Raw genomic sequence first — 51,934 nt, forward strand, 5'->3', positions numbered from 1 at the left:
AAGCTGTCGCTCATGGATACACATTTTGCACTGATTCTTCCGGGAGTCTTCTCCACCTTCCCTGTATTTATTATGGAAAAATTTTTCCGGGCAATTCCAGAAACAATGATTGAAGCGGCGAAAGTAGATGGAGCCGGATCCTTGTGCATATTTTTGAAGATTGGACTGCCTCTTGGTGCACCGGGAATCATGGCGGCATTGTTCCTGAATTTTTTGGAGTATTGGAATGCAATTGAAGCTCCTATGACTTTTTTGAAAACAAAATCGAAATTTCCATTGTCCTTATATCTGCCGGATATTACCACAGATCAGATCAGCATAGCATTCGCAGCGTCTGTAGTGATGATGATTCCGGCAGTGCTTGGATTTTTATGGGGAAAAGAATATCTCAGAATGGGAATCGCGGCATCCGGGTTAAAGGAATAAGAAAAGAGGAGGGAACAATTGGTGAAAGAAAAAATATTAAAAAGCATTCTCTCCTTCTTTGTAATCATGTTCTGTTGTACGTTGACCGCACGCGGGGCTGAATCTATGACGGTCGCGAAGGTCACGACAGAAGGGACAAAGAGAGGGAAGCTTACACAGAGCTTTTCGGGAAGTGGGGAAATCGTGGCGGGAGATAGGACTTTCCAGTCCCTGCCGGAGGGACAGAAGGTGGCACGTATCTTAGTGAGTGCAGGAACTAAAATAAAAAAAGGACAGCCGGTTGTCCAGCTTGACCTGACCTATCTTGAGCAGCAGATGACGAGGAAGAACCGGGAAATTGAGAAAATGAAGCTCACACTCTTGCAGCAGGAACTTGAGGGGAAAGGAAGTGCGAGAGTATCGGCAACAGAGCAGGCGGAGATGACACTTGCGGAAGCGGAAGGTAATCTGGAGACTGCCGAACAAAATTATGCACAGATGGAAGCCGATTATCAGGCGGCCCTGGAGCAGAATGAGAATCAGGTGCAGGAAGAAAGGGCAGAGGGGGACAACGCGGTAAAAGAAGATGCAGCAAAGCAGCCAGTGGCAGGGGGTGCCGCAGAGGCTTTGACAGATTTAGAAGGAAACGTAAGCGGGCAGACAGCAGGAGGAGACACAACAGAGTATCTTACGCAGTTAAAGGAGAACTTGGATGGAGCTGCCGCGGAGGTGGACGCGGCAAAAAAGGCATACGAACAGGCGCAGCAGGCGTATGGGCTGGCCCAGCAGGAGGAAGCAGCACAACAGGAAAATGAGGCAGCAAATCGAAAGCGGGCCGAGTTATCGGGGGCCGCTGTACAATTAGACATGGAAGCGCTGCAAGAAGAGTTTGCCAGACTGGAACAGATTCAAAAGGCAAAGGGAATTGTAACAGCACAGTCAGAGGGCGTCTTAGAAGCAGTCGGTGCGCAAGAAGGAGCACTTACGACGGGGAGCGAGCAGATCATACTGGAGACTGAATCGACCGAAGCCTGCGGCATTCTGCCCCAGGAGCAGACAGCGGTGGCAGAGGCGGGCGATGAGTTACAAATACGGCTTCTGGGAGAGACACACAGCCTTCCGGTAAACATTGAGCGGTTCGGGAAGGATCAGGACGGAAACAGCGTATGGTACGGGAAGGTAGAAGGCGGTTACCGGGCAGGTACAACATTTTCATACGAGTACAGTGAAAGTTCGAAACAGGACTACGACAATCTGATTCCGCTGAGTGCACTCCACGAAGAGCAAGGGATGACTTATGTGCTTACGGCGGAGGTGCGTGCAGGTATACTAGGAGAGAATTATGTGGCAGTAAAGGTTCCAGTCACTGTCCTGGAAAAGGACGATGAGAATGCTGCCATTCAGACCAGTCTTTCGAAGGAGGCACAGATTATCACACAGTCCGGCAAATATGTGAAAGAGGGTGACAGAGTACGATTGAACAATTAAAAAGGTATGCAGGAAAATTATCCGTCCTGATCTTTGCGGGTATCCTTTGCGGAATCGGAGTGCGTAGCTTAGGAATTCTGAAACAATTTGACGGACAGGCAGGCTTTTACTATCAAAAGGACGTTGTTACAGGGAAACAGCTCAAGGATTTCTGGGAAAATGCTTCAGAGGATGCCAAAAGAGAGATAAAAGGACTGGTGTTCTTTAGAACAGAGAAGGATGTTGAAATCAAAAATGAAAGCCTCGGCCGAAGTGAAATAGGAGATCTGATTGAAACGGCCGGTAATATGTATCTGGTTGTATCGGGAAGACTTGTAAAGGGAAGCTTTGTGACGGATAGTGACTTGAGGGGATGTGTGCTCAGTAAAAAGTCGGCAGAGCTTCTGTTCGGAGATGATGATATCATAGGCGAAGAAGTCAGAGTCGGAAAGAAAACCTACAGAGTCAGGGGGATTGTGGATCTGAGCCAGAGTCTATGTATGGTGCAGGGAGAGGCAGAGAATGGTTACCCCTGTATCAGGGCAGATGCCCCAAGGCTGCCCCTTTCTGTTATGCAGCAGATGTTAGCAGGGCTGCTTCTGCCAGAGTGTGAGTGGATTTCAGAAGGAAATTTGTACTATGGGGTGGGAAGGTTCTTTTTGTGGCTTCCGGCGTGGCTTATTTTATCCGTCGGAATCATGGAATGCCGAAAACGGATGCGGCTGATACAAAACAAGGTGTTGAGAGCCGGAATGGAAATGGGAATTCCTGTCGCAGCGTTTTTGGGAGTCTGCGTGATTCTGCTTGTAAGCCTTCGGTTTTCAGATGATTATATTCCGACCGCCTGGTCTGATTTTGCATTCTGGACGGAGCTTTTTCGGAAGAAGAGGGAGCTTTCTATTACACTCATTGGAAACCCATTTCAGATTGCGGATTCCATCATGTTGGGAAGCCTGGCGGCAGTTATGGCAGCAGGTGTACTTTTGTTTTTGTGTCTGCTGGGCAGATGTATCCGCAGAGGAGAGGTGCCTCCAAACAGGAGTGAACAATACTTCCACAGCAACGTTCAAGGCAACGTGCAATCAGATTGTTCTTGACATTTCCTATAAGTGAGGCTAAACTAAGAAAAGGAATTAAATAGTAGCAGGGGTGCTGGCGCAAGCCGGCTGAGAGTAAGGCTGTTAGGCCTTTAACCCGTATACCTGATCTGGATAATGCCAGCGTAGGAAAGCAGATAATAAAGACTTGCCGAATCGGATGTAAAGAAGTAACCTTTAAGAGGACCTTCGGTAAGAATATGAAGAATGCGGACCCCGCCAGACTTATCTGGCGGGGTTTTTATTTCGGCGCGGGATTTCGGCCCGCCGGAATCTTTGTTTAATGAAAAACTTCATGTTATCTTTCAGGAAAATCAGGGCGAATTAATTCTCCGGGCAGATGATACATCTCCCACGAAAGAAAAAAGTTGAAAATGAAAAAGTAAAAACAGGAGGAAGTAAGAATGAATGCAAGTGTAGCAATCCAGACACTGCCGGAGGCGGCAAATGATGAGGAACTGATCCGTATTGTAGATGAGGTGATCGCGTATATTAAGAGTACGGGGCGAAACTGCTATGTAGGACCATTTGAGACAGCAATTGAGGGAGATTATGATGAACTGATGGATATCGTAAAAGAGTGCCAGCATATTGCGATTCGTGCAGGTGCACCATCAGTAGCGGCTTATATTAAGGTATCATACAAGCCGGAAGGAGACGTGCTTACCATTGAAAAGAAAGTCACAAAACACCATCAATAAGAAGAAACAGGACCGGGCAGCATTTTTCTGGCCGATGTTCGCGATCCTTGTAATCCTTGGAGCCTGGCAGACAGCGAGTGGAACGGGACTGATTTCAAAATTTATGCTGCCGTCCCCCATCGATGTGGTAAAATCATTTATCGATGATTTTCCGCTTTTGATGAGCAATGCGAAGGTGACTCTTATCGAGGCGTTCGTAGGACTGGCTATGGGTGTTCTGATCGGATTTTTGATGGCGGTGGTCATGGATCGGTTCGAGAAGGTATATCAGGCATTTTATCCTCTGATCGTATTGACCCAAACGGTTCCTACCGTGGCAATCGCACCGCTTTTAGTGCTGTGGTTCGGGTATGAGATGACACCGAAGGTCATACTGATCGTGATCGTGACCTTTTTCCCAATTACGGTCAGCATGTTGGATGGCTTTCGCGCTGCAGACCGGGATATGATCAGTCTGATGCGTTCCATGGGGGCTTCCAAGATGCAGATTTTTTGGTTCGTGAAGTTTCCAGGCTCATTGAGCCAGTTCTTTGCAAGTCTTCGCATCTCTGCGTCCTATGCTGTAGTGGGCGCCGTGATTTCTGAATGGCTGGGAGGATTCAATGGACTGGGCGTTTATATGATCCGCGTGAAGAAGGCATTTTCTTTTGATAAGATGTTTGCAGTCATCTTTTTAATTTCTGCAATCAGCCTGCTTCTGATGAAAGCTGTGAATCTGCTTCAGAAGAAGTGCATGCCCTGGGAAGAACGGAAATAGGCGTGGTGAAAGTGAAGTCATTTTTGTAGGAAATGCGTCGAATGAGAGTGAAAATACAGAATGTACGTGATAGACAGAAGGAATAGCAGGAGGAGAAGCGGAATATGAAAAAGAGAATATTAGCGGTACTTTTAGCTGCTGCTACGGTTGTAAGCCTGGCAGGATGCGGCTCGGATACAGATAAAAAAGAAACGGACAAGAAGGATCTGACAAAGCTGACTTTCGTATTGGACTGGACGCCAAATACAAACCATACGGGGCTGTATGTTGCACAGGAGAAGGGATATTTTGAAGATGCAGGTCTGGAAGTGGAGATTGTACAGCCGCCGGAGGATGGTGCTGAGGTCCTGGTCGCTTCCGGGAAGGCACAGTTCGGAATTTCTTTCCAGGACAGCATGATGCCGGCCCTGATCGGAGACGATGCACTTCCGATTGAAGCAGTAGCCGCTGTACTACAGCATAATACATCAGGAATTATCTCCCGGAAGGGAGATGGCATGGACCGTCCAAAGGGAATGGAGGGCAAGAAATATGCCACATGGAATCTGGATTTAGAGAAGGCGACTTTGAAGAATGTAGTTGAGGCTGACGGCGGTGATTTCAGCAAAGTCGAGCTGATACCGAGTACGATTACAGACGAGGTCTCTGCATTAGAGAGCAAGTCAGTAGATGCGATATGGGTCTTCTACGGCTGGGGTGGAATCGCTACAGAGGTTGCAGGACTTGAGACAGATTATTTCGCATTCAAGGACATCAACAGTGATTTTGATTTCTATACTCCGGTCATCATTGGGAACAGTGAATGGATGAAGGAAAATGAAGATACAACAAAGGCCTTCCTTTCTGCGGTGAAAAAAGGGTACGAGTTCGCGATCGACGATCCAAAGGGGGCAGCAGATATTTTGTGCAAAGCAGCACCTGAACTGGATCAGAAGATGGTACAGGCAAGCCAGGAGTACATGAAAGACCAGTATAAGGCAGAGGTAGAACAATGGGGGTATATTGATCCGGCCAGATGGAATGCCTTCTATAATTGGATCAACGAAAATGGTCTGTCAGAGACAGAAATCCCTGAAAATACAGGCTTTAATAACGATTATTTGGAGTGATGAAATGGCAGAACTGATTGTAACAGACGTGACGATGTCCTATGAAGGGCAGCATGTCATAGAGGATATCTCCTTAGAACTGCATGAAAATGAGCTTGTCTGCCTGTTGGGAGCCAGCGGTGGAGGAAAGACGACCTTGTTCAATGTGATTTCCGGGTTGAACATACCGGATAAGGGCAATGTCGTACTCAATGGGGAAGAGATAACGGGACAGCCCGGGCATATCAGCTATATGCTCCAGAAGGATCTGCTTCTTCCTTATCGGACCATCGAGGATAATGTGGCACTCCCGCTTTTGATCAAGGGAGAGAAGAAAAAGGCTGCAAGGGAGAAGGTTCGCCCCTTCTTTGAAGAATTTGGATTGGAAGGGACACAGGAAAAATATCCCCATCAACTTTCCGGCGGTATGAGACAGCGTGCAGCTCTTCTGCGGACCTATATGTTCTCCAGGGACGTGGCTCTATTGGATGAACCGTTCAGTGCATTAGATACGCTGACTAAGAGTGATATGCATAGGTGGTATCTGGATGTCATGGACAAGATCAAGATGTCAACGTTATTCATCACACATGATATTGACGAGGCACTGCTTCTGTCTGATCGGATTTATCTGCTGACCGGAGTGCCGGGGCGGATCACGGAGGAGATTGTGATTCGGGAACCGAAACCAAGGCGGAAGGATTTCAATTTGTCAGAGGAGTTTTTAGAGTACAAGAGGATGATTATAGAAAAGCTATAGGACAACTATAGGGCAAAAAAGAAGAAGCAGCGGATGCAGTCCGTTGCTTCTTCTTTTTATGTGAGGAAATAAGATTATTCGATCCACCTGTGCCCTGCTTTTTCCAGAAATTCTTCCGATTCCTTCGGACCATGCATCCCCTGGGCATAGGGATATACGGGAAGATTTTTTTCTTTGAAAAGTTGCTTTAACTGTTCAATATAATTCCAACTAATTTCAATTTGATCCCATTGGGAGAACCAGGAACGTTCTCCAGCGATACAGGCGGTTAAAAGCCGTTCATATGCTTCCGGGGTATTCAACTGGTGGATGATATTACAGTTCTGACAGAAATCCATTTTTGTCGGGATAATCTCTTCAGTATCACCAGGGCGTTTGATGTTGAACTGTAGATAGACGCCCTCTGTGGGCTGTATTTTAATGGTCAGGATATCTGGTTCTACTTCTGGCATAGAGCGTCGAAATACAATGGATACCTCCATCTGTCTTGTTCCCGTCTTTTTTCCAGTCCGAATATAAAATGGTGTGCCGCTCCAACGCTCATTGTCGATGAAGAGGCGAAGCCCTGCAAAGGTCTCAGTCGAGGAATCAGGCGATACTAACGGCTCTTCACGATATCCTTCGTATTGTCCCAGTATCAGGGTATCCTCTATGGAGGCTTCTGATGCCGGACGAAGAGATCTTAATACGTTCAATTGTTCTTGGTGCATCTGCGTGCTGTTGAAGACTTCGGGCCGTTCCATGGCAACGATGGAAAGAATCTGGAACAGGTGATTCTGTACCATATCTTTTAAGGCACCGCTGGCATCGTAGTATCCGCCTCTTGTTTCTACGCCGACATCCTCCAGTGCGGAAATCTGAACGGATTCGATATACCGTGAATTCCAGACATCTGTAAAGATCGGGTTCGTAAAACGAATGGCCTGGATGTTGCGGACCATTTCTTTTCCAAGATAGTGGTCGATCCGGTAGATTTGTTCTGGCCCAAAATGACGTTCCAGCTGTTGGTTCAGCTTTTCTGCCGCCTCCAGATTTTCCCCGAAAGGTTTTTCTATGATTACCTTTCCGTGACAGGCGCCGCACACTGTTTCCAGACCATCTGCGATGACGGTGAAGAACCTTGGAGCTACAGCCAGATAAAAAATATGGGACGTGATGTCATCCTGCGAAAAATATTCGTTCAGTCTCTGATAATCCTGCTGGTTGGACAAATCCATGCGGAAATAGGCAAGGAGTTCAGAAAACTTGGAAAAGTCTTCCTTCGTGTACGGCAGGCGGGTGAATTTCTCGACCCATTCCTCGGCCAGCAGGCGATAGGAATCGCTGTCATAATCCCGGCGTCCGATAATGACGATCCGGCTGTCTTTCGGAAGTTTTTTCGTGAGGTACATAGTATAAAGGGCGGGCAGCAGCTTTCGGAAGGTCAGATCGCCTGTGCCGCCGAAAATGGTGATATTGGTATGGATTTTCATCATTATTTCCTCCATTCGTGGTGAAAGGTGCCCTCCCGATCGGTTCTTTCATAGGTATGGGCGCCAAAACAATCCCGTTGTGCCTGGATTAAATTTGCCCCGCTTGCAACAGAAGAAAATTCATCCAGGTAGGAGACCGCATTTGCAAAGGCAGGAACCGGCAGACCTCCCAAGACAGCAGTGGAAACGACTTCCCGCAGATTGCCCTGGTTCTCATTAATACGGTCAAGGAAGAATTCATCCAGAATCAGATTATCTAATTTTGGATTTCTTGTATATGCCTTTGTGATGTCATTTAAAAATATGGCCTGGATGATACATCCGGCACGGAAGATCGAAGCAATCTTTCCAAGGTCCAGATTCCAGTCAAACTGGTCAGAGGCATCCTTCATCAGGGAAAATCCCTGTGCGTAGGCGATGATCTTTCCAGCATAAAGGGCATTTTTGACCATGTCAGCAAATTCCTTTTTATCTGGAAAAGAATAGCTGTGTGATGGTTCATAAATCCTCGAAGCCGCAAGTTGGCGCTGTTTTAGGTGGTTCGACATGACACGGGCATTGCAGGCGGCAGTGATCATGGAGATATCGACGCCCTGATGCAGAGATTCGATGCTGGCCCAGCGGCCTGTACCTTTTTGTTTGGCACTGTCCAGGATATGATCAATGAGATCCCCGGGTGCAAGGTCGTCCTTTTCTCGGAAAATGTCCGCGGTGATTGCAATCAGATAGCTTTGAAGTTCACCCTCATTCCATTCATGGAAGGTATCGGCGAGCTCCTCATTGGTGAATCCTCCGGCATATTTCAGAAGAAGATAGGCCTCCGCAATAAGCTGCATGTCAGCATATTCGATTCCGTTGTGGACCATTTTTACATAATGTCCGGCGCCCATGGGGCCGATGTAGGTGCAGCAGGGCTCTTCCATCGCCTTGGCAGCAATCGCTTCCAGGATGGGGCTGACTTCGTCATAGGCATCCCGGCTGCCGCCCGGCATAATGGAAGGACCGCGGCGCGCGCCCTCTTCCCCGCCGGACACCCCCACGCCCAGATAGCGGATTCCCAGATCCTCCAGCTTAGTAAAGCGGCGGTTGGTGTCCTCAAAATAAGAGTTTCCCCCGTCCATGATGATGTCCCCCTCTTCCAGAAGCGGAAGAAGCTGGTCGATTACAGTATCCACTGGTTTACCTGCCTGAATCATCAGAAAAATCCTGCGCGGACGTTTCAAAGAGTAGACGAGTTCTGCCAGATTGTAGAACGCGGTGATATTCTTGTGTGGGTGTTCCTTCATCACCTGCTCTGTGACTTCGGGGCTGCGGTTATAAACGGCTGTCTGAAAACCGTGATCTGCCATATTTTGAGCAAGACTGCGGCCCATGACAGACAGACCGATCAGTCCAATATCTAATAAATTTTTCATATGCTAAATTCTCCTTTACTTTTTTGTTGGGCCGGTTATTGAAAGGCACAGTCTGTTTCATCCAGGACAATACTGACTGCCTCAAAGGCTGGGACTCTGGAACAGATGGGGCCAAGCATTCCATTTTTCGAATCGACAGGGAAGCATACCAGGCCTCCCTCTGTCCGGTTCACCGCTAAGAGGTATCGGCCGTCGGGGGTGAGAAGGATATCCCGCGGGTGGATGCCGCCGCTTCCTGTCTGTTGAATCATGACGGCGCCGTCCTGCTTCAATTCGAAGACAGAGATGACATCTGCAAACCGGGTAGAAATATACAGATACCGTTCATCCGGTGATAGACGGATGGCCGCCGATGTGGGGGCGGTGGTGAAATCTGCAGATTGTTCCAGCAGTGGATGAACACTCATCAGGCGGAAGTTCGGAGCAGGATTTCCAGGTGTTTTTTCAACCGCAAATAGATAAAGTTCATTGCTTAACTCGCTGACGACGAATAAGTGCCGATGATCCCGTGTAAAGATTCCGTGGCGCGGACCCGTTTTGGGAGGGAAGGGAATGACTCCTATCTGGTGAAAATCTTGTTCTGGATCAAAGATGCGGATTTCATCCAGTAAAAGGCACGGAACCAGCAGAAGGCCATCATGGAATATGATTTGATGGCATCCAGCCTTTGGAGCGATTTCGATTCGCTTGAAGGGGGTGATTCCCTGCCCTGTCTTCTGATAGATCAGGACAAGTCCCTCATGATAATTCGCTGTATAAATGAAATTCTCATCCTGCGTAATAAAGCAGGAGGTGGTCAGCTCCTTGAAAAGGTGATCTAACAGTACAGGTTCGGTACTGGTCACGTTCAAAAGGGAAATCCCTGCGTCATCCCCCTTTTGGACAGGAGCCGCTAAAAGTCCCTTATAAAGTGATAGATATTTACAGTCCAAGGCTTCATAATACAGCTCTGGCTTAGAAAGCTGTCCCGTACTGGTGTCAAGAGAGAACCGATAGATGCCCTTACTTTGCGGGGAGGCATAAGTCCCCAGGTAGCCAGTCAATATATGAGAAACAGATAAATTCATGTAGGTCTCCTTTCTTTTAGAAAAATAATGAAACAATTATGTAATGAAAATAATTACAGTTCTTAACTGTAATTATAGACGTTACAGAAAATAATGTCAAGTAATAACGACTCATTAAGGATAGTTTCCCAAGAAATTGATTTTTCAAACATGCCGCTGTATGAATTTAGGAAAACTCTGATAAAGGGGGAGCAAAAGGGCTTTCTCCTCCTTTGCAAATTTCTACAAAAAAGGATTGTATATTACGCGTTAATTCGCTAAAATGTATATAGTGTCGGCTATATACGAACTAAGATTGAAGAGAGAGAGGGTTACTTTATGGATGGTTCAATGTTTATCGGAACTTGGTGGTCACTCGTACCGCCGCTTTTAGCCATTATCCTGGCTTTTGTAACAAAAGAGGTGTACAGTTCCCTGTTTATCGGTGTTGCCGTGGGGGCGCTGCTTTACACAGGATTTCATCCGTGGGATTCGTTCGTTGCGTTTTTTGATATTATGAAAAGCAGCATGAATCTGAATATTTTGATTTTCGATGTCCTGCTGGGCATGATCATTGTACTCATGTCAAAGTCGGGCGGTTCTGCGGCCTACGGAAACTGGGCGGGAAGGAAGATCAAGACGAAGAAGAGTGCACTTCTAGCGACCACGGGGCTTGGAATACTGATCTTTGTGGATGACTATTTTAACTGTCTGACGGTCGGTTCCGTTATGAGACCAGTCACTGACAGATATAAGGTATCCAGAGCGAAGCTGGCATACATCATTGATGCCACAGCGGCCCCGGTCTGTATTATCGCTCCGATCTCAAGCTGGGCAGCAGCCGTGAACTCCTATGTACCGGAGGATGCAGGAATCACAGGTTTTCAACTGTTTTTAAGGACGATTCCTTATAATCTGTACGCACTGCTTACCATTGCGATGGTCCTGTATATTATTATTTCAGGCTTTGATTTCGGTCTGATGAAAAAACATGAAGCAAATGCGGCAAAAGGTGACCTTTTTACCACTGGTGCAGAAGAATTTGAACAGATCAAGGAGGAGACTACCTCTTCCAAGGGCAGAGTGATCGACCTTGTGCTTCCTGTTGCGGTCCTAATCGCATCTGCGATTTCAGCGATGATCTACACAGGCTTCCAGGGCGGGGCTTCTGATATTGTATCCGCTTTTGCCGGTTGTGATGCAGAGACAAGCCTGATTTTTGCAACGCTCATTACAGTACTGTTCATGCTGGTCTTATACCTTCCAAGGAAGGTCATCACATTCAAAGGATTCATGGAAAGCTTTGTGGATGGATTTAAACTGATGATTCCAGCCGTTGCGATCCTGATTTTTGCATGGTCCCTGAAAGGAATGGGAGATGCTCTTGGAATCTCTGAATTTGTCGGCGGTGTTGTCGGTGAGAATGCATCAGCAAGTATTGCAGTTCCGGCCATCATGTTCATGATTGCGATTTTCCTTGCATTTTCAACTGGAACAAGCTGGGGAACATTCGCAATTTTAGTACCTATCGTAGTGGGAATGTTCTCAAGCTCCAATAATCTGGAGATGATGATCATCGCTGTATCAGCAGTTCTGGCAGGAGCAGTATGCGGAGATCACGTATCCCCGATTTCAGATACGACCGTTATGTCCTCGGCCGGAGCACAGAGCAATCATATCAACCACGTATCCACGCAGATGCAGTATGCGGTGGTAGTTGCAGTCGTATGTATCATCGGCTATATCATTGCCGGATTTGTACAGGTATGGTGGATTACATTGGGCCTTAGCCTTGCGATTCTTTTGATTGTACTGACCTTTATGAAAAAATATACGGAAAGAAATGATACGGTGAAATTAGATGATTAAGATTGATGTACCTTACATAGACCAGAGCGTGAAATATCCGACGGGATGTGAGAGTGTATCCGCCGTCATGCTGCTTCAATTCCTGGGGTATGATATGACGGTGGATGAGTTCATAGAGAACTATCTGGAGCTTCAGGATTTTGAGGAAAAAGAGGGAGAGCTTCATGGACCGAACCCTTATGAGTGTTTCTGTGGAAGTCCCTATGATGAGGAATCTTTTGGCTGCTACGCTCCTGTGATCTGCAAAGCGTTAAGGAAGGCGGCAGGAGAGGAGTATGAAGTCATAGATGAGACAAATACGCCGATAGGGCAGCTCTTAGAGACATACATAGACCAGGGGATGCCGGTCATCTTCTGGGCCTGCATTAATATGCGGGAGCCGATTACCGGGCCATGCTGGAAACTGCACGGCTGTGGAGATACATTTACCTGGATTTCGAATGAACATTGCATGTTGTTAGTTGGATATGACGAGGAAGGCTACTATTTCAATGACCCTTACGAAAATAATGGTGTCATCCGTTATCCCAAAGCGGTCGTGGAGGACAGGCATGCTGCACAGCATTCACAGGCTGTGGGAGTAAAAAAAATCTATAAATAAAAGTAAGAAACGCTGCAGACGAATCAGAATCGATCGTCTGCAGCGTTTTTTCTTTCATTTTATAAAAGATGAATTCCGTTCTCCAGGGCACGGCTCTGGATTTCTTCCGGCCAGATAGAGGACTGTACCTCTCCGATATGTGCCTTTCTTAGATAATACATACAGATTCTGGACTGTCCGATACCTCCGCCTACTGTATAAGGAAGTTCTCCGTTCAAAAGAGCCTTCTGGAACATCAGTTCTGCCCGGTCTTCGCAGCCGGATAACTTTAATTGTCTCTTTAAAGATTCCTCATCCACGCGGATCCCCATGGAGGTCAGCTCCAATGCGATGTCCAGGACAGGATAGTATACAATGATATCCCCGTTCAATTCCCAGTCATCATAATCCGGTGCACGTCCGTCGTGTTTCTCCCCGGAGGCTAAGACCTTACCAATCTGGGAGATAAAGACTGCGCCTTTTGCTTTGGCGATGCGGTATTCCCTCTCCTTCGGAGTACGGTCAGGAAACATATCCTCCAGCTCCTGAGAGGTGATGAAGAAGATGTCGTCAGGAAGCAGAGGTTCAATATAGTTATAGCGGCGGGATATGTATTCTTCAGTCTCCTTTAAGGCGCTATAGACCTTGCGTACGGTATACTCAAGTGTCTCCATGTTGCGTTCCTCTTTGGAAATGATCTTTTCCCAGTCCCACTGATCCACGTAGAGAGAGTGGATATTATCGGTATCTTCATCCCGGCGGATGGCACTCATATCTGTGTAGAGGCCTTCACCTGAATGAAAGTCATAGTGCTTCAAAGCGTAACGCTTCCATTTGGCAAGGGAATGGACGATTTCTGCAGGTGCATCATCCTGTTCCCTGATTCCAAAAGTAACCGGGCGCTCTGTTCCGTTCAAATTATCATTCATTCCAGACTCCGGACGGACAAAAAATGGCGCTGATACACGGGTTAAATGCAGGGACTTAGCCAGTGAACGCTCAAAGTGGTCTTTGATTTCCTTAATTGCCACCTCAGTCTCACGAATCGTAAGAGGAGAGCGGTATCCCTGGGGGATTGTCAATTGTTCCATAATACATACTCCTTTGCCTTATTATTTATGCTGTAAACATAGTATCTATAAAAAATAGATATTCCTATTCTACCGTCTTAAGATAAAGAAGTCAATGCGAACTAAAAAAAGTTACGATCGCTCCTGTGTCTAATGCCGCTTGCAGGGCTGTCTATAGAACACCTGCCTGCATTTATTTCGGTCTTACAGAAAGCTTCTGAATCAATCCTTCCTCATTGGTATACCGGATCGTGGCAATCGCCATAACCATATACCCGGAATAATTGGCAACAAATTTTGCATGTCTTTCATCAATGATTTCGGGTTCAGATATACTGAATTTCCCAAATGTGAACTTATTTCGGAAGAACATATTGATTGCTTCCTTTCCATATACATGGTATTCCGGCTGCAGCGTCCCCTTCGGGCAGTGATCGACTAAAGTCCCATCACAGTCAAAAAGCTCAGCCAGCCCTTCATAGTCTCTGTTTTCCATTGTTTCGATATATTTTTGGATGATATTCATTTAAGGCCCCTCCTAGTATACTTTCTCAGAATTCAGCAGTGCATCGGTACCGCCGTCTACGAACAAGATATTTCCATTGATTCCAGCGGCGTATTTGGATGTCAAAAATACGATTGCCCCGGCAATCTCTTCCGGTACCATCAGTGCCTCCTGGCCGTAACGTGCAGGAATTGGAAGTGCGTTGAGCGCATCCCGGGCACTTCCCTGGAGAGCTGCAGTCATCGGCGTCTGTACGTTGCCCGGTGCTACCGCATTGACTCGGACCCCGCGTGCCGCCCAAGAAGAAGAAATCCTGCGGACCCAGCGTGCAAGAGCGTATTTGGTAGCTACATAAATACTATTGCCGACAGAAAGATTCGTGGAATCCCATTTACTGATCAAGTTCAGAATCATCTGTTCATTTCCTGAATTATTCAAAAGATCTACCAGGTCCATTCTCCCGGCACCCTGGGAAATCGTATTTGAGGAGGTGACGACACAGCACCCTTTTTTCTTGCGCAGCAGCTCAAATGATCCCTTAGCGAGCTCAATCGTTCCAAAATAATTCAGGGAAACGATCAACTGCAGATTTGATACAGCCCCGGATACTCCGGCGTTACAGATCAGGCCGTCCAGGCCGTCCGGGCATCTCTGGTGCAGCTCTTCGATTGCCTCACGTCTTCCTTCGCAGGAGGCAAGGTTTGCAGAAATATCCCCGCCCTTTAAATCAATATTGATTACCTCGTGTCCAGCCTCTTTTAAAAGTTTGACTGTCTGGCCTCCGATTCCTCCAGAGCCTCCGGTAATAGCATATGTCCCCATAATAGTTTCCTCCTTTACAGTTCTGATAGTTCTCATTATAATAGAAATTGACATGATGAAAATGCTCAATTTGATTATAAAAAATAAGGTCAGTTTAAAAATACAGTATCCTTGGCAGGAAAGGGGCAGAGTAGAAGATGATGTTAACGTATGAGATTACCAGGAGAGGGAAGACTCCGATCTATGAATATTTGTATCAATGTATCCGCAGGGATATCTTAAGTGGAGAAATCAAGGCAGGGGAAAAACTGCCCTCCAAGCGTTCCCTTGCCGCTCATCTGGATATCAGTGTGGTGACTGTGGAGAACGCATATTCCCAGCTTTTGCTGGAAGGATATATTTATTCTGTGGAATGCAGCGGCTACTATGTGAGCAGGTTGAGAGTGCAGAATACCTTCCGTGAGGATGAGGCTGCCCCGAAGCTGTATCAGGAAGAGGAGGCAAGTCCCTATTATGCGGATCTTCGGTGCAACCGGATCGGGATGCAGCATTTCCCTTTCTCAATTTGGTCAAAATTAATTCGCGAGGTCATAACAGCCCGGGATGAACGGCTGTTGAAGGCCGTTCCCTGCCGGGGCGTATTCGAGCTTCGGAAAGCTATCGCAGAGAATCTGCACCGCTTTAGAGGCATGAATGTATCCCCCTCTCAGATTGTCATCGGGGCGGGGACAGAGTTCCTCTACCAGGGACTGTTTCAGATTCTGGGCGAGGATGCCTTGTATGGGCTGGAGGAAATCGGATATTCGTATACATATGAATTGCTGGAACGTAATGGGGTGAAATGGAAACAAATCGAGATGGATGAGAACGGGATTTCAATCCGTTCCTTGCAGGAGAGTGGTTGTAACGTTATGCATGTGACCCCGGAACACCACTTTCCAACGGGAATTATTACGCCTATAGGAAGAAGGCAGGAGCTTTTGAACTGGGCACAAGAGAAGGGCGGCTACATCATTGAGGATAATTTTGATAGTGAATTCCGTTATGTGAATAAGTTAAGCCCTGCTCTTTTTTCCATGGATAAATCCGGCTGTGTCATTTATCTGAATACTTTTTCTAAAAGTATTGTACCTTCCATGCGCATCAGTTATATGGTACTGCCGGAGAAGCTGATGAAAAAATATGTGGAGAGGATGTGTTATTCCTCCTGCACAGTATCCTGTTTTGAACAGCATACACTGGCACGGTTTATCTCGGAAGGATATTTCGAGCGCCATCTGAACCGGACAAGGAATTTTTATAAAAAGCTAAAGGCACAGTTGATTCAGGAAATACAGGCATCGCCCTTGAATGAGATTTCTAAGATCAAGGAAGCAGAGGCCGGAACCTATTTCCTATTGAGATTAGAGACAAAGCTTACAGATGATGAGCTTGTGCTGCGGGCAAGGAAAAATGGAATCGATCTGGCCTGTTTTTCAGAATACTGCCGCAATCCTCAGAAAAGTAAGCCGCATATCCTGATTATCAATTATTCAGGAATCCGTATGGAGGCAATCCAGGAGACGGTTACCCGGCTTTTAAAGAGCGTGGTTCAAGAGAAATTATTTGATGAGACTAAATAGAAAGATAATTAAGAATAAAAATATAAAAAAACTAAAAATAGTGTTGACAAATTGCAAAACGAGTAGTATTATAAGTTTAACAAATAAAACTGAATGAACAATCAGTTAAAAAGAAGAAGTAATCTCGCAACAGAGAAGAAAGTTCTTCGTAAGTGAAAGTTCAAAAGGTTTTAACTTATCGGACATAAGTAGATGATCGGAACGGAAAAGATGGAGAATTATCATAATGACGAGAAAGTTATGAGAGAAGTAAAATCCATCATAAGAAGATCAATAGAATACGAAGTCCGATAGAAAAATTTATGAATAGGAGGTACGGACCACCAGCACATTTAATTTAAAAACCAAAACCGCTATCAATCAAAGATAGAGAAAGAGGTAAAAAAAGAATGATAGAGATATCACAGTAAAGATGGGTGTTAATCATTGATAGATTGGCATCCATCTTTACATTTGTGCAAACTCCTGTTAAAATATAGAAGATACTGGGGAATAAGGGCCCAGTGTGGGGAAAGAACATGATACAGGGGAGAACATTATGGCGAAATCATGTAATCAGAAGGAGAAGATTCTCTTCCTGATGAGGCTGTTCCAGGAGGAGACGGATGCACTGCATCCACTATCCAGGAAGGAACTGGAGGAGAAGCTTTTAGAGTACGGAATCCGCTCAGAGCGGAAGAGCCTGTATAATGATATTGAGACTCTAAAGAAGTTCGGAATGGATATTGCTTACAGGAAGGAACGCCCGGAAGGATATTATCTGGCAAATCACGAATTTGAACTTGCAGAGCTAAAGCTTTTGGTGGATGCTGTGCAGTCTTCCAGGTTCATTACAGAGCGAAAGTCCAACAGTCTGATCGGCAAGATCGAAGGGATGGCGAGTAAGTATGAGGCAAAGCAGTTGCAGCGCCAGGTGGTCGTAGCCGACAGAATCAAAGCGATGAACGAGAGCATCTACTATAATATAGATAAGATACATGCGGCAATTGCTTCGAATCAACAGATCCTATTCCAGTACTTTGAATGGACGATTCAGAAGACAACGAGGCTAAAGAAGGGCGGTGAGCCTTATCAAGTCAGTCCGTGGGCCTTACTATGGGATGATGAGAATTACTATTTGATCGGCTTTGATGTGGATGCCGGGATACTTAAGCATTTCAGAGTGGATAAGATGATCGGGATTCAGATATTGGAAGAACAAAGGGCTGGAAAAGAAGAGTTCGGAAGATTTGATCTTGCACATTATGCGAAAAAAACATTTGGTATGTTCGGTGGGGAGGAAGAGACCTTGCGTATCAGATTTCATAATAAATACATAGGCGTTGTCATCGATCGGTTTGGAAAAGATGTTTCCGTCAGGCCGGATGGAGAGCTGCATTTTGTTGCCCGTGTTGAAGTAGCGGTCAGTGAGCAGTTTTTCGGATGGATGGCCGGACTGGGGAAGGATGTGAAGATTCTTTCACCAACATATGTGGCAGATATGTATGTGGCACATTTAAAGGAGATTGCCGGGGTGTATGGCAGCGGGGAGCAGCAGTAGATAAATAATTAAGGGACAAAGGTGAATAAGATGGTTATGAATATGGATGTATTGTTAGAACGGATTCAGGTTCAGATGCAGTCTGGGATGACTGTTCTGATGGAAAAAGGAAGAGAGCTTGCGACAGTTGAGATGATCATGCTGGCGGGGGCAGCTGCGGTGGGACTTCTGTTCTGCTTCTTTGGTCTGAAGATGGTGAGGTTCTGGGCAGCAGTGTTCGGGTTGTCCGTTGGTTTTGCAGGAGGTTCATATCTGGCATCCTACTTTGGATTAGAGGGGTATATTCCTCTGATCATCGGAGGAGTGGCAGGAGTGATTCTGGCCGTGCTTGGAGGCGTATTCTATCGAGCAGGTGTCTTTTTGGTAGCATGGATCGTGGGAATTGCAGGCAGTGCTTATTTTCTGCAGCCAAAGGATTGGATCTTTGCCTTGATCTGCTTAGCAATTGGGCTGGTCATAGCACTGATCACATTAAAGTTTGCAGAGCCGGTGACAATGCTTGTCACAGCGATATTCGGAGGTGCCTTGGCAGGACAAGCTGGATATATCCTGCTTCCGATGAAGAATCTGATGATACAGATCGCAATGATCGTGGTGCTGATTATCCTGGGAATTCTGATTCAGTTCCTTTTGGAATCCAAGAGACGTAAGAGGCTGCATCTCAAGAAGGCAGATGAGATCCGCAAGACGACTTCTGTCGCAAATGAGGTGGATAAGGCCCGGGCCATGATGGAGGATCTGGATCAAGAAAAGTCAGGCGGGTACGATGAAGAAGAGGATGAGATTCTGGATCTGAATGAGATAGAAGACGAAGAATATGATGAAGAAGATGACGAAGAATATGATGAAGAAGATGACGAAGAATATGAGGACGATGACGACATCCAGTTTTTAACTCTGGATGACGATGATGAATAAGATAAAAAAAATAAATTTTAGCAAAGTCCGTTTTATGACACACCCTTTTTGATATGATAATTTCATATGAAGAAAGAGGTGTGTTTTATGTTATATGTAAAAAAATCATTTCTCAGCGGAATCGTAATGATCATCGGATCCATGGTCCTTATAGTATTGGCAATTCTCTATTGTTTTACAGAAATCCATATTCCGGGCTTTGTGTATACAATTGCATGGATTGGAAGCATTTTGGCAGTAGTGGATATTGTTAACAGAATAGAACGCAAAGAAGATGATTGCCAGTCCCTTCACAAAGTTGTATAATATAGATATCATTTAGTGGAAGTAAAGGGGGCTTGCTTATGAAGATTGATATGCACTGCCATGTAAAAGAAGGGTCTATTGATAGTAAAGTAAGCTTGGACGAATACATTACGATTCTAAAGAGCAAAGGATTCCAGGGGATGGTGATAACTGATCATAATACGTATAAGGGATACCGACACTGGAAGTATAATATGAAGGGCAAGGAGCATACAGACTTTGTGGTGCTCAAAGGGATTGAATACGATACCAGAGATGCAGGACACATCCTGGTGATTATGCCCGAGGGCGTGAAGATGCGGCTGCTGGAGATGCGCGGTATGCCGGTATCTGTCCTGATCGATTTGGTCCACCGAAACGGCGGAGTCTTAGGACCGGCCCACCCGTGCGGTGAGAAGTATCTAAGTATTACGAATACAAAAAGATTCTATACAAATCCTGAGATCATGAAGCGTTTCGATTTTGTAGAGGCTTATAACTGCTGCGAATCAGCCGCATCTAATGCGGGTGCCATGAAGCTTGCACAGAAGTATGGAAAGGTGACAGTAGGAGGAAGTGATTCCCATAAGCCGGGCTGTGTGGGACGAGCCTACACGATTCTGCCGGAGCCGGTGACCTGTGAGACAGAACTGATCTCGATGATTCACAAGAAGACGAAATTCGAGACCGGCGGTACTGCATACGAAAAGACAACGAAAGACCGGATCGGCAAGGTCAATAAGCTGCTGGTATATTCCTTCTGGTTCTATAATAAGGGCGGAGAATTATTAAGACGCCATGGCAGGAACGAAAAGATGGAGGTCGAGAATCCGATTGATCCGATCGACCCGATCGAGATGTATTACACAGGAGAGCAGAGGCTCTCCTGATGGAGATAATCCTCAGATGTCTACGGACTTGATCTGAGGATTTTCTTTTACTAATTGAATGACATCCTGATAAGTAAAATTTTCAGGAAATGCAACATTGAGCTTGATCTTTAGAGACGAATCATCCAGGCGAGTGACCTTCATCGTTATAATTTTCAAATCCTTGATTGAGAAAGAATCAGCGAGGAAGGACTGCAGGTCGGCGGTATCCTCAATGACCAGAGTGATCTGCTGAATCGTAGGAGTCTTGAGCCAGCGGAATCTGCGGTGCAGGATGACTTGAAAAAGGAGGATGCACAGTGTGGTCATGATACCGAGGACATACATTCCGGCACCGAAAGCCATCCCGATCCCGACTGTCGCCCAGATGCCGGCCGCTGTTGTGAGGCCGCTCACACTAAAGTTCCTTGTGAAGATGACACCAGCACCGAGGAATCCAATCGCGGTGACGACTCCTGCGGCCACACGGGAAGGATCGAGTCCAATATGGTCCAGTGCCAGGATATCCTGGAACCCGTATTTGGAGATGATCATCATGGCGGCAGAAGCCAGTGCGACAATCGTATGAGTCCGTATTCCCGCCGTCTTTAAATGATTCTCCCTCTCATATCCTACAGCCATGCCGCACAGAGCGGCACCGATGATTCTTATCAGGTATTCTAACTGGATTAAAACATGTGACCACATATCAAGTCCTCCTTTCAGGAGATGCATGTAAATAAGGACCGGCCGTTAAGATTCTTTATTTCTTTCTTTTCTCATTTAACTTTTTGCGAAGCTCTTCTAATTGAAGCTTATAGTTGCGGGATTCCATTTTCGGGAATGCCTTGACAAGACGTCGGCTGACTTTCGGTGTTTTGCTGCCCAATTCCTGATAACGTGCCTTTAAGCTTTCGATACGGCTGCGCATCTCTTCAGAGACATCCTGGGATTTTTCTTTGAAGCCGGCAGCGGTCTCCTGAGCCTTTTCACGCAGCCCGGCGGCAGTGCCCTGAGTTTTCTCTTTCAATTCAGCAGCAGCTTCATCCAGCTTCTGCCTGGATACTTCCTGCTTTTCTACGGCAACGAGGACCTTCTCATAGATATCCTCACCGATCTGATCTGAAATTTCGTGCAGCTCTGCAGCAATTTTCTCCATACTTGCCAGCCGCTTATTGAATTTGAAAATAGCAGATGCCGTTACATACAGATCAGCGAACATTGCGATTCCCAGTATGACCATCACTACGATCATCAGTGTATGTGGGAGCAGGGAAAGCAGCTTTGCAATCGGTGGATGGATAAAGTCCATGATCGCGACGCAGGCAACGCCCCATACAAGGGAAAAAATAAGACACACGTAGCCTCCTATATTGAAGGGCTGTTCCGAATAATCCCACCATTTATTATGGAAGATCTTATCCATGGCCCATCCGGTAATACCTTCAAGAAGCGTCACGAGGATAACGGATGAGATGTAAAGCAGGATCAGGTTTTCCTTATACGGTGTCAGAAGTGCGATGACAACAGTGACGCCGACTCCATAAATCGGACAGATCGGCCCATTCAAGAATCCACGGTTGACGAATTTGTGTTCTTTGACTGCTGCAAATCCAACCTCTGTACACCATCCTAAAAATCCATATACAAAAAAGTAAAGTAATATGTAGTAAATATCATTCATAATGTATGCCCCTCTTTCTATTATACTTTATAGAGTAAATGTTATGCCGAAAATTGTCAATGTGTTTGACTTATTGTTAAAAAAGTTCTATAATCTCTAATAGATAATAATTATCAATTACAAAAACAAAAATAAAGATGTTATTCACAGGAGATGCCATGAGGTTAAAAGAGGGAAAGAACCACCATACTTATCAGGTTCAGGATATCAATATTGAGCTGAATCTGGAACGAAGGCTTGAAGCTCTGGGGCTTACGACAGGCTCGAAGATCACCATTTTAAATAATGATAAAAAAGGTGCTGTCACAGTGCGATTCCGCGGAACACGGTTCGCTATGGGGCGCAGGATCGCAGATCATATTACAGTGGAGGAAATCGGGGAATGAGCAGAGAAATCATCAATGTGGGATTTATCGGAAATCCGAATTGCGGGAAAACAACCTTATTCAATGCTTATACAGGAGCGAATCTAAAGGTAGCCAATTGGCCGGGAGTTACGGTCGAGAAGAAGGAAGGGAAAGCTTTTTATAAAGACCAGGAGTTCAGACTGATCGATCTTCCGGGAATCTACAGCCTGACTTCTTATACGATGGAGGAGAAGGTCTCCAGGGAATGTATCATGAGTGATGAAGTGGATGTCATTGTAGATGTGGTAGACGCTTCCTGTCTGGAAAGAAACCTATATCTGACGCTGCAGTTGATCGAACTTGGAAAACCAGTTGTGCTGGCGCTTAATATGATGGATATCATAGAGGAGCGGGGGATGGAGATCGACCTTCACCGCCTTCCAGAGATGCTGGGGATTCCGGCAATTCCGGTATCAGCAAGGAAAAAGACGGGACTGGAGATTTTGATGCATGCGGTAGCGCACCATAAGGATTATGCGAAGCAGAGCCCATTCATCCATCACCATCCCCAGAGTACCAGACATGTACATAATCATCACAGTGAATATGCGATGGTATATCACGATGAGATCGAGGATAAAATTGACCTGATCATTGCCCAGTTCAATCAGAAATATCCTGAAATAGAAAATAAAAGATGGCATGCCATCAAAATGCTGGAACAGGATAAGGCAATTATGGAAAAATATCCTCTTGATCTGCCAGCAGTTCTGGACCGGAGTTACGAAAAAGACATCATTAACCAGAAGTATGATTTTATAGAAGAAATTATCCAGGAGACTCTGGTCAATAAGAGTCAGAAAGAGGAGAGGACAGATAAGATCGATCGGTATCTGACCAGCAGATGGCTGGGGCTTCCTATCTTCCTGGGCATCATGGGATTGGTCTTCTTTCTGACATTCACGGTGGGAGACTGGCTGAAAGGATACTTTGAGGTAGCTTTGGAATGGATTTCCGGTGGAGCGCTCGGCCTTCTTAATATGTGGCATGTAAGCCCTATGCTGCAATCCCTGATCGTAGACGGAATCATTTCCGGTGTGGGAGGAATCCTGACCTTTCTGCCCAACATTTTTATCCTGTTTTTGGCCCTGGCCTTTTTGGAGGACAGCGGATATATGGCAAGAGTTGCATTTGTCATGGATGATATCATGAGTCATTTGGGCTTGTCGGGAAGGGCATTTCTTCCCATGCTGCTGGGGTTCGGCTGCTCTGTACCTGCAATCATGGCATCCCGTGTATTGGAGCACAGAAAGGACCGGCTAAAGACCATTCTGGTAACACCGTTTATGTCATGCAGTGCCAGACTGCCGATCTATGTCCTGTTTTCATCGATGTTCTTTGGAAAGAATGCAATGATCGCATGCTATTCCATGTACATATTGGGAATCCTTGTGGCAATTACGGTCGCATTCGTCCTGTCAAAAATTGACGGGAGCAAGGCAGAACATGCGCTGCTGATCGAGCTGCCAGAATATAAGACGCCGAATGCCAGAACGATCGCTATTTATGTGTGGGAAAAGGTGAAGGATTATTTGAGCAAAGCAGGTACCGTGATTTTTGTTGCTTCTATTATTATGTGGTTCATTCTGAATTTTGGATTCGCGGGATATGTGACAGATATTTCTCAGAGCTTCGGCTCTATGATAGGAAAAGCGATCGTACCACTGTTTCGGCCGATCGGGCTGGGATATTGGCAGATCGTGGTGGCACTGATTGCGGGAATCGCGGCAAAAGAGGTGGTTGTCTCAAGCTGCAGTGTACTCTTTGGAATTCAAAATATCACGACGGCACATGGTATGACAAGCTTCGTCGGAACACTGGGAGCCATGGGATTCGGTGCGGCAAATGCATACGCGCTGATGGTGTTCTGCCTGCTCTATATTCCATGCACGGCTACCATTGCAACAATCAGACGTGAAGTGGGAAGCCGGAGACTGACATTCGGATTTGTGATGTTCCAATTGGCAGTTGCATGGATCGTGAGCTTTGCGGCATTCCATATTACAGGACTGTTCCTGTAGGAAGGGAATTTTAATATTCCACTTCCTGCAGAAATAATCCCTTTGGATCACAGGGAGCACTTGCAGATTCTTTTCCTGCAAAGATGGCTTCGATGCAATCCTTTTTTCTTTTATTAAGACCGATATCAAGCAGAGTGCCGATGATCATCCTCGGCATATTATGCAGGAAATCTTTAGCTTTCAAAGAAATCTGGATTTCGTCTCCATCACTGTAGATTTCGATATCATACAATTCCTTTTCTGTAGATTTGCTCTTTTTTACTGTAGAAAAGTTCTTGAAGTCATGTCTGCCGATCAAAAGAAGTGCGGCCTGCTGCATGACTGCGATATCCGGGGTCTTGAAGGCATAGTATGTATATTTTCGGTCGAATACACTGGGAACGGTGCCGATCGCGATGCGGTAAATGTAAGTCCTGGACTTCGCATTTAAAGAGGCGTGGAAGCGTTCCGGCATCTCTTCGGCGGAAAGCACAGCGATATCCATAGGCAGATAACGGTTCATATACTGCAGAATCTCGTGAGGCCTCATATCCGAGGTCGTCTTGAAATTGACTGTCTGGGCATAGGCATGTACCCCGACCTCGGTACGGGCGCCGCAGAATAATTCGACATCCTCGGCGGTCATCTTATGGATGACTTCTAATAGCTTATTGGAGATTGTATTTGTGGATTCCCCTTTGGCGCGCTGCCATCCCTGATAGCGGGAACCGTCGTATTCCAGTACTAATTTTATATTATGCATCATGTGTGTTTTCTCCTTTGTTCTATCAAACTTGATATCTCAATCTTACAGGAAAGAAAAAGAGAATGCAATATAATCCATGAGTTTGTTGAGAGATGTGGTTGATTTTCAATAGGGAGGGATACTATAATAAGGAAGTATAAAGTGGCTGCCTGGGAGGATCAGGATTAGATATCCCCTGCTCAGCAGGGCGGCTAAGACGCTAGAGCTTTATAAAAAGTTAGCAGTAGGATGCGGATTGGAGTTGTTGTTATGGTTGAAGAAAGAAGAGTTTCAGATTCCAGGGTCGAGACGGTGCACATGGTGCGGCCTAACCATCTGAATGCAGCAGGCCGTCTGTTCGGCGGAATCCTGATGCAGTGGCTGGATGAAGTGGCAGGCCTGGTTGCGAAACGGCATACACATAGTAATGTGATTACAGCCTCTGTTGATAACCTGCGGTTCATCAAGGGGGCTTACCAGAAGGATGTGGTTGTGATCATCGGGAAGGTGACTTATGTGGGGAATACTTCCATGGAGGTCCGGGTGGACACGTATGTGGAGAGTGTAGACGGGATGCGCCGTCCAATCAACCGGGCATACTTTACCATGGTCGCCTTAGATGAGAATGATAAGCCTAGAAAGGCGCCGCGCCTGATCCTGGAGACAGAGGAAGAGCGCGCGGAGTGGGAGGCTGCTAAAAAGAGAAGAGAGATGCGCATCAAGAGAAAAGAAGAAGGCTTTTAACCCTTCTTCTTTAGGAGAGAGCTGACCATATTGATTGTCTGATCAATTTGGGCCTGCTCTTCTTTTGATTTTCCATCTTTTAAGATTTCCAGAATCAGGGAAATCTCTTCACTGGAAAAACGGATTCCTTTTTTGTTGGCGTTGGTAATCAGAGCCAGCATGATCGGAGCCAGGTCCTTGCCGCTCTTTCCAGATGTTTGGGAGGCTGCCATGTGGATCAGCTCCAGTTTCATTGGGTCAATATTCTTCATTGCGGGATGATTCATCCATTCATTCATAATTATCATTTCCTTTCCAATTAAAATCTGTGTCATTACCGGAATTCCATGAATCTGTGCTGGAATCATTCGGACTCGTATCATGAGAGCTCATGTTATGGTCATTCGAATCAGGGGAATCCATGCTGTCATTCCTCTCTCCGTCAGTGTCCATTCCATTTGCAAACATATTGCTGTACATCTGGAACATATTCTGTTGTTCTTCAGTTAACATTCCCATCATCATATCCATCGGGTTAAAGTCTCCAGAAAATAGACCTGACAGACCGCCCATGCCATTGTTTTTCTCGGCCCCTTCTGGACCGTCAAAATGGAGGTCTGAATTACCCTGGAACATTTGAGCCATTTCCATTATATTCATCAAATTTAAAAGTGTGTCTATCGTTTCAGATTCCTTCGCAGGCATATAGGGCCTTACTTCCTGCATGATCTCCAGAAAAGAAGGCGGTGCTTCACTCTGGAATGCCTGGGTATGCAGATCGTTTCCGATAGTCTGAAAAAACGAAATTGCCTCTTTGAGTTCCAGAAATTTGATGAAGACTCCAAGAAATCTCTGATTGGAGGCAGGAGTGTAAGGAAGGAAAAGTTTCATCATATGTAATTGCGGCGGGTTCACCAGTTCATCAAAAGGTGTCATAGGTCTGGGTGGCTGTTTTTCCATAGGCACTCCTGATTATAACGTTGTAAATATATATGTATGAAAGTATGAAAATATGAAGATTTGGAAAGACTAAAATCAAGGTTCCTACATACTATAATAGGGAATGGAAAGGAAATGGTGGTAGAATTATGAAAAGAAAATTAATCATTGACGGGAACGCAGTATATGAGATAGATGAAGAATGTATGTTGAAAAAACGTCTGAGTCAGGATTCAGAGAAGAAACACCAGCAAACGCAGGACAACCAGAACCGCAGCAGCCAGGCGGATTCATAAAAATAAGCCCCGGTACAATTTTTTGTACCGGGGCTGTTCTTCTTGACCATTTGGTATTCAGTCAATTTACGAAGAGATGATTAGCATCCGCAGTTTCCGCCGCATCCGCCACCGAAGTTTCCGCCGCATCCGCCGCAGAATACAAGCAGTAAGATGATCCACAGACAGCTGTCATTGCAGCCACATCCGCATCCATTGTTGCCGCCGCCAAAACCATTTCCACAGCAGCAGAGCAGGATGATGATCCACAGACAAGAAGAGATACCTCCACCATTATTTTCGCATCCACATCCGCAGTTTGTAGCACTTAAATCACTCATGTTAAATCCTCCATATATGTTTGATTACAGTTCATAATATGTAGGGGGTTCCAAATGTGTGAGAAGATTTCCTGAAAAAATAAAAAGATTTTTTGGCTGTTTGATTGGGAGTGCGATATTTCCATTAAATGGTAGATGTGGACAAGGTATTTGAATACCCTATAAAAAAGGGTGTTTCTATGAAAAGGGTAAAACAGACAGTAGAGTATTGGTGCCCGGATATCTTGACAGGGCAGTACCTGGGACAGGGAGTGCGGGCAGCAGTCCTAGATACGGGAATCACTCTGCATCCCGATTTTGACAGCAGGATCATCGGTTTTCGTGATTTTGTTAATCATAGAGAGAAAATATATGATGATGGGACGCATGGCACCCATGTCTGTGGAATACTCGCAGGCAGTGGAAAGCTATCTGGAGGAACTTATGCGGGCATGGCACCGCAGGCGGAAATCCTGATGGGAAAGGTGCTGGACCATACAGGAAATGGATCGGTAGATCATGTTGTGGCCGGAATTGACTGGCTGCTTGATATTCATAAGAAAATGAGGCTTAGAATGGTCAATATTTCCGTTGGAACACAGCCCGGCCTCGAAGAATTCCAAGAAAGACGTTTGCTGGATGCGGTAGAGGCATTATGGGATGAAGGGCTGGTAGTAGTCGTTTCGGCCGGAAATTATGGACCGGGACCAGGGACGGTTGCGGTTCCGGGAACAAGTAAAAAGGTAATTACTGTGGGTGCACTTGGAGATAAGCGAACTATTGTTATGGGAAGAGGCGGCGCTTTAGAATGGAACTATTCTGGAAATGGGCCGACCATGGAGTGTATCGTAAAGCCGGATTTGTCGGCCCCGGGAACGAATATTCTAAGCTGCAACGGAGAATATACCACAAGATGGCAGAAACCATATGTGACCAAGAGCGGGACCTCGATGGCGACCCCCGTCGTGTCGGGTGCAATCGCCTGTCTGCTCTCAAAGTATCCAGACATGACTAATGTAGAGGTGAAGCTGAGGCTTCGGGATACCTGCGTACCCAGAGAGGGAGCAGAGCAGGGGTGGGGGATGCTGCATGTGGGGAGACTGTTAGAAAAATAGTGGCAGAGGCATAGATCCAAACATAACTTTCATTTTTTGAGGGAGAAGTATAAACTAAGCTTTAATCTTTTGGTTAAAGAACAAGAGGTGACCGGCTGTATAGATGCCACAGTTCGGGGCTATAAATACATAGTCCCTTATTGTGACATCTGCGCAAATTAAGATAGTGAGATTGTAGTTTCAGAGATCATAATAAGTTTAATATTATTGTGAAGGCTCCTCCTTAAGAAAGAGCCTTCTGAACATAAGATGGATGATATTAAAAATCTTTGTACCAGGAGTCTTCTTTTTATTCAATATCTGTAGTAATGATCTTATCCATTTCAGGACTGAGAGGTTCACATCCATTTTGAGTAATGACGTAGCCACTTTCGACTCTTGCGCCATACAGCGTCGGATGTCCAAAAAAGCTGACATCAACACAGATGGTCATTCCTGGTACAAGCTCATTTGTTCCGTTCGGTCCGTAGAAGGGGCTTTCCGCCTCCATTAGACCGATGGTGTGAGCAAAGGGGCATACAAGGTAATCAATCAATCCATGTCTGGTAAATAACTCCCGGGCAGGTTTGTCAATCTCTATGCCGCATTTTCCTGGGCGTAGCATTTCTTTTGTAAGCCTTACGGCCTCACGCAGTATATTGAGACTATCTTTTTGTTCTTTAGTATATTCACCAGAGACTGGAATTGTTTCGCCAAAGCAACCGGCATAACCATTGATACGTGGAGCGATTCCTAACATGACCCATTCACCGGCATCGAGTTGTTTGTTAATTGCAGTCGGAACAACAGCATTCGTACGTTTTCCGCTGCCAACAATCGTACCGTATGCAAAACTGTTAGCGCCTGCTTTACGACAGATATATTCACCCTCGGCGGCAATTTCATATTCATATGAGCCGGGAGCAACTTTGCTTTTCATTGCAAGATAGGCTTCATATGTAAGCCCGAAAGCGTTTCTGACATTTTCTATTTCCCATGCTGACTTGAAGGAACGAAGTAGTTCGTATTCGTCGGTAATATCTACTAATTCAACACCCTTAAAACCACTTTCAAATTGTGTAAAGACAGCATGTGGAAGAGTATTCGTGCCGATAACACCTACACGTTTCAGTGTAGTTCCGCCTCTCAGAAGTTCCTCATTGAGCATTTGAAAGCTAATGATCTCAGCATTTGGATATTCTTCGTCAGGAACCATGAAGACTGGGAAGTTGCGCGTCGCTTTGATTGCGCTGTTCATTTTCGCAAAGGGCTCACTCTCAGGTCCACCAAGAAGAAGGGGTTCTCCATTGATTGGAAGCAGTACAGCCCCTTTCTCGAACTGAGGGCACCAGCCAGTGAGATACCATCCATTGGCAATATTTAGCTCATCATAGTAGATGAGGGCGGCATCAAGGTTGTTTTTAATTAGTATTTTCCTGATATTCTCGATGCGTCTTTTAGTTTCAGATTCGTTATAATATGACATGGCTTTCCTCCTAAGTATGAAAGATAGGTTAAATTGATATCTATAAATACCTAAAAGCAAATGTAATCGTTTACAATAGTAATAACATATAGTTTATTAATTGTCAAATAGTTTTTATATAAATCAATAAAAATCACAAAAAAACGAAAAAAATAAGAAAGATATTGACAAAATAAAAGTGAAATGTTAGGTTATAGATAAAGTAAACGATTACAGAACGAAAAGGAATTGGAGAAAAAGGATGTCAATTACATTAAAAGAATTAGCTAAGAAGAATAATTTGTCTGTGGCTACATTCTCGAGAGTATTAAATAATAAAGGCAATGTAAAAGAAGAGACACGCTTACTTGTAGAAGAAGCTTTAAAAGAAGCGGACTATATACCGAATAAAATTGCTAGTTCTCTCAAGAACAATAGTACAAAGACTGTTGGGATTATCATCCCGGATATATGTGAGATGTTTTTCTCTGGAATTATATCAGGCATCGATGCAGAATTGTCTAAGCATGGCTATTCTATTCTTCTGGCAGATTCAAAGGAGAAGTTGGAGAAGGAAGAAAAGTATCTAAATCTGTTCCTTCAGCAGAGAGTAGATGCCTTAGTGTATGCCACCTCTTTTATCAATGACTGTGGGGCCGAGATATATTTAAGGACGGGGATTCCAGTGGTATTTATAGATAATCTCCCTAATAATATTAAGATGCCTTATGACGCTGTACTTACAAATAACCTTGAGGCTGGGCGGATAGGAGCGAAGCATTTGCTGGAACTGGGACATAAAAAGATAGCAGTCATAACTGGAATCGATGCAACCCCGAGCAGTGAAAGACTGAATGGGCTATGTCAGGAATATGCGGCGATGGGGTATTCTATCCCAGATGAGTTGATCACATACGGATATTTCAAAGAAAAAGACGGAGTGGAATGTATGACGAAGCTGTTAGAGCAAAAAGAAAAGCATCCCTTTACTGCAGTTGTTGTTATGCACGAGATGATGGCGGCAGGGGCAATTAAAGTTATTAAAAGTCGTGGACTGAGAATACCAGAGGATATTTCCTTCTTAGGATATGATATTCACGACAGAATGGGGCTTGCAGTCCCTTCCATTACGACAATCAAACAGCCAGAAGAGAAAATCGGCAACATTACTGCAAAATTGCTGCTGGATCGTCTTCAGGCAAAGCAGCAGGAAGGTATTGAGGCAATGAATCGTGAAATCGGGCAAAAGATTCTTTTGGATCCGATTTTTGAAAAGTGTGAAAGCTGCATAGCTATCTGACAGAGAGGGCTATGCAGAAATGCTCCTTTCAGAGGAGAAAAAAGTTTGAGATAAGTGTGTAAATAAAAATAAGAAAGGAGGAATAATGGTAAAAATGTAATCGATTACATTTAGGGCCATAAAGCAAATTGTAAATCGTTTGTAGCTGTTATATTAGTTGATGTCTGGGGGTAGACCAAGAATCGGACGTCTTGTATGGGAAGGAGGAGATCTCATATCGGATACTATAACTTAAAAGAAACGAAGGAACGGATCAGCAAAGTTCAGGAGCTTTTAAAAGAACGAAACTTACAGGCGGCTTTGATTTACTACAATGCAGCAAATATTGCGAATGAATGGTATATTACGGGCTGGTTTCCTCAATTTGAGGATGGGATACTGCTGATTCCGGTAACGGGAGAGGCAATGATATTAGGTGGTGCGGAGAGTGAAGAATTTGCACATATTGATTCAGCTGTTAAAGAGACAAGAAATTTTAGTCTGTTCATGCAGCCTGGGCTTGAATTCTTCCATTCTAAGATGTATGACTTTCACGCGTTATTAAGGGAATTGAGTGAAAAGGGAATTCAACTAAAGAGAATCGGGGTGGTAGGGCTTAACAGCATGCCTTCAGGTCTTTATAAGGTGTTCATGGAAGAATTTAAAGAATGCAAGGTGGAAAATATTACCACTGGATTCGAAAAGCTGAGACTTGTAAAATCAGAATGGGAGAGAGCGTGTATTAAACAGGCGGGAAGGCTTGCAGAAGAAGCCTACTTTGAAATGTTGGGCGTAATTAAATCAGGTGTATATGAATATGAGGTGGCCGCAGCAGGAGAATCTGTGGCACGTACGAGAGGCGCAAGTGGATTTGGGTTTTCCACAATTATTGCATCGGGAGAGAGAATCAATGCGATTGTACCGACTGCATCTAATGTAAAGAGGTTAAAAGACAAAGAGATGATTATCATGGGAATAGCGCCCCAGTGGAATGGGTATACAGGGACAGTAGGTGACACAGTCCCGGTAAATGGCACATATACAGATGAGCAACGTTCTCTGATGAACCATCTTCGGGAAGCCTTTCGGCTTTGCAGGGATGCACTCAAACCGGGGAGAACAGTTGCACAGGTAGATCAACCAGGAATGGATTACTTGAGAAGAAAAGGCTATGGAGAGCATCTTGTATGTCAGTTTACACATTCTACTGGTCTGATGGAATGTGAAGGGGTATACTATCTCAACCCTAATAGTGATACCGTTCTTGAGCCGGGAATGGCAGTTAATTTAGATGTGAGCCTGTTTGGGCTCCCTACTTATTACGGAGCACGTTTAGAAGCCGGATATTTTGTGACAGAGAAGGGGGTTGAGCCGATTTCAGAAAAGTTTGATGAGCTTTTTACAGCAGAAATTTAGGTGAAACCAGTGGGAAAGGAGAAAAGTTATGAAAAGGAGAAAGAGTCAGTTTGTGGTTGTTTTGTTGTGTATAGCGGCTTTGTTACTTACCGCATGCAACAGTTCCACGAAAGGCAGTGAAGATTCAGGCAATTCGGGAGAGAAGAAGAGTTCCGATGAAAAATTGAATATTTTCTATACAAATGCAATTCTAACAGCCCCTTATTGTGCAGTACAGCAAAAAGCAATGCAGAAATATGCAGATGAAAATAATATCAATCTGCAGTCTGTAGACGGCAAAGAGGATGCACAGACGCAACTGGATCAGATAAAGAATGCAGTAACACAGGGCGTAGATGGAATTATCTATTTCCCTGGCGATCAGGCATCTACAATTCCAGTTGTTCGATATTTGGATGAAAGCGGTGTTCCATTTATTGTCTTAAATTCTAAAGTTGATGAATCTGTAGAAGAACTGGTGCCATCATATGTGGGATCTGATTATGAGGCAATGGGAGAGATTGCTGGTGAGATCGCGGCAGATATCTTAGGTGAGGAAGGTGGAAATATTGCTATTATCAATGGCCTTCTTGGGACAGAAGTACAGCTTTCCACTTATGAAGGATTTCAGAAAATAATCAGTCAAAATCCAAAAATAAAAATATTAGCGGAACAGGCTGCTGACTGGGATACAGCGAAGGCTATGACTGTTATGGAGGATTACCTGACTACATTTGGCGATGAAATAGATCTTGTATTTGCAATGGATTCAGGTATGACAAAGGGTGCAGCATCGGCAATGCAGGATGCAGGTGTTTATGGAGATATTCCTGTTGTAACAAGTGATCAAGGGCAGTTCGTATTGGATGCAATTGCAGCAGGCGATATTAAAGGAACCGCAAAGCAGGACCCACAGGAAGAGGGAGAACTTGCGCTGCAGACGCTCGTGAGGCTGATTCATGGCGAAGAAGTAGAAAAATGGGTAAAACTTCCTACAGAAATTATTGATAAGGAAAATGTTGACCAGTTTGTAGGATACTAAAAGTAAATAAGGAGTGCCCGATAGTGAGGCACTCCTGACCATTGACAAAAGAGGTGAAACAGTTTGTGCGAGTTTGCATTAGAAATGTTAGGAATTACAAAAGAGTTTCCTGGGGTTAAGGCTTTGAATAATGTTACACTACGAGTGAAAAAAGGTACAATCCATGCAATTGTAGGGGAAAATGGTGCTGGCAAATCGACGTTGATGAAAGTACTAAATGGCGTATATCAAGCCGAATCGGGAGAGATTTTAATCGCAGGGAAAAAGGTCAGCATTACGGATATCAATAAGGCACAGAATTTAGGAATCAGCCTGATTTTTCAAGAGACTAATATGATTCCACAGCTTTCTGTTACAGAAAATTTTTTCTTAGGACATGTGAAGTGTAAAAAGGGAGGCGTCGTTGATTGGCAGGGCATGCAGGAGGCTGTGAAAAAGGTTTTCGACGAACTCGGGTATACCATCAATCCAAGATGTTTGGTATCAGAAATCAGTGCTGCAGAGAAACAGATGGTCGAGATAGCTAGGGCAATATCTAAGAATGCAGATATCATTGTCATGGATGAACCAACTTCATCCCTTACCTCAGATGAGACAGAACGGTTGTTAGATATTGTTAGAAAATTGAAAACACAGGGCAAGACGATTATCTATATTTCACATAAATTGGAAGAGATTTTTGCAATTAGTGATATGATTTCGGTTCAGCGGGATGGGGAGATCATTGATACAAAGCCGGCTAGCGAGATGACAACAGAAGAAGTAATTGAGAAAATGGTAGGTAGAAGCGTGCAGACAGAATATCCTGTCAGAAACACAACACCTGGCGAGGTAATATTAAAAGTCGAAAGTGTATCCAGAAAAAAACTCGTTCAGGATGTTAGCTTAGAACTTCACAAGGGAGAGGTGCTTGGGTTAGCAGGGCTGGTAGGAGCTGGACGGACTGAATTTGCTGAGACAATTTTTGGAGCAGCTAAGATGACAGAAGGAACCATTTTGATTCATGGGAAAGCAGTGAAAATACGCAATACCAAAGCTGCCACTCGCGCGTCTATCGGCATGTTGACAGAAGATCGGAAGGAAACGGGGCTTGCGCTTAAGGCGAGCATCAAACATAACATAGTAATTTCAAATTTAAAGGGAATATGCAGTGCTGGATTTTGGACGAATAGTAAAAAGGAAAATGATGCAGCAAAGAAATATATCGGACAACTAAAAATACAGACACCTTCTGTCAATCAGACTGCAGTCAATCTTTCGGGAGGAAATCAGCAGAAAGTAATTATTGCTAAATGGCTGTTTTCTGATGTAGATATCCTTATTATGGATGAACCAACAAGAGGAATTGATGTTGGGGCAAAATATGAGATATACTGTTTGATTAATGAATTGGTCGCACAAGGAAAATCAATTATACTGATTTCTTCAGAGCTGCCGGAATTAATCGGGATGTCGGATCGTGTCATCATTATGCATGAGGGCAGGCAAAAGGGCGAGCTGTCGAAAGCAGAAATGACGCCAGAAGCGATTATGCGGCTGGCAGTCAGTTGAGGAAGGGGCGATGGGGAAGATGAAGAAAAATAAAATCAGTTATCTCTTATTAGATTATGGCCTTTTGCTAGCACTGCTTTTGATTATTGTTGTAGTATCCTTTATTTCTGAAAATTTTTTTAGCACGAATAATATGTTGAATATCCTGCGCCAAGTCTCTGTAACAGGAGTGATGGCACTGGGAGTATCTATTGTAATCATAGCAGGGCATATGGACCTGTCGATTGGATCTATCCTATCTCTTTCAGGAGTTGTAGTTATGACAATGGTCAACGATTACAGTATGGATGGAGTAGGCGTGCTCATGGCGCTGGGGGCTGGGGCAGCAGTTGGTCTGATAAATGGAGTCATTATTGCAGCAATTACTGGAAAAAAAGCGAGAACAGGAGAAAGTTTTATTATTACATATGGTATGCAGACCGCGATTGCAGCATTTACGCTTTTGGTTACGAATGGTGTTTATATTAATGGAAAAGGGGGCGGTTTCCACAGCCAGATTGGAAAAGGAATGTGGCCCATAATCATTTTTGTTGGGATGGCAATCGTGTTCTATTTGTTGATGAATAAGACTCCTTTTGGAAGAACAATCTATTTTATTGGAAATAACGAGCCTGCCGCAAGAATGTCAGGTGTGAATGTAAAGTTTTATACCGTGGCAATTTTTGTGATTGCCGGATTTTGTGCTGGTTTGGCAGGCGTCATTCTCTCATCAAGGGTAAATGCTGCATCGAGTACAGCAGGTAATGGTATGGAACTAGATGCTATCGCAGCTGTGGTCGTAGGCGGTACAGCACTGACAGGAGGTAAGGGTGGAATTGGCAGGACAGTATTAGGTGTAGTTGTTTTAGGCGTTTTGCAGAATGCATTACATATTCTAAATGTGACAACATACCCACAGATGATTATCCGGGGATCGATAATCGTCCTTGCAGTACTGTTCGATGTGCTTGCAGGCAAGATAAAAGAAAAGGGAGGAAAAGTATGATGAGAACAGCAGAAAAAAGAATTAAATTCCAGCCGTCAAAGTATATTGTTCTTTTCCTTCTGATTTTTTTGACAATTTTGATGACAATCATGCTGGATAATTTTTTTACATTCAACAATATTAAAAATATTTTTGCAAGCTTTTCTGTATATGGAGTGACGACCATTGCTATGACTTATGCAATTATCTGTGCGGAATTCGATTTGTCAGTCGGCTCCATAATGGCTTTTACATCTCTGGTATTCGCAAATCTGGCAAATTCAACAAATCTTGTAACAGCAATTATTGTCAGCCTGCTTGTAGGACTTATGTTCGGAGCTTTGAATGGAGTTATTGTTGCAGTCGGTAAAGTTTCATCATTTGTTGCCACCTTGGGTACACAGATTGCAATTAAGGGGCTTGCTCTCTACTACACAGACGGATATCAGGTACCAATCTACAGTACAACTGCATATAAGATGGGGAATGGAGAACTGCTTGGGATTCCATATTTAGTTTTATTCTTTTTCTTAATGCTGTCCCTTGCATGGTATGTGCTGAAGTATACTAGATTTGGGAGAAATCTATATGCAGTCGGCGGCAACTATGATATGGCAAAGCTGGCAGGGATCAAATCCTGGTTCTATAAGTTTATGATTTTTGTGATTCTTGGGTTCTGTGCATCAATATCAGGAATTATGATTGCTTGCCGAGTTGCATCAGGGAATGCACTGCATGGTGCAGATTTAACGATGACAGCGGTTGCGGCAGTGGTCGTAGGAGGTACAAGCTTAAATGGAGGCAGCGGAGGTGTCTGGAGGACTCTGGCAGGACTTCTCGTAATTTATCTACTGTTTAATGCATTGACACTTCTAGGTCTTTCTGCATATTGGCAGCAATTCCTAAAAGGATTGATTGTAATTATTGTAATAGTAGCAGATGCTTTGATTCAAAGACATAAAGAAGATTAAATAAGAAAGTCAGTAAAAAAGCGGGTGTCAAGAAAAAATACTTGACACCTGCTTTTTTATCGTGTATGATAGCTAAGGTGATTGATGTGAATGAGATTTTAGAACAGGCGTTATTATATGATTTTTATGGTGAACTTCTCACAGATCACCAGAAGGATATTTACGAGCAATTCGTACTTGAGGATTTATCTTTGAGTGAGATTGCACAGGATGCAGGAATTTCAAGGCAAGGCGTACACGACCTGGTCAAGCGCTGCCAGAAGATTCTGGAGGGATATGAAGCTAAGCTGCACCTGGTAGAAAAGTTCCTTTCAATTAAGGAAAAGGTCCATGAGATTGATGGTGCTTTGGATTCTTATGAGAAGCAAGGACTGGAACCGGAAGAGATGGTTGAGAGAATCCGGAAGATTTCGGATACGATAATAGAGGAGTTATAGAATGGCATTTGACAGTTTAACTGAGAAGCTTCAGAACGTATTTAAGAACCTCCGCAGCAAAGGGCGGCTTACGGAAGATGATGTAAAGACAGCTTTGAAAGAAGTCAAGATGGCTTTGTTGGAGGCGGATGTCAATTTCAAAGTCGTAAAGGGATTCATCAAGAGTGTACAGGAACGTGCGGTCGGACAGGATGTCATGAACGGTCTGAATCCGGGACAGATGGTCATTAAGATTGTAAATGAAGAGCTGGTCAACCTGATGGGCTCAGAGACAACTGAGATCCAGCTGCAACCGGGAAGTGCGATCACGGTCATCATGATGGCAGGTCTCCAGGGCGCAGGTAAGACGACTACGACGGCAAAGCTGGCCGGGAAGTTCAAGTTAAAAGGTAAGAAACCACTGCTTGTGGCGTGTGATGTTTACAGACCCGCGGCAATCAAGCAGTTACAGATAAATGGAGAGAAGCAGGGCGTGGAAGTATTTTCCATGGGTGATAAGAATAAGCCTGCTGATATCGCAAAGGCGGCCTTAGAGCACGCAAAGAAGAATGGCAATAACATCGTGATCCTGGATACTGCCGGACGTCTTCATATCGATGAAGATATGATGGGAGAGTTACAGGAAATCAAAGAGGCGGTAGACGTGCATCAGACTATCCTTGTCGTGGATGCCATGACCGGACAGGATGCAGTCAATGTTGCCGGAAACTTCAATGATAAGATCGGCATAGACGGTGTGATCGTGACGAAGTTAGACGGTGATACAAGAGGTGGTGCAGCGCTTTCTATCAAGGCGGTGACCGGCAGACCGATTCTCTATGTAGGTATGGGAGAAAAACTTTCCGACTTGGAACAGTTTTATCCAGATAGAATGGCTTCCCGTATTTTAGGTATGGGGGATGTCCTGACCCTGATTGAAAAAGCAGGGGCTGAGATGGACGAAGAAAAAGCCAGACAGATGACGCAGAAGATGAAGAAGGCCCAGTTTGATTTTGAGGATTATCTGGAGAGTATGAACCAGATGAAGAAGATGGGCGGTCTGTCAAGCGTTATGAGCATGATGCCGGGGCTCGGCGGCATGGGCGGCGGTAAGATGCCCGACCTCGATAACGAGGAGAACGAGAAGAGGATGGCAAGGATGGAGGCAATCATCTATTCTATGACACCGGATGAGAGACGTAATCCTGATCTACTTAATCCATCCAGAAAACACCGGATCGCCAGGGGCGCCGGAGTGGATATTGCGGAAGTCAACCGCATGGTCAAGCAGTTCAATGAGGCCAAGAAGATGATGAAGAAGCTTCCTGGTATGATGGGCGGCAGAGGTGGTAAGAAAGGTAAGTTCAAGCTTCCTTTTTAACACATAAATCTAACAACAAAAAAGAAAAAATATTAAGAAGAGGTGAAAGAAAATGGCAGTTAAAATCAGATTAAAAAGAATGGGACAGAAGAAGGCTCCTTTCTATAGAATCGTAGTTGCAGATTCAAGATCTCCTAGAGATGGAAAATTTATCGAGGAAATCGGAACATATGATCCGAACCTGGAGCCAAGCGGAATCAAAGTAGACGAGGAAGCAGCTAAGAAGTGGTTGAACAACGGAGCTCAGCCTACAGAAGTTGTAGGTAAAATCTTAAAAGCAGCAGGTATTGAAAAATAAGCTGTTCCGCGGAGGTAGCTTAAATGAAAGAATTAGTTGAAGTCATTGCGAAAGCATTAGTAGACGATCCGGACAGCGTTGTTGTTTCTGAGAGACAGGACGGCAGGACTACGGTGATCGAGGTACGTGTCGCTGACGGCGATATGGGCAAGGTCATCGGAAAACAGGGACGTATTGCCAAGGCAATCCGTTCTGTAGTTAAGGCAGCTGCTGCCAAGGAAGATAAGAGAGTTGTTGTTGACATCGTGCAATAGCAGAGAGTATAAGGGACAGCCTTCATGCATTATCAGCATAAAGTGACTGCCCCTTTCCTTTTGAGTAACCATTTTTTTATGAGATAGGAAAAGAACATATTCTATTGACAGATAGGGAGATATAGTGGTATGGAACAATACTTACAGGTAGGAGTCATTTCATCGACTCACGGGATCAAAGGCGAGGTCAAGGTATTCCCGACCACGGATGATCCGACAAGATATAAGGTTTTAAAGAATGTCATACTGGATACTGGAAAAGAACGGATTCCTCTGGAAATTCAGGGCGTGAAGTTTTTCAAGCAGTTTGTAATCGTGAAGTTCAAGGGAATCGATAATATAAATGATATTGAAATGTATAAAGGCAAGAGTCTTCTCGTATCACGCGAGAATGCATCACCGCTGGAGGAGGATGAATACTATATTGCTGATTTGATCGGGATGAGGGTATTCACAGAGGATGGTGAGTTTGGGATTCTTAAGGATGTGATCGAGACGGGGGCAAATGAAGTGTATGTGGTGGATTCAAAGGAGCATGGTGAGGTATTGATTCCGGCGATTCACGATTGCGTCCTGGATGTCAACGTAGAGGAGCAGACCATGAAGGTGCATCTGCTGGACGGGCTATTATAAAAATGAATCTGTAATGAAAGTAAAGGCAGGAGAAACATGAATTTTCATATTTTAACCCTATTTCCGGATATGGTGATGGATGGGCTGAATACGAGTATTATCGGACGTGCAGTGAACAATGGCCTGCTATCGATTGAAGCAGTCAATATCCGGGATTATGCATTTAACAAACATCAGAGTGTGGATGATTACCCATATGGCGGGGGCGCAGGGATGCTGATGCAGGCTGAACCAGTATACCAGGCATATGAGGCTGTGGCAGGGAAGCTCGGGAAAAAACCGAGGCTTGTCTATCTTTCACCACAGGGACAGACCTTTAATCAGCAGATGGCTGAGGAATTGGCACAGGAAGAGGAATTGATTCTGTTGTGCGGACATTATGAGGGGATTGATGAGAGAGTTCTGGAGGAGATTGTGACGGATTATGTATCAATCGGGGACTATGTGCTGACCGGGGGAGAACTTCCGGCGATGGTCATGGTGGACGCGATCTCCCGGCTTGTGCCAGGGGTGCTCCATAATGATGTGTCTGCGGAGTTTGAATCCTTTCAGGATAATCTGTTGGAATATCCCCAGTATTCCCGACCAGAAGTATGGCATGATAAGAGTGTGCCAAAGGTACTGCTTTCTGGACATCACGCCAATATAGAAAAGTGGCGCAGGGAACAGTCTATTCTACGTACAAAAAAACGGCGGCCAGATCTGCTTGAGAAATGCGAACTAACGGAAGCGGAAAAGAAGTGGCTGGAGTCACAATAAAAGAAAAACAGCCTGCCTTTATGGCTGGGATAAAAAGACGCTGTTGTAAAATGAAGGATTCCTACGGAATATAGTTCGGTGAGATGAACTATATTCCGTAGGAAAAATTTATTTTACAACAGCGTCTTATTTTACAACGGTGTCTTTTATCTAATAGAAAGAAGGGTTATCCATATCAGCCTTCTCCTCCACAGTACAAGCATTTTTCATATCCAGTTCCGTGGCAGTGCCGGCAGCGTACGAGAACCTCCTGTCCACTGCTGCCTCCAGTTCCATAGGTAGGAACAGATTGATACTCTGTGCGTGAACCTGCCCCATCACAAAATGGGCACTTGCTTCTTCCTGTGCCATTGCAGAACCGACAGCGCTCCTTCGTCCGCTCTGGTATGGAAGGTGTGACAGGAACAAGGGAATAGGAGGAACCGGATGCACTGCCTTGTGCTCCAGATACATCTGTGGAAGCTCCTGTGCCGGAAGAGGTCGATGCAGAGGAAGCAGGAATCATTCCTGTTCCTTGGCACAAATCGCAGGTATGCTTTCCGCTTCCATTACAGTATTGACAAGTTTGATTGGTTGAACTGTCTATGCCGGAGCCATCGCAGGGACCACATTGGTTGAAAAAGCCAGATCCTGAACAATCTGTACAGGGAATCATAGGTTCTGTTTCCTGTTCCTTGGCATTATTAGAGGCACTTTCAGCAGATGAAGCATCATCAGTGGTGCTTTCTACTGGTTTTGCCTCCCCTTTTTCCTTGGCTTTTTCAGCTTCCTCATCGGCCTTCTTTTTTGCGTCCTCCTCCTTTTGCTTTTCCATTTCTTCCAATTCTTTTTTTAGCCTATCGTTCTCCTCTTTCAGCTCTTTGCTGTCTTCCTTTAGCTCTTGGATATCTGCTTCAACATCCTGTGACTCGCTTTTTTTCTGACAGCCACTCAATGCTGTACATGTCAGAAAGAGACAGAGAAGAATTATTTTTGCACGTTTCATAAACAGGCCCCCAGATTTATAAATCGTAATATTTTTCGAATTCGGCCGGATGTGGTATCTGTGAAATCTCAAGGCTTTCCTTACGTTTTCGTTCCAGCCAGATTTCAATCAGCCTTTCAGGGAACACGCCGCCGGCTGTCAGATAATCATGATCGGCCTCCAGGGCGTCCAATGCCTCATCCAATGTCCTCGGAAGAGATTGAATCTTAGCCTTCTCATCTTCAGGCAGGTCGAACAGGTTACAGTCATAAGGTCCCCAGCCATTTGCAGATGGATCAATCTTATTCTTGATTCCATCCAGTCCTGCCATCAGAATTGCGGCGTAAGCGTAGTAAGGATTGGCTGTGGCGTCCGGATTTCTCAGTTCAAAACGTTTGGCTGCCGGTGATTTTGCATAAGCTGGAATACGGATGACAGCACTGCGGTTGGAGGTTGCATAACCGATTGTGACAGGTGCCTCGTATCCCGGTACAAGCCGTTTGAATGAGTTGGTGGATGGGTTCGTAAATGCGCATAAGGAAGGCACATGCTTTAACAGTCCACCGATAAAATAATGAGCAGTCTGACTCAGCCCGGAATACCCATTCTCGTCATAAAAAATAGGTTCACCATCTTTCATTAACAGCATATGTACATGCATTCCATTTCCGGCTTCTTTATAGATCGGCTTCGGCATGAAGGTGGCAGTCTTGCCTTCTTGTACAGCGGCATTCCTGATAATGTATTTGATGATCATCGTCTTATCAGCCATATCGACCATATCGCCCAATTCTACTTCGATCTCCATTTGCCCGGAACCACCTACCTCGTGATGATGATATTTGACATCGATTCCCCAGTCTTCCATGTACATACACATCTTGCTTCTTAAGCTGTAAGCGATATCATGCGGTGCTGCGATGTGATAACCTCCGCCTTTCGGTACCTGGAAGCCTGCGTTTCCTGGTCCTTCCTTGCCGCTGTTCCAGGATGCTTGTCTGGTATCTACGGTGAAAGCGGTCTTCTGAGGGTCTACCATGAAGCTTACATTATCAAAAAGGTGAAACTCAAATTCTGGTCCGATCAGCATCTCGTCTGCAATCCCCTCTGCCTTCATATATTCCATGGCCCGCAGACTGACATTCCGTGGATACTGGTCAAAGGGGGTGTTCTCCTTTCCGATTACACACACGTTGCCGCACATCGTGAGCGTCGGAATCTCTGTAAAAGGATCTACGACGGCAGTAGCCGGGTCAGGGATAAATACCATATCACTCTTCTCAACAGGAGCATATCCATAATTAGAGCCGTCAAATCCAATTCCATATACAAAAATATCATCGTTGAACCGCTCTACCGGAATCGTAATATGGCGCCATCTTCCATCCAAATCCGTCATTTTGAAATCAATCATTCTGATTCCTTCTTCTTCGCATAACTCTCTGATATCCGTACTGTTATACATGCTATACCTCCAATGCATTATTTTTGCGGCCTGACGACATCCGGGGCGATGCAGGATGTCTTAGGTTTTATGCCGTTCCAGGCTGTTAGTTCCATTTTAACACAGATTGGAAAAATAAGTATTAGCAGAATAGAAAAAATATGTTAATATTGTGAAGGATAGTTACTGTTCGCTCGCAAGCTTGACACATGCTGTCAAGCTATGCGCCAGAGCTAACAGTAGCAAAGGACAAGCTGCACCGCGGCGACAGACAGCTTTGCTGGCTGTTATTGTACATGTAAATGAAGCAGGCTGTGAACAGCAGCAAAGGATAAAAAGAGGAGGAAATGCATTACTTTATGGGGAAAACATATTTATATAGAGGAGGATTTTACCTGACAGGACTCTTGATCCTTGCATTGGGAATTACTTTAAATACAAAGACGGGAATGGGGGTATCACCGATCATCTCGGTTTCCTACAGTATCTCTACGATATGGGGCTTGAATTTTGGGAATATGACCTTGGTATTATATGCGTTTTTTGTAGTGATAGAGATGGTACTGCATATAATCAGAAATCAGAAGTATACAAGGAGAGAAGGTGCAGTCCTGGCCCATGCCAATAAAGTGAATTTAAAATGGGTTCTTTTTATGGATATACTGCAGTTTCCACTGAGCCTTGTTTTTACACGTTTCCTGAATCTTTTTTCTGACTGGCTGCCAGATCTTAAGACAGCATACGGTGACAGCTTTGCAGGAAGCTTTACAGGGAGGCTCTTGTTTCTGATCGCAGCAATTGCATTGACAGGAATCGGTGCTGCCATGTCGCTCAATATGAGAGTCATACCGAATCCTGGTGATGGAATCGTACAGGCAATTGCGGATTGTATCGAAAAAGGGGTCGGGTTTACGAAAAATTGTTTTGATATTCTGAACATCACAATTACGCTCACAGTCAGTCTGGTGTTTGCCGGAAAACTGGTTGGAGTAGGAATTGGCACGGTATTGGCAGTGATAGGGGTCGGAAGAGTGATAGCGGTATTCAATCATTTCTGTATGGAAAAGATGGACAATCTAGCAGGGATGGAGCAGGCAGGATAAAATGCTTCATTTCGTGTCATTGATAGGAAAAGCAGAAAATTGTAAAATCTGCTTGAATCTTCCTATAAAGTATGGTAAAATACAACAGTTGTGAAATGAGAAGGGATGGTCCTCTGATGCAAAAACGGTCTTACAGACACTTGATGAGTCTTAAAGCAGGCATTAAGAACGTCTAAATATTAAGGAGGTCACACAATGAACGAGATCATTAGAAAGATTGAAGCAGAGCAGTTAAAGGAAAACGCACCGGAATTTAATGTTGGTGATACAGTAAAAGTATACGCTAAGATTAAAGAGGGTAACCGTGAAAGAATCCAGGTTTTCGAAGGAACAGTTTTAAAGAAACAGGGTGGAAGCACAAGAGCTACTTTCACAGTTAGAAAGAATTCCAACGGAATCGGGGTTGAAAAGACCTGGCCGCTGCACTCACCAAATGTTGAAAGAGTAGAAGTTGTCCGCAGAGGTAAAGTTAGAAGAGCGAAACTGAACTACTTAAGAAATCGTGTTGGTAAGAGAGCTAAGGTTAAAGAATTAGTAAAATAGTAACTATGAGAGGGACAAATACAGAATGTATATTGTCCCTTTTATCTTTCAAGGAGATAAATGTGGTATATTGAACGCAGAATGGGCGAATAAGCCTGCGTTCATATGTAAGCGGCGGATTGAATTGCAAATGTCCGCTGTCTAATATGAGGGAAGTCTATGCAGGATTTAAATTTTCGAAAAAAGCGCAGAAGACAGGCGAGAAGAAAGAAGAAAATGAAAAAGCAGGGGCTTAGGTTCGAGACGAACAGGCCTGGACTGCGTTTCCAAAAGGAGCAGGTAAGGGGACACTTAAAAAAGGCTGCAACTGCTGCAAACTGGGCGTTCCAGATTGCAGTCGTCTGTGTGATCGCATTTGTCCTTGTCTGGTTTTTCGGACAGCGGGTCAGCAATGCAGGGGATTCTATGAAGCCTGTCCTACAGAATGGGGACGTGGTATTAGTGAACCGTCTGATTTATAATGCGAGCAAGCCAAAGCGAGGGGATATTATCGCCTTTAAGCCGAATGGCAATGAGAATACTCACTATTCTATCAAGCGGATCGTGGGTCTGCCGGGTGAGACTGTGCAGATCAAGGATGGAAGCGTATATATTAATGATGTGGAGACACTGGAGCACATTTTTGCAGAGGATATTGAGGAGGCAGGAATCGCAGACGAACCTGTTGTACTCAAAGGGAATGAATATTTCGTTTTAGGGGATAATCATTCAAGCAGTGATGACAGCCGTATGGCTGATATCGGTAATGTGAAGAGAAGAGAAATCTATGGAAAAGTCTGGTTCGTAGCCAGCTTTGGCTCGGATTTCGGTTTTGTGAAAAGATAAAGGAGGAAATTACATGCATTTTCAATGGTACCCGGGTCATATGACGAAGGCCAAACGCATGATGCAGGAAAATATAAAGTTGATCGATCTGGTAATCGAGCTGGTCGATGCCAGGATTCCAATGAGCAGCAGGAATCCAGAGATAGATGAATTGGGAAAGAATAAAGCGAGACTAATTTTGCTCAATAAGTCTGATCTGGCAGAAGACAGATGGAATGATGCCTGGGCGGAATATTTTAAAGAAAAAGGATATTCTGTGCTGAAGGTGAATTCCAGGAAGGGCGGCGGAATCAAGTCCATTCATGGGGTGATTCAAGAGGCCTGCAAAGAGAAGATTGAAAGAGATAGAAAGCGCGGCATCTTGAACCGACCGGTCAGAGCCATGGTAGTGGGAATTCCGAATGTCGGAAAGTCTACATTTATTAATGCGCTGGCTGGAAAGGCATGTACGAAGACTGGCAATAAGCCTGGAGTGACAAAAGGAAAACAGTGGATCAGGCTGAATAAAAATGTAGAGCTGCTAGATACTCCTGGTATTTTGTGGCCTAAATTTGAAGACCAGACGGTAGGGCTTCGTCTTGCATTTATCGGATCGATCAAAGATGAGATTTTAAATACTGAGGAACTCGCTGCGGAGCTGATTGGATTTTTGAAGGTGAAATATCCGGGCGTTCTAAAGGAAAAATATCAGATAGAGGAAGCAGAGGACAATTATGTGTGCCTGAATTCTGTTGCAAAGAGCCGTCACTGCCTTGTGAGAGGGAATGAACTGGATACAGAAAAGGCTGCAAAACTTCTTTTGGATGATTTTAGGAATGGCAGATTGGGAAAAATTACTCTTGAATTTCCCGGAGATTATGCATAAGATAGAAAGAGACACTGGAAAGAAGGATTGGCTATGGAGCAGGAGAGAAGTATAATAAGGGAACTTCTGGGGTGGATTGTATATATACTGATCATCGTGGGATTGACCTACCTGATTGTTACTTTTGTCGGACAGAGGACCCGTGTCAGCGGTTCTTCTATGGAGACGACACTGTCAGATGGAGATAATCTGATAGTAGATAAGATATCCTTCCGTTTCAGGGATCCAAAGAGATATGAGATCATTGTTTTTCCATATCAGTATGAGGAGAATACATTTTATATCAAGCGTATCATCGGTCTGCCGGGAGAGACTGTCCAGGTAATGGATGGAAAGGTCTATATCAATGGGCAGGAATTAGATGAACACTATGGGAATGAGGAAATGCTGGACCCAGGAATCGCACGTGAGCCGATTACTCTGGGTGACGACGAGTATTTTGTGCTGGGCGACAATCGAAACCACAGCGCAGACAGCCGTCAGGATAATGTTGGAGTACTGCATAGAAAGGATTTGCTCGGCAGGGCATGGATTCGTGTCTGGCCGCTCAGTAAATTTGGAGTAATTAAGCATGAGTAACAGTATTAGTGAGATAAAGTGGGAATTTGAGAGGGCTGACCAGGAACAGCTCCATGTCCTGTATGAAAAGTACGGTGAAGATACAAGGAACGGAGTAAAGAACCTGATCATAAGATTTAAGAAGCAGGAAGAGAAACTGAATAAAGAACGTCAGCGTTTAGAACAGATGCGTGAGTATGAGAAGAAATACGCGCATTATACATACATCTGCGGGATCGACGAGGTGGGCAGAGGCCCTCTTGCAGGTCCGGTCGTGGCAGGGGCAGTCATTTTGCCGCATGACTGCGAGATTTTGTATCTGAATGATTCGAAAAAGCTGACAGCAAAGAAGAGGGAAGAATTATATGATGAGATCATGGACAAGGCGATTGCTACCGGGATTGGTATGGTAAGCCCGGCACGCATTGATGAGATCAATATTCTTCAGGCGACGTATGAAGCCATGCGCATTGCAGTGCAGGAGTTAAAGACGGCTCCAGAGCTGCTGCTCAATGATGCGGTGACGATTCCGGGAATCACGATCCGACAGGTACCGATCATAAAAGGGGATGCAAAGAGTATTTCTATTGCAGCGGCGAGCGTGATCGCAAAGGTGACCAGAGACCGGATGATGGCGGATTACGATAAGATACTGCCAGAATATGGATTCGCGGAGAACAAGGGATATGGCTCTGCGGCCCATATTGAGGCTTTGAAAAAATTGGGACCAACACCGATTCATCGGCGTTCATTTATAAAGAACTTTGTATCTGTATAAATTTTGTGGTGTTTTCTGGGTACAGGATGAGTGGCTGTGCCATGAAGGAAGGGATGCAACGGATGGATGTGTCTTGTACATGAGGGCCGGGGCAGGATTTCTGAAAGGGGACAGCCGGTGTTGGCTATTAGGGACAGCAGTCATTGACAGAAAATGAATCAGTTAAAAAAGCAGAATAACAGAAAAGTAGGAACAGATTATGAACAGGCGGTTGGATACTACCTGGAACAGCAGGGTTATCTGATACTGGAATTTAATTACAGGTGTCGTCTTGGAGAGATTGATATGATCGCAGTGGACGGGGAATATCTGGTATTCTGTGAGGTGAAATACCGACAGGATGGGAAGAAAGGAAGTCCCCTGGAAGCTGTGGATGTAAGAAAGCAAAGAACGATTTATCAATGTGCATCCTATTATCTGGCTGTGCAGGGAATCGATGATATGCCCTGCAGATTCGATGTGATAGGAATAGAAGGCGGGCAGATCATGCATATCAAGAATGCTTTTTCGGGATAGGTGTACTTGGGATAAGCATATTGAATATGAGTCGTTCAAATGGCAGGTAATGAAAGGATTTTTTATGAGTTTAGGACTTCATTATAAGAATCAAGAACAGATTTTTAGAGAGATTGAGACGGATACTCCATATTTGGAATATCCGTTGTTTCAAAATACGGGAATTGTGAAGCATGGATTTTCTACGCGCCTCGGCGGGGTCAGTGAAGGGTATTATTCCTCCCTGAATTTGAGCTTTACCCGGGGGGATGATGAGGAAGCAGTCCACGAGAATTTCCGCAGAATTGGGAATGCAATCGGGGTCAGATGTGAGGATATGGTGTTCACACAGCAGACCCATACGACGAATGTCCGTGTGGTGACGAATGAGGACCGGGGAATGGGGATTATGCGGCCCAGAAGTTATACGGATGTGGATGGCCTGGTGACAAATATCCCGGGAATCTGTCTGGTCACATTTTTTGCAGACTGCGTTCCACTTTATTTTGTAGATCCCGTCAAAAAGGTGATTGGACTGAGTCATTCTGGATGGAGAGGCACAGTGGGGAAGATTGGAAAAGTGACCGTAAAGCAGATGGAAGGGCAGTATGGATGCAATCCAGGAGATATTTTGGCGGCGGTAGGGCCGTCCATTTGTCAGGATTGTTATGAGGTAAGCTTAGATGTGATAGAGCAATTTAAAGAGCATTTTGAAGAGAAAGACTGGCCGGATTTATTTTATGGGAAAGAAAACGGAAAGTACCAGTTGAATCTTTGGAAAGCAAACGAGCTGATTTTCCAGGAGGCGGGAATTCAAAAAAGTCATATTGCGGTGACAAATCTTTGTACCCACTGTAATAGTGATTTATTATATTCTCACCGGACAACTGGAGATAAAAGAGGAAATCTGTGTGCATTTCTTGCTTTACGGGAATAATAAAAATACTGATACATCGGACCGCGTCTGTATTTTTGAGATAAGAGTGGGAGATGTCAGCAGAAGAGGAGGTCAAAAGAGATGATTTTTGCGGCAGATGCGTCGGCATCTACAGAATTTAAATCAGCAGAAGAAGTCACTGCGGAAGTGACTCAGGAAGTGAACCGTGTGACGCAGTATTTTCAGGATCATCTTCCAGGCCTGATTGGGTTTGGTATAAAGGTAGTCCTTGCATTAATATTTTTCTTTATCGGGCGTGTAGTGATTCGATGGATACAGAAGATCGTTAAGCATTCTTTGGAAAGGACCAGCGCGGATAAAGGTGTGATTCAGTTTGTGGATTCTCTTTTGAAGTTCAGCTTATATGCACTTCTGATTTTTACCATTGCAACGAAGCTGGGAGTGGAATCCTCCTCCGTGGCAGCCTTGATCGCATCTGGTGGTGTGGCCATTGGTCTGGCTCTGCAGGGGAGTTTGTCTAACTTTGCGGGCGGTGTACTGATCCTGCTTTTAAAACCTTTTGTGGTGGGAGATTATATTATAGAAAATACAGGGAAGAATGAAGGGACAGTCAAGGAAATTCAGATTTTTTATACGAAGCTGTCCACAGTGGATAATAAGACGATTGTGATTCCAAATGGGACTCTGGCGAACAGCAGTCTGACCAATGTGACAGCAAGGCCGGAGCGTCAGTTAGACCTTAAGGTAGGAATCGCGTACCATGCAGACTTAAAGAAAGCTAAGGCCTTAATTGAAGATCTTCTGAACAAGGATGAAGCGGTGATGCAGGATGAGGATATCAAGGTATTTGTTGATTCTCTTGGTGACAGTTCTGTGGTACTGGGCCTGCGTGCCTGGGTCAAGACGGAAGAGTACTGGACGACCAGATGGCGTCTTCTGGAGGAAATCAAGCTGACCTTTGATGAGGAAAATATCGAGATACCTTACAACCAGCTCACTGTGCATATGTATGGGGAAGAGAAGTAAAAGGAGCGCAAAAGAAAATGTTGGCAGTCTACTTATCACCTGTCTATATTTTACTGAATCTGTATATTTTAAGATGGCTGCTGCGGTGGATGAATACCTGCAGCAGCCATTTCCATAGGAAGGGAATCAAGGCCTGCGTCATTGTCGTTTATAGCTTTCTGGCCTTAACTCTGCTGACAGGTTTTTTACTGCCGGGAGGGTGGCTTGGGCGTCTTATGAAGCTGATTGGAAATTACTGGCTGGGTGTGATGCTTTATGCACTTCTGGTGATTGCAGCAGCGGACCTTGTGCGGATGATTCTTAGGAAAATGGCATATCATCGGTTCGCACAGAAGTTAAAGCTTTCTTATGTTGGAGCGGTCTGTGTAATCGTAACGGCAGCCCTGTGTATTGGCGGTGCAGTAAATGCACGCGTGATACGAACGACAGATTATGATGTCACGGTCGACAAACAAGCCGATGGTATACAGAAACTCAAAATCGTACTGACTGCGGATCTACATCTCGGATATAATACAGGATGTCATGAGATGGAACAGATGGTCCGTAAGATCAATGCGCAGAAGCCAGATCTGGTCGTGATTGCGGGAGATATCTTTGATAATGAATATGAGGCGTTGGATCATCCGAAACGTCTGATTTCAATTTTAAAGGGAATCGAAAGCAAGTATGGAGTATATGCCTGCTATGGAAATCATGATATTGAAGAAAAAATATTGGCGGGCTTTACATTCGGCGGGAGACATGAGAAAAAGGAAAGTGATCCAAGGATGGATATATTTCTGGATAAGGCAGGGATTACACTATTACGGGACGAGAAAATCCTGATTGACAATCGTTTCTATCTGTATGGACGGCCGGATCTGCACCGCCCAGGACGTGGAATTGAGGTTCGCAAGAGTGCAAAGGAAGTGACAGACGGCATGGATCAGGAAAAGCCGATTATAGTTCTGGATCATGAACCAAAGGAATTAGAGGAACTATCAGAGGCGGGGGTGGACCTGGATTTAAGCGGGCATACTCATGATGGGCAGATGTTTCCGGGAAATCTTGTGACCCGGCTGATGTGGGAAAATTCCTATGGATATTTGAAAAAGGGAGATATGCATAATATCGTTACCTCAGGCGTGGGTGTTTTTGGCCCTTATATGAGAGTGGGAACAAAAGCGGAAATTTGTGTAGTCAATGTGCAGTTTCAATAGGATATGAAAAGAGGACTGCAACTTTTGAAAGGTCTGTCATATAATAAATCGATAGGGTAAACGGGGGTTAGAAAATGGCTCTTGGCAATATCGGTACAATCTTTCGGCAGGGAAGGATAAGACAGGTCAATAACGCCATTGTAGAAGAGGTTTTTGTGCGGAACAATACATCTGGATCTGTGTTGATCTCTTATGCAGACAGGGCGTCGAATGGAATGACCTTCATTAATTCTCTGCGGCTGAATGTAAACAGAAATACAGTGATCTTCGATGCTGCGGGCAGGCGTCTGCGCATCTCTTGATTATTCCGGGCCTGCGGCCCACCTAGGCCGCAGTTTAGCGCAGTTAGACCGCGCATCAGCTCATTTGATACAATCCGCGTTTCGGCACATGCCGATCGCAGATCAGCC

At 44.7% G+C, this 51,934-nt stretch carries 57 protein-coding genes and 1 riboswitch (1 of these 58 only partly in view); of the genes, 42 read left to right on the forward strand and 15 right to left on the reverse strand.

Annotation, left to right across the window (positions count from 1 at the left end; genetic code table 11):
- From HGO97_RS10475 to HGO97_RS10505, 7 genes are all read left to right on the forward strand, one after another.
- A protein-coding gene (locus HGO97_RS10475) for a carbohydrate ABC transporter permease (protein WP_216241326.1) crosses the window boundary here: on the forward strand, positions 1-426 show its 3' portion. It extends 405 nt beyond the left edge of the window; 426 of the gene's 831 nt are visible here — the last part of the coding sequence; its start codon lies off the left edge, out of view; its stop codon occupies positions 424-426.
- A 21-nt stretch (positions 427-447) separates the two neighbouring features.
- Complete coding sequence (locus HGO97_RS10480) at positions 448-1,893, forward strand: putative HlyD family type I secretion protein (RefSeq protein WP_216241328.1); 1,446 nt, start codon at positions 448-450, stop codon at positions 1,891-1,893.
- A 59-nt stretch (positions 1,894-1,952) separates the two neighbouring features.
- Entirely contained in the window at positions 1,953-2,969 is a 1,017-nt protein-coding gene (locus HGO97_RS10485) for an ABC transporter permease (RefSeq protein WP_216241330.1), read from the forward strand.
- 38 nt (positions 2,970-3,007) lie between these two features.
- Positions 3,008-3,119, forward strand: a riboswitch (TPP riboswitch).
- A gap of 254 nt (positions 3,120-3,373) precedes the next feature.
- Positions 3,374-3,670 carry a thiamine-binding protein gene (locus HGO97_RS10490; protein WP_216241331.1) on the forward strand — a complete coding sequence of 99 codons (297 nt, stop codon included), beginning with the start codon at positions 3,374-3,376 and terminating at the stop codon, positions 3,668-3,670.
- Positions 3,639-4,427 carry an ABC transporter permease gene (locus HGO97_RS10495; RefSeq protein WP_330654234.1) on the forward strand — a complete coding sequence of 263 codons (789 nt, stop codon included), beginning with the start codon at positions 3,639-3,641 and terminating at the stop codon, positions 4,425-4,427. Before HGO97_RS10490 ends, HGO97_RS10495 begins: the two co-directional genes overlap by 32 nt.
- A gap of 104 nt (positions 4,428-4,531) precedes the next feature.
- Positions 4,532-5,536 (forward strand): ABC transporter substrate-binding protein, encoded by a 1,005-nt coding sequence (locus HGO97_RS10500; RefSeq protein WP_216241333.1) that lies wholly within the window; start codon positions 4,532-4,534, stop codon positions 5,534-5,536.
- A 4-nt stretch (positions 5,537-5,540) separates the two neighbouring features.
- Positions 5,541-6,275 carry an ABC transporter ATP-binding protein gene (locus HGO97_RS10505; protein ID WP_216241335.1) on the forward strand — a complete coding sequence of 245 codons (735 nt, stop codon included), beginning with the start codon at positions 5,541-5,543 and terminating at the stop codon, positions 6,273-6,275.
- A 74-nt stretch (positions 6,276-6,349) separates the two neighbouring features.
- On the opposite strand, the gene zwf is transcribed toward HGO97_RS10505, so the two are convergent.
- The 3 genes from zwf to HGO97_RS10520 are packed head-to-tail and all read right to left on the reverse strand — an operon-like array spanning position 6,350 to position 10,229.
- On the reverse strand, positions 6,350-7,747 hold the full coding sequence (gene zwf / locus HGO97_RS10510) for a glucose-6-phosphate dehydrogenase (protein WP_216241451.1): 1,398 nt from the start codon (positions 7,745-7,747) through the stop codon (positions 6,350-6,352).
- 2 nt (positions 7,748-7,749) lie between these two features.
- Complete coding sequence (gene gnd, locus HGO97_RS10515) at positions 7,750-9,162, reverse strand: decarboxylating NADP(+)-dependent phosphogluconate dehydrogenase (protein WP_216241337.1); 1,413 nt, start codon at positions 9,160-9,162, stop codon at positions 7,750-7,752.
- Between the two features lie 35 nt (positions 9,163-9,197).
- Entirely contained in the window at positions 9,198-10,229 is a 1,032-nt protein-coding gene (locus tag HGO97_RS10520) for a lactonase family protein (RefSeq protein ID WP_216241338.1), read from the reverse strand.
- Positions 10,230-10,547: 318 nt separating this feature from the next.
- Here HGO97_RS10520 and HGO97_RS10525 point away from each other — a divergent pair, with 318 nt between their 5' ends.
- Positions 10,548-12,077, forward strand: a complete 1,530-nt coding sequence (locus HGO97_RS10525; RefSeq protein WP_216241340.1) for a Na+/H+ antiporter NhaC family protein — start codon at positions 10,548-10,550, stop codon at positions 12,075-12,077.
- On the forward strand, positions 12,070-12,678 hold the full coding sequence (locus tag HGO97_RS10530) for a C39 family peptidase (RefSeq protein ID WP_216241343.1): 609 nt from the start codon (positions 12,070-12,072) through the stop codon (positions 12,676-12,678). The genes HGO97_RS10525 and HGO97_RS10530 overlap by 8 nt, the downstream gene beginning before the upstream one ends.
- 59 nt (positions 12,679-12,737) lie before the next feature.
- Here the strand turns inward: HGO97_RS10530 and asnA are convergent, their stop codons facing one another.
- The 3 genes from asnA to HGO97_RS10545 form a co-directional block, all read right to left on the reverse strand.
- A complete protein-coding gene (gene asnA, locus HGO97_RS10535) occupies positions 12,738-13,748 on the reverse strand; it encodes an aspartate--ammonia ligase (protein WP_216241346.1) in 1,011 nt (336 codons plus the stop codon).
- 172 nt (positions 13,749-13,920) lie between these two features.
- Complete coding sequence (locus HGO97_RS10540) at positions 13,921-14,253, reverse strand: ketosteroid isomerase family protein (protein ID WP_216241348.1); 333 nt, start codon at positions 14,251-14,253, stop codon at positions 13,921-13,923.
- A 12-nt stretch (positions 14,254-14,265) separates the two neighbouring features.
- Positions 14,266-15,054 carry an SDR family oxidoreductase gene (locus HGO97_RS10545; RefSeq protein ID WP_216241351.1) on the reverse strand — a complete coding sequence of 263 codons (789 nt, stop codon included), beginning with the start codon at positions 15,052-15,054 and terminating at the stop codon, positions 14,266-14,268.
- Between the two features lie 137 nt (positions 15,055-15,191).
- Between HGO97_RS10545 and pdxR the strand changes: the two genes are divergently transcribed.
- The 5 genes from pdxR to HGO97_RS10570 all read left to right on the forward strand — a co-directional run bounded on the left by pdxR (position 15,192) and on the right by HGO97_RS10570 (position 20,249).
- Positions 15,192-16,616: a MocR-like pyridoxine biosynthesis transcription factor PdxR gene (gene pdxR / locus HGO97_RS10550; RefSeq protein ID WP_246597401.1), complete on the forward strand. Its 1,425-nt coding sequence runs from the start codon at positions 15,192-15,194 to the stop codon at positions 16,614-16,616.
- 538 nt (positions 16,617-17,154) lie between these two features.
- A complete protein-coding gene (locus tag HGO97_RS10555; RefSeq protein ID WP_216241353.1) occupies positions 17,155-18,156 on the forward strand; it encodes a helix-turn-helix transcriptional regulator in 1,002 nt (333 codons plus the stop codon).
- Between the two features lie 21 nt (positions 18,157-18,177).
- Positions 18,178-19,074: a TMEM198/TM7SF3 family protein gene (locus HGO97_RS10560; RefSeq protein ID WP_216241355.1), complete on the forward strand. Its 897-nt coding sequence runs from the start codon at positions 18,178-18,180 to the stop codon at positions 19,072-19,074.
- Positions 19,075-19,161: 87 nt separating this feature from the next.
- On the forward strand, positions 19,162-19,380 hold the full coding sequence (locus HGO97_RS10565) for a hypothetical protein (RefSeq protein WP_216241357.1): 219 nt from the start codon (positions 19,162-19,164) through the stop codon (positions 19,378-19,380).
- Between the two features lie 38 nt (positions 19,381-19,418).
- Entirely contained in the window at positions 19,419-20,249 is an 831-nt protein-coding gene (locus HGO97_RS10570) for a PHP-associated domain-containing protein (RefSeq protein ID WP_216241359.1), read from the forward strand.
- Positions 20,250-20,261: 12 nt separating this feature from the next.
- Here HGO97_RS10570 and HGO97_RS10575 read toward each other — a convergent pair whose 3' ends face one another.
- Both HGO97_RS10575 and HGO97_RS10580 read right to left on the reverse strand, forming a co-directional pair.
- A complete protein-coding gene (locus HGO97_RS10575) occupies positions 20,262-20,936 on the reverse strand; it encodes an MgtC/SapB family protein (protein WP_216241361.1) in 675 nt (224 codons plus the stop codon).
- A 55-nt stretch (positions 20,937-20,991) separates the two neighbouring features.
- Complete coding sequence (locus HGO97_RS10580; protein WP_216241364.1) at positions 20,992-21,912, reverse strand: putative ABC transporter permease; 921 nt, start codon at positions 21,910-21,912, stop codon at positions 20,992-20,994.
- A gap of 158 nt (positions 21,913-22,070) precedes the next feature.
- On the opposite strand from HGO97_RS10580, the gene HGO97_RS10585 reads away from it, so the two are divergent.
- Positions 22,071-22,298 carry a FeoA family protein gene (locus HGO97_RS10585; protein WP_216241366.1) on the forward strand — a complete coding sequence of 76 codons (228 nt, stop codon included), beginning with the start codon at positions 22,071-22,073 and terminating at the stop codon, positions 22,296-22,298.
- A complete protein-coding gene (feoB, locus tag HGO97_RS10590) occupies positions 22,295-24,340 on the forward strand; it encodes a ferrous iron transport protein B (protein ID WP_216241368.1) in 2,046 nt (681 codons plus the stop codon). Before HGO97_RS10585 ends, feoB begins: the two co-directional genes overlap by 4 nt.
- Positions 24,341-24,350: 10 nt before the next feature.
- Here feoB and truA read toward each other — a convergent pair whose 3' ends face one another.
- Positions 24,351-25,082 carry a tRNA pseudouridine(38-40) synthase TruA gene (gene truA / locus HGO97_RS10595; protein ID WP_216241456.1) on the reverse strand — a complete coding sequence of 244 codons (732 nt, stop codon included), beginning with the start codon at positions 25,080-25,082 and terminating at the stop codon, positions 24,351-24,353.
- Positions 25,083-25,334: 252 nt separating this feature from the next.
- Here truA and HGO97_RS10600 point away from each other — a divergent pair, with 252 nt between their 5' ends.
- Positions 25,335-25,808, forward strand: coding sequence for an acyl-CoA thioesterase (locus HGO97_RS10600; protein ID WP_216241370.1), 474 nt, complete (start codon positions 25,335-25,337; stop codon positions 25,806-25,808).
- Here the strand turns inward: HGO97_RS10600 and HGO97_RS10605 are convergent.
- Positions 25,805-26,086, reverse strand: coding sequence for a hypothetical protein (locus tag HGO97_RS10605; protein ID WP_216241372.1), 282 nt, complete (start codon positions 26,084-26,086; stop codon positions 25,805-25,807). The genes HGO97_RS10600 and HGO97_RS10605 overlap by 4 nt on opposite strands.
- Complete coding sequence (locus HGO97_RS10610) at positions 26,079-26,723, reverse strand: hypothetical protein (protein ID WP_216241374.1); 645 nt, start codon at positions 26,721-26,723, stop codon at positions 26,079-26,081. The genes HGO97_RS10605 and HGO97_RS10610 overlap by 8 nt, the downstream gene beginning before the upstream one ends.
- 152 nt (positions 26,724-26,875) lie before the next feature.
- Between HGO97_RS10610 and HGO97_RS10615 the strand changes: the two genes are divergently transcribed.
- Positions 26,876-27,022, forward strand: coding sequence for a hypothetical protein (locus HGO97_RS10615; protein WP_216241375.1), 147 nt, complete (start codon positions 26,876-26,878; stop codon positions 27,020-27,022).
- Positions 27,023-27,102: 80 nt separating this feature from the next.
- Here the strand turns inward: HGO97_RS10615 and HGO97_RS10620 are convergent, their stop codons facing one another.
- Entirely contained in the window at positions 27,103-27,342 is a 240-nt protein-coding gene (locus HGO97_RS10620) for a chorion class high-cysteine HCB protein 13 (protein ID WP_216241377.1), read from the reverse strand.
- A gap of 179 nt (positions 27,343-27,521) precedes the next feature.
- Here HGO97_RS10620 and HGO97_RS10625 point away from each other — a divergent pair, with 179 nt between their 5' ends.
- A complete protein-coding gene (locus HGO97_RS10625) occupies positions 27,522-28,436 on the forward strand; it encodes a S8 family peptidase (protein WP_216241379.1) in 915 nt (304 codons plus the stop codon).
- A 289-nt stretch (positions 28,437-28,725) separates the two neighbouring features.
- Here the strand turns inward: HGO97_RS10625 and HGO97_RS10630 are convergent, their stop codons facing one another.
- Positions 28,726-29,901 (reverse strand): M24 family metallopeptidase, encoded by a 1,176-nt coding sequence (locus HGO97_RS10630; RefSeq protein ID WP_216241381.1) that lies wholly within the window; start codon positions 29,899-29,901, stop codon positions 28,726-28,728.
- A gap of 241 nt (positions 29,902-30,142) precedes the next feature.
- Between HGO97_RS10630 and HGO97_RS10635 the strand changes: the two genes are divergently transcribed.
- The 12 genes from HGO97_RS10635 to trmD all read left to right on the forward strand — a co-directional run bounded on the left by HGO97_RS10635 (position 30,143) and on the right by trmD (position 40,823).
- Positions 30,143-31,180 (forward strand): LacI family DNA-binding transcriptional regulator, encoded by a 1,038-nt coding sequence (locus HGO97_RS10635; protein WP_216241382.1) that lies wholly within the window; start codon positions 30,143-30,145, stop codon positions 31,178-31,180.
- 195 nt (positions 31,181-31,375) lie between these two features.
- Positions 31,376-32,575, forward strand: a complete 1,200-nt coding sequence (locus HGO97_RS10640) for a M24 family metallopeptidase (RefSeq protein ID WP_216241384.1) — start codon at positions 31,376-31,378, stop codon at positions 32,573-32,575.
- 28 nt (positions 32,576-32,603) lie between these two features.
- Positions 32,604-33,596 (forward strand): sugar ABC transporter substrate-binding protein, encoded by a 993-nt coding sequence (locus HGO97_RS10645; protein WP_216241386.1) that lies wholly within the window; start codon positions 32,604-32,606, stop codon positions 33,594-33,596.
- Between the two features lie 84 nt (positions 33,597-33,680).
- Positions 33,681-35,147, forward strand: a complete 1,467-nt coding sequence (locus HGO97_RS10650) for a sugar ABC transporter ATP-binding protein (RefSeq protein WP_216241388.1) — start codon at positions 33,681-33,683, stop codon at positions 35,145-35,147.
- A gap of 19 nt (positions 35,148-35,166) precedes the next feature.
- On the forward strand, positions 35,167-36,132 hold the full coding sequence (locus HGO97_RS10655) for an ABC transporter permease (protein WP_216241390.1): 966 nt from the start codon (positions 35,167-35,169) through the stop codon (positions 36,130-36,132).
- Complete coding sequence (locus HGO97_RS10660; RefSeq protein WP_216241392.1) at positions 36,129-37,082, forward strand: ABC transporter permease; 954 nt, start codon at positions 36,129-36,131, stop codon at positions 37,080-37,082. The genes HGO97_RS10655 and HGO97_RS10660 overlap by 4 nt, the downstream gene beginning before the upstream one ends.
- Positions 37,083-37,147: 65 nt before the next feature.
- Positions 37,148-37,519, forward strand: a complete 372-nt coding sequence (gene ylxM / locus HGO97_RS10665) for a YlxM family DNA-binding protein (RefSeq protein ID WP_216241395.1) — start codon at positions 37,148-37,150, stop codon at positions 37,517-37,519.
- A gap of 1 nt (position 37,520) precedes the next feature.
- Entirely contained in the window at positions 37,521-38,879 is a 1,359-nt protein-coding gene (ffh, locus tag HGO97_RS10670; RefSeq protein ID WP_216241397.1) for a signal recognition particle protein, read from the forward strand.
- A gap of 52 nt (positions 38,880-38,931) precedes the next feature.
- Complete coding sequence (gene rpsP, locus HGO97_RS10675; RefSeq protein ID WP_009003357.1) at positions 38,932-39,177, forward strand: 30S ribosomal protein S16; 246 nt, start codon at positions 38,932-38,934, stop codon at positions 39,175-39,177.
- A gap of 23 nt (positions 39,178-39,200) precedes the next feature.
- Complete coding sequence (locus HGO97_RS10680; protein ID WP_009003358.1) at positions 39,201-39,431, forward strand: KH domain-containing protein; 231 nt, start codon at positions 39,201-39,203, stop codon at positions 39,429-39,431.
- Positions 39,432-39,560: 129 nt separating this feature from the next.
- Positions 39,561-40,064: a ribosome maturation factor RimM gene (rimM, locus tag HGO97_RS10685; protein WP_216241400.1), complete on the forward strand. Its 504-nt coding sequence runs from the start codon at positions 39,561-39,563 to the stop codon at positions 40,062-40,064.
- A gap of 36 nt (positions 40,065-40,100) precedes the next feature.
- The gene (gene trmD / locus HGO97_RS10690) at positions 40,101-40,823 is read left to right on the forward strand and encodes a tRNA (guanosine(37)-N1)-methyltransferase TrmD (RefSeq protein WP_216241402.1); all 723 of its coding nucleotides are present in this window, start codon (positions 40,101-40,103) and stop codon (positions 40,821-40,823) included.
- Positions 40,824-40,998: 175 nt separating this feature from the next.
- On the opposite strand, the gene HGO97_RS10695 is transcribed toward trmD, so the two are convergent.
- Together HGO97_RS10695 and glnA are read right to left on the reverse strand one after the other, a co-directional pair.
- Positions 40,999-41,808: a cell envelope integrity protein TolA gene (locus HGO97_RS10695; protein WP_216241406.1), complete on the reverse strand. Its 810-nt coding sequence runs from the start codon at positions 41,806-41,808 to the stop codon at positions 40,999-41,001.
- Positions 41,809-41,824: 16 nt separating this feature from the next.
- Positions 41,825-43,252 (reverse strand): type I glutamate--ammonia ligase, encoded by a 1,428-nt coding sequence (gene glnA, locus HGO97_RS10700; RefSeq protein WP_216241408.1) that lies wholly within the window; start codon positions 43,250-43,252, stop codon positions 41,825-41,827.
- Positions 43,253-43,590: 338 nt separating this feature from the next.
- Between glnA and HGO97_RS10705 the strand changes: the two genes are divergently transcribed.
- The 11 genes from HGO97_RS10705 to HGO97_RS10755 all read left to right on the forward strand — a co-directional run bounded on the left by HGO97_RS10705 (position 43,591) and on the right by HGO97_RS10755 (position 51,826).
- Positions 43,591-44,334, forward strand: a complete 744-nt coding sequence (locus HGO97_RS10705) for a YczE/YyaS/YitT family protein (protein WP_216241411.1) — start codon at positions 43,591-43,593, stop codon at positions 44,332-44,334.
- A gap of 195 nt (positions 44,335-44,529) precedes the next feature.
- Positions 44,530-44,877 carry a 50S ribosomal protein L19 gene (rplS, locus tag HGO97_RS10710; RefSeq protein ID WP_216241413.1) on the forward strand — a complete coding sequence of 116 codons (348 nt, stop codon included), beginning with the start codon at positions 44,530-44,532 and terminating at the stop codon, positions 44,875-44,877.
- A 159-nt stretch (positions 44,878-45,036) separates the two neighbouring features.
- Positions 45,037-45,702, forward strand: coding sequence for a signal peptidase I (gene lepB, locus HGO97_RS10715; protein ID WP_216241414.1), 666 nt, complete (start codon positions 45,037-45,039; stop codon positions 45,700-45,702).
- A 13-nt stretch (positions 45,703-45,715) separates the two neighbouring features.
- Positions 45,716-46,567: a ribosome biogenesis GTPase YlqF gene (gene ylqF, locus HGO97_RS10720; protein ID WP_216241416.1), complete on the forward strand. Its 852-nt coding sequence runs from the start codon at positions 45,716-45,718 to the stop codon at positions 46,565-46,567.
- Positions 46,568-46,600: 33 nt separating this feature from the next.
- Positions 46,601-47,146, forward strand: coding sequence for a signal peptidase I (gene lepB, locus HGO97_RS10725; protein WP_216241420.1), 546 nt, complete (start codon positions 46,601-46,603; stop codon positions 47,144-47,146).
- Positions 47,139-47,903, forward strand: coding sequence for a ribonuclease HII (locus HGO97_RS10730; RefSeq protein WP_216241422.1), 765 nt, complete (start codon positions 47,139-47,141; stop codon positions 47,901-47,903). The genes lepB (HGO97_RS10725) and HGO97_RS10730 overlap by 8 nt, the downstream gene beginning before the upstream one ends.
- 153 nt (positions 47,904-48,056) lie before the next feature.
- Entirely contained in the window at positions 48,057-48,419 is a 363-nt protein-coding gene (locus tag HGO97_RS10735) for a YraN family protein (RefSeq protein WP_216241425.1), read from the forward strand.
- 64 nt (positions 48,420-48,483) lie between these two features.
- Entirely contained in the window at positions 48,484-49,335 is an 852-nt protein-coding gene (gene pgeF, locus HGO97_RS10740) for a peptidoglycan editing factor PgeF (protein WP_216241427.1), read from the forward strand.
- Positions 49,336-49,416: 81 nt separating this feature from the next.
- Positions 49,417-50,322, forward strand: a complete 906-nt coding sequence (locus HGO97_RS10745) for a mechanosensitive ion channel family protein (RefSeq protein WP_216241430.1) — start codon at positions 49,417-49,419, stop codon at positions 50,320-50,322.
- 17 nt (positions 50,323-50,339) lie between these two features.
- Complete coding sequence (locus tag HGO97_RS10750) at positions 50,340-51,524, forward strand: metallophosphoesterase (RefSeq protein WP_216241432.1); 1,185 nt, start codon at positions 50,340-50,342, stop codon at positions 51,522-51,524.
- Between the two features lie 74 nt (positions 51,525-51,598).
- The gene (locus HGO97_RS10755) at positions 51,599-51,826 is read left to right on the forward strand and encodes a hypothetical protein (protein WP_216241434.1); all 228 of its coding nucleotides are present in this window, start codon (positions 51,599-51,601) and stop codon (positions 51,824-51,826) included.
- Positions 51,827-51,934 lie beyond the last annotated feature (108 nt).

Origin of the sequence: Faecalicatena faecalis, assembly GCF_012524165.2 — a bacterium.
Taxonomy (GTDB): Bacteria; Bacillota; Clostridia; order Lachnospirales; family Lachnospiraceae; genus Faecalicatena_A; species Faecalicatena_A faecalis.

What these genes read in the sequence shown, in the direction of transcription:
- HGO97_RS10545 (WP_216241351.1), bottom strand. Translation starts at nt 15,054, where the DNA reads ATGGGGACATATGCTATTACCGGAGGCTCTGGAGGAATCGGAGGCCAG.
- HGO97_RS10735 (WP_216241425.1), top strand. Translation starts at nt 48,057, where the DNA reads ATGAATCAGTTAAAAAAGCAGAATAACAGAAAAGTAGGAACAGATTAT.
- rpsP (WP_009003357.1), top strand. Translation starts at nt 38,932, where the DNA reads ATGGCAGTTAAAATCAGATTAAAAAGAATGGGACAGAAGAAGGCTCCT.
- gnd (WP_216241337.1), bottom strand. Translation starts at nt 9,162, where the DNA reads ATGAAAAATTTATTAGATATTGGACTGATCGGTCTGTCTGTCATGGGC.
- HGO97_RS10635 (WP_216241382.1), top strand. Translation starts at nt 30,143, where the DNA reads ATGTCAATTACATTAAAAGAATTAGCTAAGAAGAATAATTTGTCTGTG.
- ylxM (WP_216241395.1), top strand. Translation starts at nt 37,148, where the DNA reads ATGATAGCTAAGGTGATTGATGTGAATGAGATTTTAGAACAGGCGTTA.
- HGO97_RS10645 (WP_216241386.1), top strand. Translation starts at nt 32,604, where the DNA reads ATGAAAAGGAGAAAGAGTCAGTTTGTGGTTGTTTTGTTGTGTATAGCG.
- ffh (WP_216241397.1), top strand. Translation starts at nt 37,521, where the DNA reads ATGGCATTTGACAGTTTAACTGAGAAGCTTCAGAACGTATTTAAGAAC.
- rimM (WP_216241400.1), top strand. Translation starts at nt 39,561, where the DNA reads ATGGAACAATACTTACAGGTAGGAGTCATTTCATCGACTCACGGGATC.
- feoB (WP_216241368.1), top strand. Translation starts at nt 22,295, where the DNA reads ATGAGCAGAGAAATCATCAATGTGGGATTTATCGGAAATCCGAATTGC.
- HGO97_RS10500 (WP_216241333.1), top strand. Translation starts at nt 4,532, where the DNA reads ATGAAAAAGAGAATATTAGCGGTACTTTTAGCTGCTGCTACGGTTGTA.
- HGO97_RS10580 (WP_216241364.1), bottom strand. Translation starts at nt 21,912, where the DNA reads ATGAATGATATTTACTACATATTACTTTACTTTTTTGTATATGGATTT.
- HGO97_RS10540 (WP_216241348.1), bottom strand. Translation starts at nt 14,253, where the DNA reads ATGAATATCATCCAAAAATATATCGAAACAATGGAAAACAGAGACTAT.
- HGO97_RS10620 (WP_216241377.1), bottom strand. Translation starts at nt 27,342, where the DNA reads ATGAGTGATTTAAGTGCTACAAACTGCGGATGTGGATGCGAAAATAAT.
- HGO97_RS10565 (WP_216241357.1), top strand. Translation starts at nt 19,162, where the DNA reads ATGTTATATGTAAAAAAATCATTTCTCAGCGGAATCGTAATGATCATC.
- HGO97_RS10555 (WP_216241353.1), top strand. Translation starts at nt 17,155, where the DNA reads ATGGCGAAATCATGTAATCAGAAGGAGAAGATTCTCTTCCTGATGAGG.
- HGO97_RS10660 (WP_216241392.1), top strand. Translation starts at nt 36,129, where the DNA reads ATGATGAGAACAGCAGAAAAAAGAATTAAATTCCAGCCGTCAAAGTAT.
- asnA (WP_216241346.1), bottom strand. Translation starts at nt 13,748, where the DNA reads ATGGAACAATTGACAATCCCCCAGGGATACCGCTCTCCTCTTACGATT.
- HGO97_RS10750 (WP_216241432.1), top strand. Translation starts at nt 50,340, where the DNA reads ATGTTGGCAGTCTACTTATCACCTGTCTATATTTTACTGAATCTGTAT.
- trmD (WP_216241402.1), top strand. Translation starts at nt 40,101, where the DNA reads ATGAATTTTCATATTTTAACCCTATTTCCGGATATGGTGATGGATGGG.
- lepB (WP_216241414.1), top strand. Translation starts at nt 45,037, where the DNA reads ATGCAGGATTTAAATTTTCGAAAAAAGCGCAGAAGACAGGCGAGAAGA.
- HGO97_RS10610 (WP_216241374.1), bottom strand. Translation starts at nt 26,723, where the DNA reads ATGACACCTTTTGATGAACTGGTGAACCCGCCGCAATTACATATGATG.
- HGO97_RS10490 (WP_216241331.1), top strand. Translation starts at nt 3,374, where the DNA reads ATGAATGCAAGTGTAGCAATCCAGACACTGCCGGAGGCGGCAAATGAT.
- HGO97_RS10505 (WP_216241335.1), top strand. Translation starts at nt 5,541, where the DNA reads ATGGCAGAACTGATTGTAACAGACGTGACGATGTCCTATGAAGGGCAG.
- HGO97_RS10600 (WP_216241370.1), top strand. Translation starts at nt 25,335, where the DNA reads ATGGTTGAAGAAAGAAGAGTTTCAGATTCCAGGGTCGAGACGGTGCAC.
- HGO97_RS10575 (WP_216241361.1), bottom strand. Translation starts at nt 20,936, where the DNA reads ATGTGGTCACATGTTTTAATCCAGTTAGAATACCTGATAAGAATCATC.
- HGO97_RS10745 (WP_216241430.1), top strand. Translation starts at nt 49,417, where the DNA reads ATGATTTTTGCGGCAGATGCGTCGGCATCTACAGAATTTAAATCAGCA.
- HGO97_RS10730 (WP_216241422.1), top strand. Translation starts at nt 47,139, where the DNA reads ATGAGTAACAGTATTAGTGAGATAAAGTGGGAATTTGAGAGGGCTGAC.
- HGO97_RS10755 (WP_216241434.1), top strand. Translation starts at nt 51,599, where the DNA reads ATGGCTCTTGGCAATATCGGTACAATCTTTCGGCAGGGAAGGATAAGA.
- HGO97_RS10525 (WP_216241340.1), top strand. Translation starts at nt 10,548, where the DNA reads ATGGATGGTTCAATGTTTATCGGAACTTGGTGGTCACTCGTACCGCCG.
- HGO97_RS10530 (WP_216241343.1), top strand. Translation starts at nt 12,070, where the DNA reads ATGATTAAGATTGATGTACCTTACATAGACCAGAGCGTGAAATATCCG.
- zwf (WP_216241451.1), bottom strand. Translation starts at nt 7,747, where the DNA reads ATGAAAATCCATACCAATATCACCATTTTCGGCGGCACAGGCGATCTG.
- HGO97_RS10605 (WP_216241372.1), bottom strand. Translation starts at nt 26,086, where the DNA reads ATGAATGAATGGATGAATCATCCCGCAATGAAGAATATTGACCCAATG.
- HGO97_RS10585 (WP_216241366.1), top strand. Translation starts at nt 22,071, where the DNA reads ATGAGGTTAAAAGAGGGAAAGAACCACCATACTTATCAGGTTCAGGAT.
- HGO97_RS10520 (WP_216241338.1), bottom strand. Translation starts at nt 10,229, where the DNA reads ATGAATTTATCTGTTTCTCATATATTGACTGGCTACCTGGGGACTTAT.
- HGO97_RS10640 (WP_216241384.1), top strand. Translation starts at nt 31,376, where the DNA reads ATGGGAAGGAGGAGATCTCATATCGGATACTATAACTTAAAAGAAACG.
- HGO97_RS10570 (WP_216241359.1), top strand. Translation starts at nt 19,419, where the DNA reads ATGAAGATTGATATGCACTGCCATGTAAAAGAAGGGTCTATTGATAGT.
- truA (WP_216241456.1), bottom strand. Translation starts at nt 25,082, where the DNA reads ATGCATAATATAAAATTAGTACTGGAATACGACGGTTCCCGCTATCAG.
- pdxR (WP_246597401.1), top strand. Translation starts at nt 15,192, where the DNA reads ATGATGTTAACGTATGAGATTACCAGGAGAGGGAAGACTCCGATCTAT.
- HGO97_RS10655 (WP_216241390.1), top strand. Translation starts at nt 35,167, where the DNA reads ATGAAGAAAAATAAAATCAGTTATCTCTTATTAGATTATGGCCTTTTG.
- pgeF (WP_216241427.1), top strand. Translation starts at nt 48,484, where the DNA reads ATGAGTTTAGGACTTCATTATAAGAATCAAGAACAGATTTTTAGAGAG.
- ylqF (WP_216241416.1), top strand. Translation starts at nt 45,716, where the DNA reads ATGCATTTTCAATGGTACCCGGGTCATATGACGAAGGCCAAACGCATG.
- rplS (WP_216241413.1), top strand. Translation starts at nt 44,530, where the DNA reads ATGAACGAGATCATTAGAAAGATTGAAGCAGAGCAGTTAAAGGAAAAC.
- HGO97_RS10650 (WP_216241388.1), top strand. Translation starts at nt 33,681, where the DNA reads ATGTTAGGAATTACAAAAGAGTTTCCTGGGGTTAAGGCTTTGAATAAT.
- HGO97_RS10680 (WP_009003358.1), top strand. Translation starts at nt 39,201, where the DNA reads ATGAAAGAATTAGTTGAAGTCATTGCGAAAGCATTAGTAGACGATCCG.
- HGO97_RS10705 (WP_216241411.1), top strand. Translation starts at nt 43,591, where the DNA reads ATGGGGAAAACATATTTATATAGAGGAGGATTTTACCTGACAGGACTC.
- HGO97_RS10695 (WP_216241406.1), bottom strand. Translation starts at nt 41,808, where the DNA reads ATGAAACGTGCAAAAATAATTCTTCTCTGTCTCTTTCTGACATGTACA.
- lepB (WP_216241420.1), top strand. Translation starts at nt 46,601, where the DNA reads ATGGAGCAGGAGAGAAGTATAATAAGGGAACTTCTGGGGTGGATTGTA.
- HGO97_RS10630 (WP_216241381.1), bottom strand. Translation starts at nt 29,901, where the DNA reads ATGTCATATTATAACGAATCTGAAACTAAAAGACGCATCGAGAATATC.
- HGO97_RS10615 (WP_216241375.1), top strand. Translation starts at nt 26,876, where the DNA reads ATGAAAAGAAAATTAATCATTGACGGGAACGCAGTATATGAGATAGAT.
- glnA (WP_216241408.1), bottom strand. Translation starts at nt 43,252, where the DNA reads ATGTATAACAGTACGGATATCAGAGAGTTATGCGAAGAAGAAGGAATC.
- HGO97_RS10625 (WP_216241379.1), top strand. Translation starts at nt 27,522, where the DNA reads ATGAAAAGGGTAAAACAGACAGTAGAGTATTGGTGCCCGGATATCTTG.